We start from the raw sequence: 52996 nt of genomic DNA, 5'->3' as shown, positions 1-52996 counted from the left end.
CCGAGATGTCGCCGTTGCTCAGCCCGGCGCCGTTGAAGAAACCGCTGCGGCTGACGTACCGGCCCTCGGAATTGTGCGTCCCGACGCGGTACAGCGTGCCGGCGGTCACCGGCACCGGCGTGTCCAGCGGGATCAGGTTCCAGCCGGCGGCCGCCGGTGAGCTCGCGCGCACCTCGGAGGCGAGCAGCGTGCCGGCCGAGGCGGAGTCCGGCGAGGTGACCTGCCAGACGGCACCCGTGTACGTTCCGCCGACCGTGCTGGTCGCGTAGAAGCGCACCGCGGTGATGTACCCGTTCTGGGCGAACCGCAACGTCGTGGCCGTGGTGATGCCTGGCGCGCCGTCGCTGTTGTCCGCCCCGGACGGCGTCTGCGTCGTGAACAGGTTCGCCACCGCGCGGCCCCCTCGATCAGCTGGCGGGCTGCGTGATCGTCAGCGAGGTGACCGTGACGGACAGACCGGTGCTGATCGCGGTCGTCGACAGCGTGACGTCGCCACCCCCACCGGTCGCGGTGACCGACCCGTCGACCACGCCGAGCCCGGTCCCGGCCGCCTCGGTCGAGTCGAGCAGCCGGAACCATCCGGCGGTGCCTGTCGCCGCGCCGGTACCGGTCAGCGCCGGGGTGTCGTCCGCGGTGACCGTGCCGTTCGACGGTGCCCCGAACGCCGGGTCGCTGAACGGGATGTCCAGCAGCAGTGTGCCCGACGGTGACGTCCCAGGCCCGGCCGGCTGGGCGCCGGTGTAGATGCGCAGCCGTCCGGCCCCGGAGCCGCCGTCGACCAGGGCGGCGACCGCGGCCGCGGCGGCGTTACGCGCGGCCGTCGAAATCCGCACCGTCACGAGCTGCTCCGGTTCGCGCCGCCGCGGCGCTGCCGGTTCGGCGTCGGCGGCTTCTCGCGCTCCGGCTCGGCGTCGTCGGCCGGGTCAGGCTCGGGATCGGGGTCAGGCTCGGGCTTGGCTGGCTTTTCCGCCTCGAGGCAACCGGGCGAGTCCCGGTTGACCCAGGCGGCATCCTCGTCGCTCAGCTCGACTACATCGCCCACGAGGTACGGCCCGAACTGCTGGCCGTCGCGAGTGGACCGGTATTTGTGGGCGACCTGGTAGCGGGCCATCAGGAGTTGACCGCCCCGGTCATCGCGAACCAGGACGTGCCGTCGCAGACGACCATGCCCGACTCGCTCTGCTGGATCACCGTCACCGCGCCGGCCGCGTCGTTCTGCACGGTCAGCGCAGCGGCACCGGAGCTGGCGTTGATGATGAACAGCTGCACGCCCGCCGAGGACTCCTCGGGCGGAAGCGTGATGGTCCGGCCGGTCGCCACAGCGTTGAACGCCATCAGCTGATACCGCTCCACCTCTGCTGGTGTGATCGTCCGGTTCGCGGCCAGGGTTTCCGCCGCCTTGACCGAGATCCGGTTAGCCCGGTCCCGCGGCCACGTCGCGTTGCGATCGCGTCCCGCCATCTCTCACTCCTTCCACGCCAACGGGCGGCCAGCACCAGGCCGGCCGCCCGCGGCGGGTGGTTACGGGTCGCTTAGCTCGCGGCCGTGGACTGGTTGTAGAGCACCGCAGCCGACTCGATCCCGGACGCGGCACCGGTCGGCGTGAACCGGCCGAGGCCCAGGCGCAGCGAGTACACGAGCCGGGTCTGGTCGCGGCCCGGCAGACGCTCGGACTCGACCATCACGCGCCGGCGCCAGCCGACCTTGAAACCCCTGCGGTTGAACAGCACCGTCTGGCCCAGCGTGTTGTTGTTCGCCGTGGTCGACACCTTGCCGTCGGCCTCGGTCTTCGGGACCGCGATCGACGCGATGTGCCGGTTGCGGCCGATGCGCGACACCTCGCCGGTGAAGACCGTCGCGGCCGGGCCGTACTTGTCGGCCGTGACGACCTCGTCCAGCTGGGCGATGCGGTCGGCGGTGTCCGGCTCGGACACGTAGATCAGGTCGTCCGGGTCGGTCGGGTGGCCCCAGTCGACCAGGCGGGTCCGGTCGACCATGAGGCTGCGCATGCCGATCAGCTGCGCCCACGTCGCCGCCGAGCCGGTCGCGTCCTTGGCGTTGGCCGTGTTGTCGACCAGCGCCGCGTGCCGGATGCCGTCGAACGCCAGGTAGTGCTTGGTGTCGGCCGGGTCGGCGTCGTCGAGGTTGATGTTGCCGGTCGCCGCGTTCGTGTTGTCGCCGTTGATCACCAGTGAGTCCGCGTAGTGCGCGACCGCGTACGCCGCCTGCCGGCGCAGGAACGGGACGAACGGGATGATCGAGTCCTCGTCCATCTCACCCGACCACATCTGGTGGATGATGAACTTCTTCGCATCGACCTGCACCCGCTGCGAGCCGGTCTCGACGGTGGCGTAGTCCGACGAGTTGCTCGCGAGGTTCTCCGGGACGAACAGCATCTCCGGGATGTCCACCTCGACCGGCAGGTACGCCGTCGGGTCGGTCATCTCGAAGCTGTCGATCAGCGGGAACACCTTGCCCAGCTGGCGCGGCGCGTCCCACAGCTCGCCCACGTACTGGGCGCCGATCAGCTGCTGGCCCTCGCCGGAGGTCTGGGTGTCCATCGCGCGGATCGCCCGCTGGTACGCGCCGGTCAGCTCGAACTTGCCCGCCCGGGCGAGCTCGCGGTCGGAGCCGTGGAACTCGGTCAGCGGGATCCGCGGGAACAGGTCGTCGATGGCCTTGCGGTCCATCGCCATAACCTTGTCCGCCGACAGGTAGCGGGCCGCGGAGATGCTGTCGAACGTGCGCTGCAGCTCCTCCGACGGGCCCGGGTGGGTACCGTTCTTCAGCCGCTGTCCGCGGTGCGAGCTCATCAGGTCGTGCAGGAACTCGACGTCGCTGACCGACAGGCCCCACCGGGCGTACTTCGTGCCCACCAGCTGCGTGTCGGCCGAGCCCGAGCCGAAGCGGATCTTGCGGACGAACTCCTCGTCCTTGGTGAGGCCGTCCATCGCCTCGGTGATGAGCTGCCGCAGCCGCTCGTCCGAGAGGCGCTCGGCCTGGTCCTTGTTCACGGCCTCGAGACGCTGCCGGACCTCCGTGGCCAGCGCGTCCAGGGTGAGCTGGTCGCTCATCCGATCTCCTTGGGTGCGAAGGCCGCGAGCAGCGAGCGCGCAGCGTCCTGGTTGATCTCCTGCGCCGGCGGCCCAGGGACGTCTTTCGTTTCACGGGGACGGATCTCCGGATCCGTGCCCAGCCACATCGGGCCGCGGCCCGAGCGGAGCGCAGCCTCGAAGCGGCGCAGCAGCTCGGCCATCTCGGCGTCGTCGAGCGAGCGGCCGGAGGTGACCAGCGCAGTCGCGTCCATCGGCACCGGCACCACGGAGAGCTCGGCCGGCTCCCAGCCCGACGCGACGCCGCCGCGCCAATAGTCGCCCTGGCCGTTCTCCCACTCGGTGACCTCGAACCCGATCGAGACGGCGTTCAGGTAGCCGGCGCGCATCTTTCGCTCGACCTTGAGGGCGAACGGATCGTCCTGGTCGAAGTCGAGGTCGCCGACCAGATGCTTGCCCTCGACCCGCAGGGAGTCCGGGTTGACCCGGCCGATCGGCAGGTTCTCCCGGCCCCCGTACGTGTGGCCGTAGCCCAGCACCGGGTTCCCGCGGTAGCGGGCCAGATTCGCGCCGGCCATCCGCAGGTCGATGCCGTCGGCCATGCGGCCCTCGCTGGCCATGATCACCCGCAGCGGCTGGTCGTCGGCGAGCGCAGACCGGTCAATGTGCCCGGTCGCACGGTAGATCCGGCGGGGAGCAGTTCGCATGTTCCGGCCCTTCTGGGCGCGCCCGAACATGGCGCCGGCCCGCGACCGGTACCACTCCAGGTTCTTCGGATTGAAAGCGGCGCCGGCCTCGGACTCGTACTCGATGTATTTGAGTCCCTTGTTGAACGGGTCGGCGTGGCTTGCGCCGTGTTCAAGCGACCAGTCGTCGGAGCCCACCTGGCTCCAGCGGATGTTGCCGTTAGCGCCCGGGCTCGTCTTCTCCAGCAGGATCGAGCCCTGATTGGTCGGGATCGTCAGCCGGTCGACCTCGGTGTAAGGAGCATCGGTGTAGTCGCCGAACTCGTCGTAGCCCTCGGTCAGCACGTCCTCGGCATCGCGTAGCTTCAGCCAGGACTTGGCGTCGAACTCGAGCGCTCGCGCGTCCTGATCGCCGACCTTGGTCCGCACACCGAGGTCGCCGCCCGGGCTGAGATAGACGTCGACCGGGCCGCTGGCCACCTCGAGGCGCTGCGCGGCCGCGGCCCGATCCACGTCCGTCGCGAGTTTCTCCCGCTCGGTGCGGTTCAGCGTCACCGTCGTGGCGTCCTTGCCGAGGACATCGACCTCGACCTCGTCGCCGTTACCGGGCCGCAGGCGCAGGGCCGGGTGGCCGTCGGCGCCGACGATCTCGTGCTCGCCCTTCGGCTTGCCGAGCGCTTTGGCCAGCTCGATAGCACCGGGCTCGCGGTCGAGCTCGACCTCGGCCCCGCCGAGGCCGAACGTGACTTTGCCGCCCGGCTTCGACTCGATCCGGCCGGACTTACCGCCAAGACTGAGATCGACGCTCGACAGCACCGACGGCAGGCCCGACAGGCCGGGCCCGGACGTCCACTTGCCCTCCGGATCGCGTGGCTGATCCGGATCGAAATGTCCACTCACAACCGCACCCCATTGATCGGGCCGAACGACATCAGCAGCCGGCGCGCCGCCAGGTGATCCAAGGCCTTCTCGCCGGAAACCTGCGGCGCCTGGTTGGCCGGATTGACCTCGTCGTCCGGCGCTCTTGCCGGGTCCGCGGTCGGGTCGACCGGCGGGATCTTCGGCTCCGGCAGCTCGAGCTGCCCGTCGGCGCCGACAGGGGCCTTGTTCACGGGCAGGTACGGCTTGTCGCCCCACGGCACCGGCGCCATGCCCTTGCTCTTCCGCCACTCGTTGATCGTGATCGCACCCCGGTCCAGGGCCTGCGCCTCACGCGTCCACGACTCGGTCGAGCTCTCCTGCAGCGCGGCCACCTGCGTGTAGTCGTACGCACAGTAGTCCGGGCCGCCCTTGAACCGGGTCAGGTACTGCTCGCGGATGTCCTCGGCCCGGAAGTCCGCGTCGCTGATCAGCGTGGTGTCCCACGCCATCCGCTCGAGGTCACGGGTGTTCGACAGCGTCGCGTTCTCCAGGTCGTTGAGCAGCGTCGACGGGATGCCGTACGTGCGGCACACCTTCCGGAAGCTGATGTTGAGGCCGGCCGCGAACTCGGCGTCGCGGTTGGTGATCGCCATCTGCTTGAAGTTGGCCTCGTAGCGCAGCACCGCCCACCGGTGCGCCTTATCCGCACCGGATAGCCGCCGCTCAAGCGCCTGCTCCAAATCCTCGGCCTGCTCCTTGGAGAACGTCACCTTGTCCGCCGGCGGAACGACGATGCCGGCCACCTGCATGCCGCGCTTGAACAGCGCCATGTTGCTGCGGTCCATCGCCGCGCTGGTTTCGGCGGCGAGCCGGGCCGCCGCGAGCGGCGACAGCGGCGAGAACTCGTCGATCGGGTTCGGGTAGCGAAACCAGCAGATCTCATCAGGCGCGAACGTGATGATCTGCCCGGACACCGAGTGGTACGCGTAGCCCTGGATATAGCCGGTCTCATGCGGAATCGGCCGCACCCGCGACGGCTTCAACCACCAGATCTCGCCCGGCTCACCGCGCCGCTGCGGCGGTTCCAGCGCCCAGTAGGTCTCACCCCACAAACCCATGCACATCTCGTCCATGCGGCTCAGCCGCGCCGCGGTCCAGAACGGGTTGACCTTGCGGAACTGCTGCACGGCCGGGTGGGTGGTGTCCTCGCGCTTCTCGGCGCCGTCGCCGTGGAAGAACTGCAGCCTCAGCTTCGACATCATCCGGGCCCGCAACGCGACCACCGAATAGATGTCGTTGCTGGTCGCGGCGTAGTCGCCGTACTCCTCCGGCGCGAACTCGCCCTGATCGTGGCCGTACGCGTAATCCGGGGCAACCAGCTCGCCCTTGCCGACCGGCCACGCTCGCTGCAGCTCGCCGCGGCGGCGCGCCTGAATGCGTTCGAGGAGGCCCATCAGATCCACCCCTCTGGCCAGGTCCCGTTCCGGTTCCAGCACCTGGTGCGGCCGCGGCAACGGGCGTTGTGCCGATTCAGCCAGCGGCAGGTGAGCCGACCAACCGTCAGCTCGACGACCTCTCGCGGCAGCCAACGGAGCCAGCGCAACGCCAGCAGCACCGCCCGCTCGGGCCGGTTGAGCACCACGCGTACCTGGACTGCAGTTGTGCGTTCGGGAAAGTACGGGCCGATGGCGCCGTGGTACCTCTCATCGATGCGGGCGTGGACCACTCTCACGGCGCATCACCGGATCCGTTCTGTCGGGAGGCCGAGCGACATTGAGGGCGGCTCGTAGCCGGATGCCATGTCCGTCGCCATCACCTGCGTGCCGCGGTGCGGGACTCGCCCGGAGGGCGGAGGAGGAGGCGGGATCTCGCGGGCGTACTTCACGCGTGGGTTGTCCACGAGCTCGAGCTGCCTGTTGAGCCAGGCGACGTCGTCGTCGGTGAGGCGCGGGTCGAGGGCGGTCAGCGGCGGCCGCCACGACGGGTCGAAGCCCGGGCCATACATCTGCATCAGCCGACCCGCTCGAACTCGATCTGCCGCGGGTCCCCGTCGACCGGGCCCACGCGGCGATACCAGAGCACCGCGTTGGTCAGCGTGAGCATGATGTCCCCGCTGTCGTTGAGCGTCACGAACGCTGAATCAGCCTCATCGAGCAGCTCGCGGGCAACCCGCATCCGCTGCGGCGCCTCGCCGACAAGCGAGACCGTGCCGTTCTCGTGGCGCTGCAGCACCATCTCCTGCCAGCTCACGTGCCATCACGCTTCGCGGCCGCCGAGAAGCCCTCCATGACCGCGGCCCACACCCAAGCCAGCAGCCAGCCGACCGCCACGACCACCAGCCGAGCGGCGAAGCCGACCGCGAACGGCAGCGCCATCAGCAGCACCAGCAGCACGCGCCGCCAGTCCACCGTCGCCGCCCGGGCGTTGATCCGGTCCACCGTCGCCGTCAGCGTCGTCACGGAGTCTCCCGAAGGTCGAGCGCGGCGCGTACGAAGCAGTCCTTCGCCTCGAGGAGCTTGCGCAGCCCGTGGGTCCGTTCCGGGCCAGACGGGAGCGCGGCCATCATCTGTTCGGCTAGGTCGTGGCAGGCCTTGCTGGTGTCGCGCAGCGGCCCCTCGGGGAGGTGGTCGAACGCGAAGTACCGCGCCATGTATCGCTCAGTCGCCGCCGCCGCGACGGGGATCCGTTCGATCCGGCCCATCACCAGCTCCTCATGCCATCAGCGAGCCCACAAGCTCTTCGACCTTCGACTTGACATTGATCCGGGTCACGTACGCCCAGCGGGCCAGCGTCGCGCTCACCAGCGGCGAGATGTCCACGTCGCTCTGCTTGCGTCCCCACGCCACGGCATCCGCGAGCGGCCGCGGTTTCGCGTTGGCGATCGCGGTCGTCAGCTCGTTCTGCCCGGTGTGGCGCAGCGTCTTCTGCCGGACCGCGTCGATGATCTGCCCGGTGGCCTGTGCCACCTCGTTCGCCGAGGGCATCGCCAGCTCGCCGCGCTGCGGGTGCTCGGCGTCCTCGGGCGGCTTGATCCCGACCGCCTCGAGTTCGCCCTGCAGCGACGCCGCGCCGCCCTTGGGGTCGAGGCCGATCGCGACCGGGTCGAGGACCCGTTTGAGTTCGACCAGCTTCGCGACGACCCAGTCGACGCCGTCGCCGTACGCGACGACCTGGACGTGCCCGATGCCGTCCGCGCGCAGGCCGTACATCGAGATCGCGGCGTGATCGCGTAGCGGGGTCACGTCGACCGCTAGGGCGACGTCGCCGTGCCGCTTGGACTCCGGGTCGCCGAGCTTGGCCCAGACGGCCATGTCGATCAGCCCGGAGCCGCCGCCGGCGTAGCGGGGCCAGATTCCCAAACGTTCGCGGGCGAAGTCGGCCTTGCTCATGCCGCGCCACTCGCGGCGGATCGCCTCGAGGGTCAGCCGGTCACAACCCAGCGACGGGTTGGAGACCTTCCAGTTCTCCTCGTCGCCCAAGTCGATCTGGTCGAGGCTTTCCAGGTCGCCGGCCAGGCCCCAGTCGCGGTAGGCCAGCGACGGATCCTGCGCCCAGTCCGGGTCCTCGGCGGTGCGCGGCGCGCTCGGGTCGCCCCGCAGCCGCAGCCGGTACATGACCTCGCCGGTGTCTCCCGTCAGCGGCGGCGAGCTCGTGTAGAGGAACTGCGGGTTCGGGCGGGCCGACGCGGTGGGCAGCAGCGCCGAGTGCTGCGCGTCGGTGTACGCGTACGACTCGTCGACGATGTTGAGATCGCCGGAGAAGCCGCGGCCGCTGCCGGCGGAACGGGCGATCCAGTGGCACCACTGCTCCGGATAGCCGAGGTGCTCGTCGGACTTGAGCTCCACGGCCTCCTGGCCGTTGGTGTTGTGGAACTGCACGACCCGGTCGCCGACCAGCCACAGGTTCGGGTTCTTCGGGTCGATCTGCGTGCCGAGCCGTTTGACCAGCCGTTTGAACCGGCGGTAGCCCTGCAGCGCGGTCTTCATCTCGTGCGCTGACCACATGATCAGCTCTTCGCCGAGCACGAAGAGGCCGAACAGCACCCGCGCCTCGAGGATCGCGCCCTTGCCGTTCTGGCGGGAGACGACCTCGCAGTGCTCGAAGTGGCACCACTTGAGGGTCTTCGGGTCGAACGCGAGCATCCGGTGCAGCGCGTCGGCCTGCCACGGGTCGAGGATCAGGCCGGCGTCGGCGGCGAGCTCCACCGCGTCCGGGCCGAACGTGTGCTCGTACGGGGCGTGGGTGTCAACCCGCGGTCGCGGCGCGGGCCGCGGCGATTCGAGCCTGGAGGTCGACAAGCTTTCCTCCCCGCTTCGGACCAGCCGGCGCGGCGGCGGCCGGTGGCGGTGTGGCCGGCACCGACGGCTGCGCATCGGCCGGATCCAGCTGCTGGCGCAACTCAGAGAGCAACCTGGCCAGGCTCGCCTGCTGCGCGCGGGCCTCGCCGAGCGTCCGGTCGACGACCAGCTCCGTGCGGCCGTCCGCGAACCGGACCGAGGCGAACTCGTCGACGTCGCCGCGCAGCAGAGCGTCCAGGCGCTCGAGGCGATCGGCGGTGCGGGCCGCTTCCTCGAGGACAACCCGCGCGCGGGGACTGAGGTCTGGATGCTCGGCGAGGGTGTCGCTGTAGAGCCGGCGGCCGCGAGCGCCGAGCTGGGAGAGCCGCGGGTCGGTCACGTCCTCGGTCACGGCCGGCTCCGCGACCGGCGTGACCACCGGTGTCACATCGGCGCACGCCTCTGGGTCGCACCACTCGTGATTGCCCTTGCGATGCGCGCGAGAGCGCCGCTGCCGCTCGGCCGGTGTGAGTGCCATCAGACCCCCACAGCGATGTCACGGCCCCCAGCGACCGGCTCGGCCGCCGCGATCGGCACTCACGCGCCCTATCCCATGCGCATTTTTCAATCGGAACGGGCGGGGGGATAAAAGAGGAGCCGGGAGACGTGGGGTCGCCTGTTATGTCCGTTTCTCATTCCGGACCCCCTATCCCCTCAAAGGGAATGAGGATCAACGTCCACAATCATGCGAGACACAGTATGGCCACGCCTATTGTGCTTAGCCCATCGCACCATCGCACCATGGCGTGAGTTGCACCCATAGTGGGCAAGGGCCACGTTGTCCCTGCTAAGCCTGGCCCCACCCAGCTCTATAGCGATGATGTGGTCCACACTCCTGGACTGTGGGGTACACCCACGCAGGCCCTTGTCTACAGGCTGCCCACACCTGATGCAGTGCGTCTCATGGGGGTCCATATAGACCCTCGCACAGAGGGCCCTCCAGGGATTGCCCTTCCGGCCCGACCACTTCGCCATAGGAGCCCCCTAGAAAAGGCCCTTTCTGCGAAGCCCCGTTTTTGTGAAGCAAAAAGTGGCGCAGGCCGGATTTGAACCGGCGACCTTTGGATTATGAATCCAACGAGCTACCGAGCTGCTCTACTGCGCGCCGAATTAGTTGAGAGGTGCGCGGGCCACCGTTCAGGCCGGTACATGGCGACAGCCCCGAACCCGAGGCCCCTCTCAGCGGGGCGGGGGTTCCCCCAGCCGCACACCCCTCGATCAAATGGGGAGTCATCAACGCATGGCCGCCTCCCGCTTCCGGAGACAGTTCTAGCGCTGTCACGATGATGCGATGCGTGACGATCACCGTCAAGCATGCGGGCGTGACGCGCCGCCACGGGGTGATCTGTCGGTATACGCCTCAGCCTCCAGCAGCTGCTCCGCCTGATACGCCGCGGCGGCGCCGGCACGACGCGGCGGGTCAACGTGCGGGAAGCCGTTCGCACCGCAGGCCAGGCACTCGGCGCCCTCCTGGCCTACGACATGACCGGCCAGCTTGGACCGCCGTACCCAGTCACCGAGCCTGGCCCGCGCCACCCGCAGCTGGCCGAGCGCCTCGTCTGTGGTCCACCAGCGCTTGCCGTCCGGGCCGATCACTGCTCAACCCTCCAATTCAGGGATCGGCGCTTCGATCTCGGCCGCAGCTTGGGTCACCCATGCGGCGTCTTCCGCGCCACCCTCGCTCTGGTCGATCAGGTGGCCCTCAAGCTCGATCCGGACGCGGTTGGACGGCGCGAATCGGCGGAAGGTGTCGACGTAGATGTCCGTGACATCTTCGACCTCGCGCTCGATATCGGCCTTGATGCCGCGCATCACTACGGTCATGAAGCGGCCGGGCGCGGTCTCGATGACCACGCCGATCCGTCCCGCGAATACGCTGGTCATCTCGTCATCCCGCCATCTGTTCCACGACCTGGCTCCTCGTGCTCGACCTGCACTGGCACCGCGTAGACGACCCGATCGCCGTCGACCTCGACGGACTGCGCCGGCCAGCCTGCCTCCCGACGCTTCGCCCACCGGTCGATACTGAACGGGAACCGCGACCGCAGGAAAATGTCGAATTCCCTGAGCCAGGCAGCGATCCCGGGCGATCGGCCCCGGAACTCGAAGACGTGCGAACGTGGCGCATCGAAGACCCGGTCGAGCACCTCGGCCTGCCACTCGTCGAGCACGACGCCCATGGACCGTACGTAGCCGGAGACGTCGCGACCGCCAATCTCCACTCGTGCGTCCGTGAGTTCTAGTCTCATGTGTCGCTCCTGTCGATGTTTTGCTACTGCTGGCCGGCCATGTCGCGGGTTTGCCATCCGCCGTGCCCGCTCGCGCCGCGCCCGACTCCGGGCCGGTCCCGGGCCGCGGCCGCGACGACGTCGAGCAGCCCATGGTGGCCGTCGCTAAGTTCGGCGTACGTCCACACATGGGGCCGGCCCGGCCGCCGGTACCGCTTGCCGCATCCGCAGGCCTCTCGGTCCGGCGTTGCGTCGCCGGTACACACGCAGCGCTGCGAGACGCACTTGACCAGCCAGTTGATGCGGTGGGCGCTTTCGTGGTCGAGCTGCAGCGACCGGCGGCCGCACGCGGGGCAGCGGTGCTCGAGCGGACGCAGCTGCATGCCGTCATCGCCGGTTGCCTCCCGGGCCACCCGGTCCGCACGCTGCAGCAGCTTGTCGACCTCGGCCGCCAGGTTCGCATCGCGGATCCGGTCGACGGCGCCCTGGCGGCGCCACACGCCGCCTCCGCCGTCGGCGCCGAGGCCGATGTCGGAGCCGACGAGCCAGTCCAGGGCAGTCGGGACGCTCTGCAGGGCCACGTCCGCTCGGGTCCACGTCTTCGCGTTGCTGCCGGTGCCAGCCAGCAGTCGCACGGCGGTGGCCACGTGCTGGTGGACGACAACCTGAGCGTCGACGATGCCGAGCCGGACGGCGGCCGGGGACGGCGGGAGCGCGGACATGCCGTGGCGCAGGTTCCAGTCGCGGTAGGCACGGTCGGCGTGACCGAGCGCTTCGAGTCGCTCGGCCTGGCCGTCGTCGACGGCCCGGGCGACGGTGGTGGCGTGGCCGGGTTCGACGAGCAGCTCGAGCCAGGCCCACGCCGTGCGGATCTGGTCGGCGGTGATGCGGATCTGCTCGAGTAGGTAGGGCATCGCGTCCAGGGTCATGGGCTGTCCTCCCTTGCTGGTGGGGGTGTGGCGGGTATGGATCCGGGAGGCCAGGTGTAGGGCGGTAGGTCAGGTGGTGGTTCGGGTAGGCGTGAGCGGTGGTGGTAGATGTCCGGGTAGTGCGAGGTCCGGGGCTCTTGCTGGTGGGTTGGGGCTGCCGCAGGTGCTGGTTCAGGACCGGGGCGCCCGACCCGACCCAGGCCAGAAGGTTCCGGCACCACCGCCGGTGCTGATTGCGCCGGTGATGTGGCCGGTGTTGGACGCACTTCGGGTGCGGGATCACTGTTCGGATCAGATGGTGGATCAGTGATCGGATCACCGATCGGATCAGTGGTCGGTTTGTTGTTCTGATCGGTGATCGGAGCGTTGATCGGTTGATCCGGCGTTGATCCGGGATTGGTTGCCGGGTGATCGGCGCCGGGTGGTGGGGGGTCGAGCAGCAGCTGCTCGCGGCGTTCCATCGCCGCGGCCTCGTCCGCATCCGGGGCGGGCAGCAGCACCATGTCCGCCTCGTACGGGGTCCTCTTGCCTTTGCCCTCGTTGCAGCGCGCGCACGCGACGACGAGGTTGTCGCCCTCGGGCCCGGCCGCGCGGTCGGGGTCGACGTGGTCGAACGTCAACACCTTGCGGCGGTCCTTCGCGCGGACGGCCTTGGCGCTGAGCGGTCCGGAGCGGCAGTATCGGCAGCACTTGCCGTCGCGGCGCTGCACGACACCCTTGAGCCGGGCGTCGTTCAAGTCCGCCTTCTGCTGCTTGGACCTGTCGTTCTCCCGGCGAGACGGGTTGCGTTTGAGGAACGCGTGGATCCGGTAGCCGTAGCCCTCGATCCAGGTCTCGCCGAGGCACTCGCAGTCGTCGCCCGGGCGGTGCAGCAGCGGCTGCTCGCCCAGCACCGCGGTGCACAGCAGGTCGACCGTGCGCTGCTTGCCGCGGCACTGCCGCAGCACGGCGCCGGCCATGAGGTAGCCGTCTCGACGGCCGTGCGACGCCTCGGACTTGAGCCGGGCGTACGCGGCCTGGAGACGGTCGACCACGTCGGCCGCGCCGTCAGCGAGCGCCTCCCACACCGGCCAGATGTGGAAGTCGTCGCTTTCGAGCCAGTACGGCAAGGTGCCCCCGCAAGATCATTTCCATAGATCAACATGAATCAAGCTCTAGATAGGCGAAAGGCCCGGCCACCTCAACAGAGAGGTCGACCGGGCCAAAACACCCACCGAGGCTCAGGGGCCGCGCCTACGCCGCTCAGCGCACGCGACATACCCGTGCGCCCACGCCATCAGCACCAGCCCCACCCCGGCCACCACCGCGGCGACCACCAGCCCGCGCGACCACCAGCCGATCCAGTCGGCGGACGCGAAGAGCACCGCCCACGACAACAGCAGCCCACCGGACTGGCCTGCCACCGCCGCAGGCCTCCACCGCACCGGCCGACGCTCGCCGGTCACCGCGACGCCGCCGCGGGGTACTCGTCCCACATAAGCCCGTCCAACTCCCGGCCGGCCCGGTTCTTGCCGACGCGCTCAATGACCTCGCGGTGACCAAACCCGTCGAGCGCGGGACCGACCAGCCGCTCACGGCCCTGAAAGTTGCCGATGCCCCGATAGCCGTTGGGCGCCCACTCGCCCCACTGCTTGAAGAAGAACGGGACGCCCGCCGAGGTGCACTGATCGCGCAGCGAGCGGGCCCAGTCCGGCTCCATCGGCCGCGCGGCCCGGCCGGACTCGCCGCCGACCACAACCCAGTCGATGCGCGGATCCCCAGACAGCGCGGTAAACCCGGCATTGGAGTAGCGAAGCCCGGGCGCAACGTTGACGAGGTCGACCGGCCCGAGCAACGGTTCCATCGACAGCCAGCGCACGGCAGCCGTGGTTTCCAGCAGCGCCGGGATGCGGATGTCCGCCCACCGCTGGTCCTCGACACTCACCCCGAGCCACACGTTCGGCGGCGGCTCCATCTGCCCGGTCGGGGGCAATGATGGGTAGCCGCGCACGTTGCGGGCGCGACTGACATCCCGCCAGAACCGCACCGAGTTGAGCAACGCGCGCATCCGGCCGTGCCGCTTGGTCAGGACCTGGTAGGTGTGCTGATCGGCGATCGTCATGACGGAGAAGACGTCGGCGATAAACCGGTCGGGCACCTCGTCGTGGAACAGGTCGGACATCGAATTGACGAAGACCCGGCGCGGCCTGCTCCACCGCATCGGCAGGCCGATCGCGTCGCTGTGCAGCGTCAGCGCGAATCCCGGACCGGACGTGCGCGGGTCGCCGTCGCGCTGGTAACGGGGCGAACCCATGGCCTTCAAACGCGGCGCGAGGTTGAGCGCGTAGCAGTTGTCACAGCCCGGCGAGACGCGGTCGCAGCCGGTCGTCGGGTTCCACGTGGCCTCGGTCCACTCGATCTTGCTCTTGTCACCCATCGGCGAGAGCACCCGCCCGCGCCGCCCGGGCCGCCCACCCCGCGCACAGCAGACCCGGACGACCGTCGATCCGATACGGCAGTCCGCGCACGATCGGCGGCTGCCAGTCGTCCGGGTCACCGGCGATGGACCGCCCGTCGGGGTGCTCCCAGTGCACCGGCCGGCGCATGTCCTCGTGGCAGTAAAACGGTGTGCCCGCGCCAGGCAGCGCGAGCAGCGCCTCCTCGGTGAACTCCTCGGCCCGCTCTTTGCTGTCCTTGCGGAACGCGCAGTCGGAACACATCCGCTTCTGGGCCTGGATGTCCTGCGGGCTGGTGGGCGGGATCGGAGCCTTCTGCACGACGTCGAAGACCGGCACCCAGCAGGTACAGCCCTCGGTCCCCTTGTTGACCTCGCCCCAGCAGCAGCCGACGGCCACGTAGTCGGGGTGCGCCCGGGCCCACAGGACCGCGCCGCCCAGCCACGATTCCTCGCCGTGCGTCAACTTGGTGATCGATTCCGGGACGTCGACGCCGAGGGCCGCCGCCTGGTCGACGACCCGCTGGATCGCGTGGCGCTCAAAGTCACTGACCACCGCTGGTCCTCGATTCCGGACTGACCGGCAGGCCAGCGCCTCGCACCCACCACTCCGGATGCCGCGCACGACGCTCCAGCTCGATCCGACGCACGTGGGCGCGGCAGGGCTGGCACTTCTCCCTGGCCTTCAGGTGCCGGCGGTAGGCGGCCTCGCTCGGACAACCTTTCAGCCCCCGTCGGGGCCGGGCGGCCGACACGATCTGGCCAGCGGTGCGCTTGGCCTCGGCGAGAGCCGCCAGCGCCTGACGCCAGGTCACGCCGGCGGCGAACGCGGCGAGGGCGGTACGGCGTACTGCCTCGAGGGATTGGCTCTGGTTGTCATTCACGCGACCGCCCCCGCTCGACGCCGCCGCGGGAGGCGAGCGCGGCCGCGAGACCGGCTTCAACGATCGCCGCTGTGTACTCCTCGAATTTGGAGTCGTCGAAGCGCAGGCTGGCCGCGCACGCAGTGACCGCGTCGAGGTAGGCGGAGACCATGTCTGGTGTCGGCTGCTCGGCTGCAGGCGGCGCCGGCCGCAGGAAGCCGTCGCGTGCCAAGAGTTCGGTCGCGTTGGCGAGATGGTGCACCATTTCGGCCATCGCCGGGCCCGCGATGATCTGCTCGCCGCCGTAGCCGGACACGACAGCGTGTAGGCGGCCCTCGATGTTCAGCCGCCGGTCGGCCTCGCTGAGCTTGCTCACAAAGTCGCTGGTCCGCTCGGCGATCGCCTGACGCAAATAGCAGGCAAGGTCGAGCGCTTCCTCGTATGCGTCGCGCAGCGCGTCGCGGCCGTTGTGCGGCTGCAACGGCGTGCCGTAGCGCTCGACGCCGATGCGTTCACGGGTCCGCAGGTCCTCGCGCACCAGGCCCTGGACAGTCGCCCGGTCGTTCGGGACCGGGGCCGGCTGCTCGGTGCTCAGGTCAGGGCTGCCCATCAGCGGAGGCCTCTTTCTCGTCGCGCGGCTGTGACGGACAGGCTGTCCGTTGCATGTCGGTGGTGATCAGTTCGTCGCGGGGCAGATCGGCCGGGTTGCGGTTGCAGCAGGCGGTGATCGTGGCGCCCGGCCAGAGCAGATGGACCGCGCGTTCGGCGATGAAGTTCTCGTCGGTCGGCCAGTACGAGGTCACGACCCGGTACAGGTCCTGGAACAGGAAGCAGTCACCGATCGCGGTGTGCCGGGCGTGCCGGGCGGGGTTGACGCCGCAGGCCATCGCGATCAGATCGGACTTGCGCGCTACCGGCAGCGGCCGGCCGGAGCCGAGCAGCCACCCGTACGCGAGGTCGGGCACATCGAGGGGCTTGTAGTGCCAGGACGGTAGGATGCCGTGCGCGCGCATCCGGGCGGCGAGGCCTTCGGCGTCGAATGCGGGGTTCGATCCGGCCAGCTGTTTGCCGCGGGTGGCTGCCTCGACCGCGAGCAGCGCGCTGTATTCGTCGACAGCCTCGGGCATGTCGGTGGCGAAGGCCGGGTGCCGGTCGTAGAAGCCGCCGATCTTCAGGGCGTCCGGGTCGGCGTTGCCCATGTCCAGGTCGTCCAGCCGGATGGTCCAGACCTCGACACCGGTGGCCGCGATCAGCCCGATTTCCCAGATCCGGCGGTCCGGGCGTAGCGAGGTGGTTTCCGTGTCGATGAACACGATCTCAGGATCGGAACTCACCGATTGCCTCCTGATCAGTGGGCGAGAAATGGTGCGGGGGATGCCCCGGCGCCGCTTTGCGCACGGCACCGGGGGCGGTCATGGGGCTAGGTCAGCTGGTGAACCGCGTGCGGCGCCGGCGGGCGAAGACGAACAGCACCGCACCGACGGCCAGCAGGACGACCGCGGCGGTGAGGAATCCGCCCGGTCCGGTGATGGGCAGTCCGGAGCCGCCGTCGCCCGTCGCGCCGCCGGCGACAGTGCCGCTCGGCTGGCTGGAGCTCGGGTGCGGGCTCGGGGTCGAGCTGGTGGCCGGGGCGCTGGTGCTGGGGCTCGGCGACGGTGAGCTCGACTCGTCGCCGCCGGGCTGGCAGGCGAAGTTCCAGTGCTGCTCGCCGAACGTCAGGGAGGTGACGGTCGCGATGGGGCCCTCGTCGTGGCCGTAGCCGACACCGACGGTGGTGATGGTGGTCGTGTCGGTGTAGCCGGACCACTTGCCCTTGAGCTCGGCCACCTCGTCGACCGGCTGGGACTGGCCTCCCGGATCGGATGCCGCGATCCTCGACGACCAGAACTTGCCGTTCGCGTCGATGTTGATCGTCGAGTACGGCGCGGTTTCCATCTTGATCAGCGGCGCCGGGCCGGTCTCGACGTCGGTGGTGAACGTGGCGACCGGGACGGCGGCCAGCGCGATCGGCTCGTCCAGGGCGATGTGGAAGATGCCGCCCTCGGGCCCGAGCTGGAGGCCGTCGGGTTCCTGGGTCGGGGCCAGCGGGCCCTCGTCGCCGTTGACGTACACCTCGTCGGTGCAGGCCGAGGCGACGGTGATGATGTCGGAAGCCTGGGCGGCCGCCGGCGCGATAAACACCGCGGCGATCACGGCCGCCGTCGCGGCCAGGTGCCGGAGGTATCGGGTCACGTGCTGGTCTCTCCTTCTGGTGCCCCGGCGCCGGATTGCGCTAGGGAGACTGGATTGGGGTGAGGTTCAGAAGTCGCCGGGAGCGACCTGGAAGACGGTCAGCCCGAGCGAGCGCCACATCTCGACGACCTGGCGGCGGTCGTCGAACACGCCGAGCACGTCGTAGCGGTGGCGGATCTCCCGGTCGAAGATCTCGAGCTTGACGACCGAGTCCTTGCGCATGTCGCCGTCGGCGCGCATGTAGAGCACCGGATCGTCGATGCCGAGGTGCTGGTGGAGCCACGCCGCGGTCGCTGCCCGGGCGGCCTCGTGCCGGCCGGAGCAGAACACCAGCTGGTGCCCGGCGTCGTACAGCGTGCGCACGACGTCGACGACCGGCTTGTTCGGCTGGTCCTGGTCGACGCCGGCGGTGTCGTACGGGCTACGGCCGCCCAGCAACGCCACCGTCCCGTCGACGTCGACCAGATACACCGTCGACGCCCACGGATCCACGGCACGCCGCAGATACGGTTCCGCAGCGACCACCGACCCAACCTCGGGCACTCCCGTGACGTAGCCACCGGCGAGATACCGGCGGTACATGGACCTGATCACACCGTCCGGCACCCGGGCGAGGCCCTGCCGTTTCGCGTTGCGGGCCAGGCACAGCTCGATCGGCACATCGCGCAGGTCGTGGACCTCGACGCTCGCGCCGCACTGGGCGGCGATCGTGGCCAGGTGCCGGGCGACGCGCTGGGGCAGGTTCGTGTCGTCGCAGATCACGTCGATGCCGCGGCCCAGCAGCGTCCGGATCAGCGCGTCCCGGCTGGCGGCCACGGCCGGTTCGGTGCCGCCCGCCGGCGCGGACGGCCCGTCGATGTGGATGCTGTTGTGCAGCATGGCGCGCAGGTCGTCGCGATTGACCCGGGCCCGGCCGATGGGATCCTCGGCCACCCACGTGCGGGCGAAGAACGTCTTCCCGGAGCCGGGCAGGCCGCGGGCAATGATCAGCGTGGCCATCACGCGGCCGCTTCCGCGGCCGCGCGTGCGCCGGCCGGGGTCAGGTACGGCTCGGGCCGGGCCCGCTTACGCAGCTCGGGTTCGATGTCGCGGCCGTCGAGCAGCGCGAACATCGCCCACTTGTCCAGACGGTCGCCCACCACCGCGGCGAAGGCCTTGCGGTCCTCACGCGTGATTCCGTCCTGGATCTTGTCCCAGAAGCTCTCGGGGAGCCGGCCGACGATCTCGTAGAACGCGGACAACAGGCGGCCCTGCTCGGCGAAAACCCGACCGTCGATGGCGGACGCGGTGCCCAGGACCCAGTCGTGGAACTCGTCCGGCAGCTTCGCCAGGAACTCCTCGATCGGGCGGCCGGTGAGCATGTGCTCCCACACGGTCCGCGCCGTCAACCCGGTGATGATCTTGTGGAGGGCGACGTAGTCGTCCTGCTTGATCTTCACCATGGCCCCGGACACCGTGTCGTGCACGACGATACCCTCGGCGTTCGGGCGCGGCGGCAGTGCGAGGGCCTCGCCGAAGGTGAACGCGTTCATGGTGTGCGCGACGAGCCCGGGCCAGCCGCTGATCATGGCCATGGCCGCCGGCGGGATCGGCCGCCCGTACGCGGGTTGCCCGCCGATCAGGACCAGGTCGTCCATGCCGGCGTAGTCCACGACGATCCGGTTGCCCGGGTAGATGATCTCGACCAGGGTCGTGATGTCTGGCTGCGGCCGGTAATCGGGGTAGCGGGTGCGCAGCAGCTGCGTAGCGTGCAGGGCCTGCTCGGAGGCGAAGCTGCCGCGGGTCGCGACCGCCCACCCGCCGTCCGGGGCCGGGTAGATGATGCCGAGGCTGCCGTCCAGCTTGTCCGACACCACCACCGAGGCGGACGGCTCGATCAGCGGCGCGCCAGCCTGTCCGTAGTTGAAGAACTTGTCGAAGCCGCGGGCCACCACCTCGAGCGTGCCGGGCCGGTAGATCAGCCCTCGGCAGGCGAGCGTCGTGCGGTTCCACGCGCCCGGGGTGACCGCGCACAGCTCGGTGTAGTTCAAGATCCGCAGGCCGGGATCGTCGGGGTGGTCCTGGGCGCGGACGAGCCGGTTCAGGATCGCGTTGGTCAGGTCGGCCATGTCGAGGACGTCGTAGAGACGCCGCAGCGGGTTAGGCATGCGCGTCGCCGCCGTTCCCGGGCTGCGCGGCCGCGGCCGGCGGCGACCAGATCCGCTTGATCGGCCCGAAGTCGCGGTTGACCGTGTCCCAGTCCTTACTGGTGAAGCCGGGGTGCTGGCTGTTCGCGTCGGCGCCGTAGAAGTCGACCTTGTGGACGTATCCGCGGGCGAACCAGATCCCGCCGAAGCGGTCCTGCCACACCTCGCCGGGCTGCGGCACGCCGTCGGCGGGCCGCGTGCGGGTGACGCGGACATTCGCCGAGGTGGTGTCGATGGTGATCTCGCTGCCCGCGGTCACGGTTAGGGTGAGAACGGCCTGATCGAACTGACGAACGACCGCGTCGGTGAGGTAGACGCTGACCAGCTCACCGGTCTCGTAGATCGTTTCGGTCTTGGTGTTTGTGCTGCTCACGCGTGGTGTGCCTTTCGCTGTCTCATCGCGGGAAGGACGGTTTCGGCCGAGCAGGTGGCCACGAGCAGATCGCCGGGCCAGTGCTGCCAGCCGTCGAACTCGGCGGCGTCGTGGATGACCCGCCACGTGGTGGTGCCTTGCAGGCGGCCGCCGGCGTATCCGGCGAGCGCCTCGAGGTCGGGCAGGGCAGCCGCGATCAGGGCGTCGCGGTCGATGTCGCCGGGCGGGAGCGGCCAGACGACCATCAACCCGGTGCCCAGGAACGCGGCCGCCCCGCTCATTCAGGCGGCCGGCTTCTGGGCGATCGTCTGCTGCAGGATTTCCTCGACGATCGCCGCGGCGCGGGTGAACGCGGCCGCGGTGGCGTCGTGCCGCACGCGATAGGCGCTTCCGGGTGCGGCCGCGGCCGCGGACTCTGCGGCGCCGGCGGCCGCCGCGCGCAGTTCGTCGACGGCCCGGGCGGTCGAGCCATCCGCGAGCCCCGCGTACGTCGCCCACGCCTCGGCCGGGACCAGCCCGCGGGAGGTCAGCGTGCCGTCCAGGACACGGTTCCAGACGAGGACCGCCTCTTTTTCCACATAGGACGCGCGCAGCGATTCCTGGCCGGGCCTGGCCGGCTGCACGAACGTGCGCAGCACCTGGGCGAGCGCGGCGTGTAGGTCGGCGATCCGGGCGGTGGCCCGGTCCAGGTGTGTGGACAGCTCCGCCTGCTCGACGCGGTCGGTGGCGGCCGGGAGGTCCTGGTCGACGACGTCGAGCAGGGTGTCGCCGAGCTCGGTGGTCCGCCACGGCCATTTCTCGTCGCTCGGCTGGCCGCGGTGCAGGAAGACCAGCAGCTGCGATTGCAGCGGCCGCAGCCGGGCCGTGGCCTTGCGCAGACCGCCCGGGCCGTGGCCGTCGACCTGCTGATAGTCCTGGCCGTCCTCGGGGCTGTCGGTACGGCGCAGCCGGTGCCGATGCACCTGCCCGGCCGCGGCCGCGCGCAGCAGCTCTACGTGCTCCGGCTCGAGCTGGATGTTACGGGCGGCCATCAGTAGCGACCCCGCGAATCGTTGAGGCGGTGCTTGATCGCCGAGGCGTCCATCACCGCGGTGGCGCTCTCGTCGACGCGGTGCCGTCCGGCACCGGTCACCACCACCGGCTGCGCCACGGCGCGAGCTCCGGGGTTGCCGTAGCGCGGCGCCGGCGGCGGCCGCCGGCCGGGCACGGGCGTGGACGCGGCGCCGGCGACGACGGTTCGCGTGGCGACGTGACAGCCCAGGAGGTGGAGCGCGGCGGCGGTGATCGCCGCGGCGACGGCGACGGCGTACGCCAGCGGCAGCCCGGCGAGCATGAAGAGCACCATGGCGAGCACGCTGGCCAGGACCACGATGATCGCGCCGATCACGACGTCGACCGCCGGATACCGGCGGGCGGCCCGCACGGCGGCGCGGACGGCGAGGAGGCCGACCAGGAGCACGGCGGCCGCTATCACCAAAATATCGATGTAAGACACGAAAAATCCCTTCAGGAGGCCTAGGAGAGCCGGCCGGTACGGAAGGCGAGCGCGACGGCGTGCGCGCGGTTGCGGGCGCCGAAGGTGTGGAACAGCCGGCGCGCGTACGTTTTGACGGTGTCCTCGGAGATGTAGAGGTCGCGGCCGATGTCCGCGTTTTGCTGGCCGTCGGCCATGCGCTCGAGCACCTGGGCTTCGCGGTAGGTCAGCTCGCGGGTGGCCATCGGGGCGACCGGCGGCTCCGGCGTGAGGATGCCGCGGCGGTAGGCGATCGCGACGGCGTGCGCGCGGTCGCGTGCCTGCAGCTTGCGAAACAGCGTGCGGCTGGCGTACTTGACGGCGTCCAGGTGCGTGCCGGCGTTCGCCGCGATGTCGATGTTCGACAGGCCGTCGGCCATGCCGTGCAGCACGGCGGCCTGTTCGTCGGACACCACGCCGCCGGAACTACCGCGCCGTGGCCGGGCGGGCGGCGCGGAGCTGGGTTCGGCCGGCACCGTCGTGCGTGGCGAGGGCAGCTGCCGGGGCGCGGCGATCGCCGGCGGTGTGTGTGCACGTAGCGGGAGCAGCCGGGCGAGGACGTCGTGCGGCACGGTACGACCGCGCAGGTTCAGCGGACGGCGCAGCAGCAGGGCGTCGAGCAGGTCGTGCACGTAGTCCGGCGCCGTCACCACCAGTCCCGGCAGATGCGGCAGGTTGGACAGGGGCGAGCCCGGGGCGGGCCGGGCACCGCGGTTACGGATCCGGAACGCCACCTCCGCCGGCACCTTGTGCCCGCGGAAGTTCACCGGCGGGCGGGTCAGCAGCGCGTCGACCAGGTCGTGCACGTACTGCGGCGTGCCCGACTCGCGGGCCGTCGTCATCATGCTCATTCGACGTCTTCTTTCTCTCCCAAGATCGCGGCCTCCCGCTCGGCGGCGGCCTCGACGATCTCCGGACGGATCCGCCGCGCAGGCCGTGGGGCTTGCGGGGCGGCAGGGTCTGTGTGGTGCGCGTCGCCCGGCTTGCCCATCAGGCCGCACGACGAGCACCGCCGGTTGCCGAAGAAGTCCGCGGCGACGTCGACGTCCGGGATCAGCACGTGCCGCAGGACACGGCTACGCACCGGCCGCGGCGTCACGGCTGCACCTCGAGTTCGTCGAGCAGGCTCGGCATGTCCGGGGTGCCGGCCGCGCGTCGAGTGCTGCCCTGCGGCGAGTGATCCCGACCCTTACGAGGGTTGACCTTCTCGTCGCATGCCCGGCCGCGGCCGCGGCGGCGAGACTCGGCCGAGCGCAGCTTGCGGTGGCACTTGTCGCACTCCACCAGCTCGTCGTCGGCGGCCGGCCCGGTCATCGCGAGCTCCGCTGGGTGGGGGTCCAGCCGGTGGCCAGCACCCACATGCGGAACCGGGTGGCACTCATCCGCCGGGCGGCAGCCCGCGTACGGGCCGTACCCGCCTCGACGAGCTGCTCCAGGTCGACGCGGGCGCCGGGCGCGAGGCGGCGGCGCGGCCGGTCAGCCATGATCGCCACCCTCAGGCGGACGGCTCGGCCGCAGTGGATAGTCGTGCGGCGGCCGCCGGGCCGGCGCGTCGAACAGGCGCTTCAACGCGCGCGCGTCGTCATCCCAGCCGACCGGCCGGGTCTCCGCCGGATCCCGGTACACACCCACCGGCTCCACCCGCGCCCGGACGTCGGCGCTGGGCCGGCGCGGCCAGAGGTCGGGGACGCAGACCGTACCGAGCGCGGCCGCCGCGACCACGGTGCCGAACAGCCAGCAAACGACCATCGTCGCGTCGTCGGTGATCCCGGCAAGCAGCACCGCCAGAACCAGCGCCGCCCCTGCAATCACATAGCAGAAGCCGGCCGCGACGTGCCGCAGCAGGTACCACAGCATCGCCGAATCGGACGTGCCGCACAGCATCGTGTCCAGCCCGCGTGTCCGGCGGCTCATCCGAGCATGTCCTCGGTCAGCAGGCCCGACTCGGCGCCCAGCCGGGCCATCGCCCGCACCGCGCGGTACTGCAACGCCTTGACCGACCCGTCGTTCTTACCCATCACCGCGGCGGTCTCACTGACCGAGTAGCCCCGCAGGAACCGCAGCTCGAGGCACTCCCGCTGCTCCGGGCTGAGCTGCCCGAGAATCGACAGCATCGACGCGTTCACCATCTGATCGAGCGCCGACTCGGGCTGGCCCTCCCGGCTGTCGTCCACGCGGTCGGCGTCGAGCAAGTCGCCACCCGCGACCTCAAGCCGGTAGCGGCCGGACTTGTAGTGATCGGAGAGCCGGTTCCGAGCGATCGTGACCAGCCAGGCACCCAGGTCGCGGCCCTGCCACTCGTACTTGTCGAGCCTGCGCAGCGCGTTCACGAAGACGTCCTGGACGAGGTCCTCGACCGTCGGCACGTGCGAGCAGCGCAGATAGATGAACCGCCAGACGATGATCCGGTACCGCTTGTAGATCTCGGCGAACGCCTCACGGTCGCCGGCACGGTGCCGCTCCACCAGCTGCCACGACGCGATCGCCCGCGACAGATCCTCGGCGTCCGGCTCCACCGGCTTGCGCTGCGCGATGATCGTCATCCGGCCCACCGCACAGCCGCCACGGCATCCAGCACCGCACGCGTACGCCGCAGCGTCTCCGCCGGCGACACCCGCTGGTCGTGGATGACCTGGATCAGCACGATCGCCTCGACGCAGTCGCCCTTCGGCTGGGCGGCGGCCGCGGCCTGCAGCCGGGCGGTCAGCACGGCGACGTCGCCGCGCTCGATCGCCTCAAGCCCCGGCGGCCCCTCGACCGCCGCGGCGTCGAGCTGGTCGACCAGCTCGTCGGCCGGCCCGTCGGTGCGCTCGCCGTCGGCGGGCTCCGCCGGGCGCTCGTCCTCGGGGTTGGCCTCCGGCAGCTCGGTGGCCGGGACGCCTTCGTCGACCGACGACGAGGCCTCGGCCGGCGCGATCTCGTCCGGGCCGTCCACGATCGGCAGACCCGCCTGGCGGTCCTGCTCGTCGACCGCGAGCGGCGCGTCCCAGCCGCGCACCAGCGAGGTCGCGGACAGCACCACGAGCGTGAGCTCCTGGCGCTTGGCCGCGGACAGCTTCGGCGTCTCGTGGATCGCCTCGATCATCATGATCGCCAGCAGCGCGTCGCCGCCGCGCTCCGCGGCCTCGCGCAGCGCGGCCGAGACCGCGTGCGCGTCACCCGCGAGATGCGCCGGCTTCGCCGGCCGGGACTGCTGACGCGGAACCCTCGTTCTCTGTACCGTGGGCATCAGCCCTGGCCTTTCTTCTTGCGGAGTTTGGATCGGGTCTGCAGCCACGACCGCCGGAATCGGTTGTGGCTGCGCCATTTCACGGCCCATCGGCCGCGGTGGACTCGCCGGCGAGAAACGCCCTGACCGGCCCTTCGGGGAACCGCCAGTGCCCACCCGGCGTCTTGATCGCCGGGAGCTTCCCGCTTACCGCCCACCTGCTCGCCGTCTTCACGTCGACGCGGAACAGCGCGGCGACCTCACCCGGCCGCAGCAACCGCGCATTCGTGTTCGTCATGCCACCGACTCGGCGGGCACGTCAGTGATCACGGCGGTCGTCTGAACCCGGCCCGAGAACCAGACACGCAGGGACTCCCTGCTGACGGGCACGTCGGTGCGCTTGGAGAGGTCAGCCGCGATCGCCTTCCAGCCAGCACCTGCGCCGATCTGGCCGGCGACGTAGTCGGTCAGTTTCTGGCCGAGGCGTGCCTCCAGCAGCAAGTACTTCGTGGTGGGCTCGTTCATGACCAGTGACATTGCCACTGCGCATAGGACTTGTCAATGGCAAGTCATGTGTTCATCGAAACGGATCATGGGCATAAATGGCATGAATGAACAGTTGCCAAGGAACTTGCCGGGAGCCAGACTTCTTGTCATGACGACCGAGCCGCAGAGCGCAAGCACCACGCGCAGGGCGATTCCCGAGGACTCCTTCGCGAACCGCCTGATGCTCGCCCGTGCGTACGCGGGCCATCTGTCGATCCGCCAAGCGGCAGAGCTGTGCGACCTGGGCCGCGGGGCCTGGGTCAACTGGGAAAAGGGTGCCAACCCGTCCGACAAATCGGAGATCGCGGCGGTGGTGGCGGAGAAGCTGGGAGTCGATCTTCAGTGGTTGCTCTACGGCGGTCAGCTGACCAAGCCGGAGCGGCGATCGCTTCGCCGGACGCGTGCCGAGCGCGCCGACGTGTTAAAGGTCGGTTAAACGTTTCGGCGTTCCGCCACCATATCGGTGGGTTGACGCCGGGATGACCGAGTTGATCAGCGGGTTCGACTCCCCGGATCGGTTACTGTAAGGCCAGCCCACCCGTCGGTGACGCCGGGACATGTCCACCGGTGACGCGGCCCTGGCCGCCACAAGGACGGAGGTGAGTGTGGAAATCCTTCTGTTGGTGACGGCCCGTGCCGGTGAGCCCGCTGCCGTACTGCCCGCGCTGGATCTGCTTCCCCACTCGATTCGTACCGCTCCCCGCGACGTCCGCACGCTCGTGTCCGGGCCCAGCCCCGACGTGGTGATGGTGGACGCGCGCACCGAGCTGTCCGAGGCCCGGGCCACGTGCCGCATGCTGCACGCGACCGGCATCGGCGTGCCGCTGGTCGCGGTGGTCACCGAGGCGGGCCTGATCGCCCTGAACGCCGACTGGGGGGTCGACGACGTCATCCTCGCCGGTGCCGGCCCCGCCGAGGTGGAGGCCCGGTTGCGGCTGGGCGTCGGCCGGTTGAACAACGCGACGGCCGGGGGCGGCGGCTCGATCCGGGCCGGCGAGCTCAACATCGACCCGGACACGTACGCGGCGAAGCTCAAGGGCCGCCCGCTCGACCTCACGTACAAGGAGTTCGAGCTGCTGAAGTTCCTGGCCCAGCACCCCGGCCGGGTCTTCACCCGTGACCAGTTGCTGCGCGAGGTGTGGGGCTACGACTACTTCGGCGGCACCCGCACGGTCGACGTGCACGTGCGGCGCCTGCGCGCGAAGCTCGGCTCCGAGTACGAGTCGATGATCGGCACGGTCCGCCAGGTGGGGTACAAGTTCGTGCTGCCGCCGTCGGGCCGGCAGCTGCCCGACAACGAGCCGGTGCCGGTTCCGGTCTAGTCTGCCGAGCATGACTGATGTGCGGCCGGTCGATCGGTTGAGCGAGTCCGAGGCCGCCGACGTGCTCGCGCTGGCCTCGGCGGCGGCGCAGGCCGACGCGGTGTACCCCCTCTCCGAGGACGTGGTGCTGCGCGTGCGCAACGGCGGCGGTCGGCATTTCCTCGCGTACGCCGACGGCCGGCTCGCCGGTTACGCGTTCCTCGACGACGGCGCCGGCGAGCTGTTCGTGCATCCGGGGTTCCGCCGGCGCGGTATCGGCACGGCGTTGCTGGCCGCGGCGGGCGACGGTCCGCTCCACCTGTGGGCGCACGGCGACGACCCGGGCGCGCAGGCTTTCGCGTCGCGCAACGGCCTGACCCGGGCCCGGGTGTTATGGCAGATGCGCCGCCCGCTGGACACGCCGCTCCCGGACGCGGCGTTGCCGGCCGGTGTGACGGTGCGGCAGTTCCGGCCCGGCCACGACGAAAGCGAATGGCTCGCGGTCAACGCGCGGGCCTTCGCCGACCACCCCGAGCAGGGTCGGTGGACCGAGGAGGATCTGCGGCTGCGCGAGGCCGAGCCGTGGTTCGACCCGGCCGGTTTCCTGCTCGCCGTCGACATCGCGGACACGCTGCTGGCCTTCCACTGGACGAAGGTCCACCCGGCGACCGCCACCGACCCGGCGCTGGGCGAGATCTACGTCCTGGGCGTGGACCCCGCCGGGCATCGCCGGGGCATGGGCGCGGCGCTGAGCGTGGCCGGCCTGCGGCACCTGGCCGACGTCGGGCTGGCCGACGCCATGCTCTACGTCGACGAGTCGAACACGGCCGCCGTCGCTCTCTATCGCCGGCTGGGCTTCGAGGTCTACCAGGCGGACATCAACTACGTCAGGGAACGACCGTCACCGGCCACCGGGCGCAGCGGACCAGCTTGACCGCCAGCGAGCCGGCGATCCGGTGCCCCACGCTGGCCGAGGAGCCGACGATCACCGCGTCCGCCCTCTTCTCCTTGGCCACCTGCGACAGCACCGCCAGCGGCTCGCCCTGACGGACGATCAGCTCGGCGTCCAGGCCCCATAGGGCCGCCTGCTTCTCCACCTCGGCGCGCAGTTGGCGTTCCAGCTCGTCCTGGGTCGCCATGACCGCGTGCGTGCTCATCCCGCTGTGGTCGGCGAGGATCAGCAGCGAGGACGGGATGGTGCGGGCGTAGACCGCGATCAGCCTGGTGTGCTGGCGCCGGGCCATCCCCGCGGCGTACGAGGCCGCGCGCAGGGACGTGGGGGACCCGTCGACGCCGACGACGATCGCGCCGGGGCCGTCCGTGCCGAGCTCGAAGGGTCCCATGGCGAAGAACCTAAGCCCCACGCATCGATGGACGGCTGGTCGCCCACATGATGAAAAATCAGGCTTCCGGGGCGGGCAGTCGATGCGATGAACGCACCGCTCGCAACTAGTGCCGGCACCCGCCCCGATCGCCGCCCGGACGACCGCCCGTGCGGCCCGGAGCAGCCACGGTCGTGCATCACGGGACGGACAAGGCGCGGTCTCGGCGCGATAACCGCCCGGGGGATAAATCGGAAATTTCCGTCTCTTGGCGACCGGTTCACCCAACGGACAGCTCTGACTAATGAGAAAGCTACTCATCGGCGCGTACGTGTTCACCCTAGGTTCACTTTCGCCCGGCTATCCGTCCACCTGGCGCTTCTAAGTTTCGCCTTGGGCCACGGTGTGTTGGCCCGCCACCACCCGAAGGGAAGACAGTGAAGCTCCAGCGGTCCGGTTTCCTGGCCGGCATTGCGCTGACGGCGGCGATTGCGCTCGCCGCGTGCGGGTCAGACAACACCTCTGAGCCAGCGGCGGGGGGCAACGCTTCCGGTGCCGCGGCCAGCATTGCCTGTGCGTCCGGCAGTTTGACGGCGCAGGGCTCGACGGCGCAGGCCAACGCCATGTCCCAGTGGATCAAGGACTACCAGGGTCAGTGCGCCGACGCGAAGATCGACTACCAGGGCACCGGGTCCGGTGCCGGTGTGCAGGCGATCATCGCCGGCACGGCCGACTTCGCCGGTTCGGACTCGTCTCTGAAGGACGATGAGCAGACGCAGGCGAACGCCAAGTGCGGCGCCGGCAGCACCGCGCTCAACATCCCGATGGTCGTCGGCCCGATCGCCGTCGTGTACAACCTCCAGGGTGTCGACGGGCTTCAGCTCGACGCGCCGACCCTTGCCAAGATCTTCGCCGGCAAGATCACCAAGTGGAACGACCCGGCGATCGCCTCGCAGAACAGCGGCGCGTCCCTGCCGGATCAGCCCATCGGCACCGTGCACCGCTCGGACGAGTCGGGCACGACCGACAACTTCACCAAGTACCTGAGCAAGGCCGCCGCGTCCGACTGGACCTTCGGCAACGCGAAGGCTTGGAAGGCTCCGGGTGGTACCGGCGCCAAGGGCTCCGACGGTGTCGCGAACGCCGTCAAGAGCACGCCCGGTTCGCTGGCCTACGTTGAGAAGTCCTTCATGGACAACAGCGGCCTGCAGGGCGCGAAGCTGAAGAACGGTGCGGGCGAGTACACCGAGCTCACCCCGGACAGCGCCGGCAAGGGCATCGCGGGCGCCAAGGTCACCGGCACCGGCAACAACCTGAAGCTGGACATCGACTACAACGCCACCACCCCGGGCGCGTGGCCGGCCGTCCTGACCACGTACGAGATCGTCTGCGACAAGGGCAGCTCGAAGGCCGCCCTGCTGAAGTCGTTCTTCACCTACACCTCGAGCGCTGCCGGTCAGGCGTCGCTGACCGACCTCGGCTACGCGCCGCTGCCGGCCGAGCTCCTGACCAAGGTCCAGGCCGCGGTCGCTTCGATCTCCTGACCTTCAGAAAGAACCATCCCTTCGACACGACAGGCGAGCGAGCAGATGGGTGACTACCCCTCCCGCTCGGACAATGCCTTTGCCGGCGGAACGGGTGTGACAGGTCGTCACGCCCGGTCCGCCGGCACCGGCGTTTCCCCGAGCAGTTACCAAGAACCCCCGATCGGCGGCGGTGGCGCCCTGCCCCAAAAGGCCCGTTTCTCGATGGAGAGCGGGTTCCGCGGCCTGTCCGTGGCGGCCGGCGCGATGGTCCTGGTCATCATCGTGGCCATCGCGGTCTTCTTGATCTCGAAGGCAATCCCGGCGATCAACGCCGACCACGAGAACTTCCTGACTTTCAAGACGTGGTTCCCGAACGACGCGCAGCCACGCTTCGGCATCCTGGCACTAGGCTTCGGCACGGTGCTGACCTCGGTCATCGCGCTGATCATGGCGGTGCCGGTCGCTCTCGGGATCGCGCTGTTCCTCTCGCACTACGCGCCCAAGCGGCTGGCCACGCCGCTGGGCTTCGCCATCGACCTGCTCGCCGCTGTGCCCAGCGTCGTCTTCGGTCTCTGGGGCCGGGACGTCTTCCTGGAGCCGGTCCGCGAGTTCTCCGGCTGGCTGAACCACTACTTCAGCTGGATCCCGCTCTTCGGGGGCGACGGCCCGTTCGGCCGCTCGATCCTGCTGGGCAGCATCGTGCTCGCCATCATGGTGCTGCCGATCGTCACCTCGCTGTCCCGCGAGGTGTTCCAGCAGACCCCCGGCATGAACGAGGAGGCCGCGCTCGCGCTCGGCGCCACCAAGTGGGAGATGATCCGCACCTCGGTCCTCCCGTACGGCAAGCCCGGTGTGATTGCCGCCGTAATGCTTGGCCTCGGACGTGCTCTCGGTGAGACCATCGCGTTGGCGCTGACGCTCGGCGCCGTCTTCTCCATCTCGCCCAACATCATCCAAAACGGCGGTAACTCGATCGCCGCCAACATCGCCAACGCGTTCGGCGAGGCCAACGCCACCGGTCGGGGCGCACTCATCGCTTCCGGTCTGGTGCTGTTCGCCATCACTCTCGTGGTGAACATCGCCGCGCGGGCGATCATCCACCGTCGGCGCGAGTTCCGGGACAGTGCCGCATGAGCCTTCTGAATCAGACCGACGCCGACGTCGTGATGACGCCGCAGAACATCCGTACCAAGAAGCTTCCGGTCGCCGTCAACCTTCTCGTGGCGGTGGTGGCGCTCGGCATCGGGTTCGCCCTGACCTACGGCGCGAGCATCGGCACCTGGGTGCTGGCCGTCGTCATCGCGCTGATCCTCTACCTGGTCGGGATCGCCGTCGTCGCCGGGCGCATCGAGGGCCGGCGCGCCGCTCGTAACCGCATGTGGCAGGCCCTGATCTACGCCGCCTGCGTGCTGGCGATCATCCCGCTCGCCTCGGTGGTGTGGACGCTGATCTCCAAGGGCGCGAGCCGCCTGGACGCCAACTTCTTCAACACCTCGATGAACAACATCAGCGCCCGGGACCCGAACGGTGGCGCCTACCACGCCATCATCGGCACGCTCGAGCAGGTCGGGATCGCGGCGCTGCTGGCCATCCCGCTGGGCGTGCTCGGCGCGATCTACCTGGTCGAGTACGGCAAGGGCAAGTTCGCCAACACGGTCCGCTTCTTCGTCGACGTCATGACCGGTATCCCGTCGATCGTCGCCGGTCTGTTCGTGCTGTCGTTCTGGGTGCTGATCGTCAGCCCGTGGTTCAACGACGGGGAGCCGCGGTTCTCCGGTTTCGCGGCCTCGCTGGCACTGACCGTGCTGATGCTGCCGACGATCGTGCGGTCCACCGAGGAGATGCTGCGCCTGGTGCCGGGCCCGCTGCGCGAGGGTGCGTACGCGCTGGGCGTCCCGCAGTGGAAGACCATCACGAAGGTGGTGCTGCCGACCGCGTTGCCCGGCATCGTCACCGGCGTGATGCTCGCGATCGCCCGCGCGGCCGGCGAGACCGCCCCGGTGCTGCTGGTCGCGGGCGGTGCCGCGGCGATCAACTTCGACCCGTTCAACGGCAACCAGCAGTCGCTGTCGCTCTTCGTCTACCAGCAGGCCGGCGACGCGTCGCGGTATGCGCCCGCCCGCGCCTGGACCGCCGCGCTGACCCTGGTCGCGATCGTGCTGATCCTGACGATCGCCGCCAAGATGCTCGCCCGTCGCAACAAGCTGACCCGATAAGAGGTAACCCCATGGCCAAGCGCATCGAGGCGAGCAACGTCACCTCGTACTACGGCTCCTTCAAGGCGATCGACGGCATCTCGATGACCGTCGAGCCCAAGTCGATCACCGCGCTCATCGGTCCGTCCGGTTGCGGCAAGTCGACGTTCCTGCGGTCGATCAACCGCATGCACGAGGTGCTGCCGAACGCTCGCATCGAGGGCCGGCTCACCATCGACGACCAGAACATCTACGACCCGGACGTGGACGTCACCGCGGTCCGTCGCATGATCGGCATGGTCTTCCAGCGGCCCAACCCGTTCCCGACGATGTCGATCTACGACAACGCCGTGGCCGGCCTCCGGCTCAACGGCGTCAAGAAGAAGTCGGTGCTGGACGACGCCGCGGAGAGCGCGCTGAAGTCGGCGAACCTCTGGGAAGAGGTCAAGGACCGGCTCAACCGGCCCGGCGCCGGCCTCTCCGGCGGTCAGCAGCAGCGCCTCTGCATCGCCCGCACCATCGCGGTCGAGCCGCAGGTCGTGCTGATGGACGAGCCCTGCTCGGCGCTCGACCCGATCTCGACGCTGGCGATCGAGGACCTGATGTTCAAGCTGAAGGACCGCTTCACGATCATCATCGTCACGCACAACATGCAGCAGGCCGCCCGGGTCAGCGACAAGACCGGGTTCTTCTCGATCGACAAGACCGGCGAGCCCGGCCGCCTGATCGAGTACGACGACACCCAGAAGATCTTCAGCAACCCGGTGGAGAAGAAGACCGAGGACTACATCACCGGTCGCTTCGGGTGATCTTTCAAGGGCGGGCCCTGCTCACGGAATGTGCAGCAGGGCACCGCCGTCCTCGGTGAATTCCACGCGCGGCATGACCGGCGTCGCGGCATCACGGCGACTCGAGGCCGCGACCACTTCCTCCATTTTCCCGTACGGCGTGAGAGAGTTCAGTGTTCTACGCGTCGGCGGCAGCATGGCCAGGCCGTCGGCGGCCGCCGGGCGAATCCATTGGGTGCCGTCGGCCTCGCCGGACACGTCCCGCGCCGTCTGCCCTTGCGGCAGCAGCGAGACGAAGAACCAGGTGTCGAAGCGTCGCGGCTCGAACACCGGCGTGATCCAGCGTCCCCAGGGCAGCAGCAGGTCATCGCGCAGCAGCAGCCCACGCCGGCCCAGCAGCTCCGTCATGGTCAGCTCGCGGGCCTGCACGGCGGCGCGGTCGGCCTCCCAGTCGTCGGTGCTGACGTCACTCACGGTGCGATCGGGCTGATCGGCCGGGCCGGCGAGCAGCACCCCGGCCTCTTCGAACAACTCACGCGCGGCCGCGCCGACCACCGCCCGCGCCTGATCGTTGGACACGCCGAGCAGGTCGGCCCAGTCCGCGCGGATCGTCTCCGGGCAGTCCGACGGATCGACGCCGCCGCCCGGGAACGCGTACAGCCCGCCGAAGACCATGGTCGAGGCGCGCCTGAGCACGTACACCTGGAAGTCGGGCTTGGCGTCGTGCCTGCCCTTTTCCGCCGCCTCCTTTTCCGCCGCCTCCTTCTCCGGGCGCAGCAGGACGACGGTGGCCGCGGGGCGCACAGGTGCCGGCGGGCCGCTGAACTCACGGGCGCGCTTGATCATCGCAGCTGGCAGCGGTTGGGGTGTCGAATCGCTCACCTGCTGATCGTGCCATTGCTGCGAGAAATTTGTCTTTAGTCCGTTTGTGGGTGGTGGGCGGGGCGGTTGGATGGGCTTTAGTCCGTTTGTGGGTGGTGGGTGGCGCGGTCGGAGGGGCTTTAGTCCGTTTGCGCTCAGCGGGCGGCTCGGTCGGACGGGATAACGTTGCGATCATGACCGACCAGAAAGTCCGCTGGGGCATTGTGGCCACCGGCGGAATCGCCGAAAAGTTCGCTTCCGACCTAGCCCTCGTCGAGGGGGCCGAGCTCGCCGCCGTCGGATCGCGATCGCTGGAGAACGCGCAGGCGTTCGCGAAGCGGTTCGGCTTCGAACGCGCCCACGGAACGTATGCCGAGCTCGCCGCCGACCCGGACGTCGACGTCGTCTACGTGGCCACGCCGCACGCGTTCCACTACGACGCGGCGATGCTGTGCGTCGAGGCCGGCAAGCACGTCCTGGTGGAGAAGCCGATCACGCTGGACCTGCCGTCCGCGGCCCGGTTGATCGAGGCGGCCCGCAGCCGGAACGTCTTCCTGATGGAAGCCATGTGGATGCGCATCAACCCGGCCATCCGCAAGATCGCCGAGCTGGTCGGGGACGGCGCGATCGGCTGGATCAGCACGATCACCGCCGACTTCGGTCTGCAGGGCCCGTTCCCGCCCGAGCACCGCCTGCGCAACCGCGAACTCGGCGGCGGCGCCCTGCTCGACACCGGCGTCTACCCGGTGCACCTGGCACACCTGCTGCTGGGCGCGCCCACCTCGGTGCAGTCCTGGGCCCACCTCACCCCCGAGCGGGTCGACGAGAACACCGGCATCCTGCTCGGCTACGAGGCCGGCGCCGTGGCGGCCCTGACCGCCAGCATCAACGGCGAGAGCCCCAACATCGCGACCATCACCGGCTCGGACGGCCGCATCGACCTCCCGCACGGCTTCCACATGCCGAAGTCGTTCACCCTGAACCGCCCCGGCCGCGAGCCGGAGACGTTCGACTTCCCGTGGCCGGGCTTCGGCTACCAGTTCGAGGCCGCCGAGGTCCAGGCCCGCATCCAGGCCGGCGACCTCGAGTCCCCGCTGATGCCCCACGCCACGACGCTCGAGGTCATGTCCCTGCTCGACTCGATCCGCGACCAGATCGGCGTCACCTACTGACACGCGCGGGAGGGCCGCCCAACGGCGGCCTTCCCGGCGCCGCCTGACCGTGGCGTTCCCGCCGCCGCCTGACCGTGGCCTTCCCGCCGCCGCCTGACTGTGGCCTTCCCGTCGCCGCCGCCTGACTGTGGCCTTCCCGTCGCCGCCGCCTGATCTTGGCCTTCCGATCGCGCCGCCTGACCATGGCTGGCGTGATCGGCAGCCCCTCCGCGCGGTGATCCGCTCGTGGACCGGCCATCCGCTATGTGGGACACCGCAGCCACATCGTGGACTTTTCGCGACCTTGGAGACTTGCGCCCACATACGAGCCATAACTCTCCAAGGTCCACATTCGGCCGGAAAAGTCGACCGGATGAAAGCCGCAATGTGTGACAAAGATACTCTCTACAATGGACGAGAGTCTCACATCGCGGACGCGCGGTCCATGATGTGGGTCGACGGTCTCAGTTGGCGGCCGTTTGTCCCACATAATGGAACCGCCGCCCGCCGCCCGCCGCCCGCCGCCCGCCGCCCGCCGCCCGCCGCCCCGGGGAACGGGACCGGCCCCGCCTCGCGCTGCTTCACGAGCGACGGCACAGAAGGCTCGGCCGATACCGGAAATATCGGGTATGCGAGGGCGGCTGCGGGGCTATGGCGCGACGGCCACTACGGGCGCGACTGGCGAGACGGCCGCTATGGGCGCGACGGCCGCTATGGGCGCGACGGCCGCTATGGGCGCGACGGCCGCTATGGGCGCGACGGCCGCTATGGGCGCGACGGCCGCTATGGGCGCGACGGCCGCTATGGGCGCGACAGCCGCTATGGGCGCGACGGCCGCTATGGGCGCGACAGCCGCTATGGGCGCGACGGCCGCTACGGGCCCGACGGCCGCCACGGGCGCGACGGGCGATCGGCGCGACTGGCGCGACTGGCGAGGACGGTGAAAGTTCGTCGCGCCGGATCGGTGACATCCGGGCGAACGCCGCATAACGCCGTCCACTCACGAGGCCGATCGGCCGCCCGATGTCGGCCGTGCGGGTCAGGAGAAGAGGGGGCGCACCAGGTAATACGCCAGCACGGCCATCAGGGCGGCCGCGGGGAACGTCGTCACCCAGGCGACCACGATGTTGGCGGCCACGTTCCAGCGAACCGCCGTCAAGCGCTTCGTCGCGCCCACGCCCGTGATGGCCGACGTGATCGTGTGGGTGGTGGAGATCGGGGCGTGCAGGACCAGCGCGTTGAAGAACAGCACCGAGCTGGCCACCGTTTCGGCGGCGAAACCCTCGGCCGGGCCCAGGTCGATGATCTTCCGGCCCAGGGTGCGGATGATGCGCCAGCCACCGGCGTACGTGCCGGCGGCCAGCACCGACGCCGACGTCCAGTACACCCACCAGGGGATGTGGGTGGGGCTGTCCTGCAGGCCGGCCGTGTAGAGCGCCAGCACCACGATCCCGATCGTCTTCGCCGCGTCCTGCAGGCCGTGACCGACCGACATGGCGGCGGCCGAGACCGTCTGCGCCATGCGGAAGCCGCGGTTCAGCCGGCTCGGGTTGCCGCGGCGGAAGATCCACATGATGGCGACCATGAGCAGGAAGCCGAGCACCAGGCCGACCACGGGGGACAGCACCATCGGGATGAGAACCTTCGAGATGATGTTGTCCCACTGGACCGTCCCGTGCGAGGCGACCAGCGTGGCACCCACCAGGCCGCCGAACAGCGCGTGCGACGAACTGGACGGCAGCCCGAAATACCAGGTGATCAGGTTCCAGGCGATCGCGCCGAGGACGCCGGCGAACACGACGCCGAGGCTTGCCAAGCCGACCGGTAAATCGACCAGGCCCTCGCCGACGGTGGCGGCCACGCCCGCGCCGAAATGCGCGCCGACGAAATTGCCCACCGCGGCCATGGCGAGCGCCACCCGAGGCGTGAGTGCCCGGGTGCTGATGCTGGTGGCGATGGCATTCGCGGCGTCGTGAAAACCGTTGGTGAAGTCGAACGCCATCGCGGCGAGAATGACCGCCAAGGCGGCCACGAGTTCGACGGACAAGGCGTTAGGACTCCTTGACCGCTATCGTCTCGACGGTGTTGGCGACGTGCTCGAAGGCGTCGCAGGCCGCCTCCAGCTCGTCGGCGACCTCCTTCATCTTCAGGACGGTCAACGCGTCGTACTCGCCGGAGAACAGCCGGACCAGCAGCATCCGGTACGCGCGGTCGCCGTCGTTCTCCAGGCGGTTGATCTCGATCCAGTACTCCTCCATGCCCTTCATCGACCGCAGCCGGGGCATCGCCTCCGCGGTGATCTTGGCTTGCTGGTCGAGCACGTTCACGAGCTCGTGCATCTCGCGTGGCAGCGACGGGAGCTCGGTCAGCCCGTACAGGTAAAGGAGATTGCCGACCGCCTCGAGATGGTCCATCACGTCGTCGAGCTGGGAGCCGAGCGAGTAGATGTCGGCCCGGTCGAACGGGGTGATGAACGTCGAATTGATCTTCTTGTAGAGCTCGTGCGTGATCTGGTCGCTGTCGTGCTCCACATCGGTCAGTCGCTCGCTGACCGATTGCACGTCGACACCGGGCAGGGCCAGCTCGTTGAGCAGTTCCGTACCCTTGACGAGGTTGTCCGCGGCCTTGGTGAAGAGGTCGTAGAAGGCACCCTCGACGGGGCGGAAAGAAAACTTCACGGCGCGGACCTCGATCGACGAGCGACGGATGGATCTCCAGGAATGCTACTGGTAGGTCCTGGTTCACCTCGCGTTCGCCCGTCTAGACCGGTTCGTGACGCCGGTCCGGTCGCGGTGCGGTCGGTCGGGGCGAGCCACGGCGCACGGCCCGGGTGGGCAGCGGTTCGCGCGGCACCCATTTGCTGACCGGATGGCGTCGCAGGTGTTTGGCCAGGGCGCGATGGTCCTGGTCGGCGATGACGTCGACGCCGGCCGCCCCCAACTCGGCCCAGACCGCCCGGCGTTCCTTGCGTGACCCCGAGGTCAACCCCGAGATGCGCACCGTACGCCCGTCCTCATGCGCCGACCGCACCAGGGCGTGCAGCAGGTGGCGCTCCTCCGCGGGGATCTCGTCGCGCCCGTCCCAGCCGAACCGCCGGCTCCACTGCTCGCTGATCATCGGCACCAGCGCGGGCGGCGCCGAGCGCGAACCGACGTCGTCAAAGGTTCCGTCCGCGAAGGCGTACCGGAGGGTCTGGGTGGAAAGAAGTTCGCGCACGTCGACGATGCCGGCCACGGACACCGTCACCGCCCCCGGCTGCAGCCGCCCGTCGTCGCACCGGCTCAGCAGCGGACCGTGATCGCGTAACTGCTGGTCGAGCATGCGGTAGGCGCGCAGCAGGATCTCGGCGTCCCGGTTCGGCCCGGCGAACTCCACCACCAGCCGGAACGGCACCCGCTGATCACGGGCGAGCCGGCCGCCTCCGGCGCGTGCCCGGGCGAGCAGCGGCGAGAGGATGAGCCGGCGAAGCGTACGGCCGGGCTGGGGTCCGCCGTCGCCGAGGAAGAGTTCGCCGTGCGGACCGGGGATGACCGGCACGGTGAGTCCGCCCAGACCGCGCCGCAGCACCTCGCGGAGCGGATTGGTGTCGTCGCCGGCGGCGATCGCGTGCGCGGCGGGCTGATACGGCCGCTGCCGGCGTATCACGACCACTCCCGCCGCCACCGCCGCGGCCGCGCCCGCAGCGCCGGCCAGCCCCGCCGTGATCACCGACTCGTTCACCGCGCGCCACCACCCGATTCGTACCAAATAGGAAATTCCTACTTTGTCACGATTCGTGGTGCTAGCTGCGTAATGTCGCGCAGAAATCCCCCGGGGTCAGCGGGCGGATCAGTCGGTGACCCGCTGCAGGTACTTGTGGTAGAGCGTGGCATACGGCTCGGAGCCGTCGCCGAGCGCCGCCAGCAGCCGGCTCGCCGCCGCGCGCGCCTCGGTCACCAGATCGTCGGGGTAGCCGAACCGGGTGCGGTGCTCGTCGAACTCGTCCTCGTCCCGCAGCTCCACCAGGCCGCTCTCGCGCCGGCGCACCACGTCGAGGTCCAGGTCGATGATGTGCACGGTGTCGCCCTCCCACCGCGCCGGCGTGGTGATGTCGCAATACACCTCGCTCGTCCGCGGCGGCGGGTTGAACATGCCGGTCCACCACGCGTGATGCGGGATCAGCAGGACGAACGGGATCTGCTCGACCGACGGGCGGCCGTGGTAGACCGACGGCGTGCCGCGCGTGACGCCGACCCAGACACCCAGGTCATCGGTGTCGAAACGGCGGGCTGGATAGTCCCGGTGCGCCGAACCGTCGTACTTCGTGTAGACGACCCGGACCGTCTCGTTCGGCATGCAAGAACCCTAACGGTGGTCGGGTTCTGTCGGTGGTGGCGGGTACCTTCTCAACGTGCCCGCAGCGACGAAGAAGAAGGCCACCGCCGAGCAACTCCTCGCGGCCGCGGTCGGTGCCGTCCCCGGCGGCTCGTCCCGGCCCGGCCAGGAGGCGATGGCGTCCGCGATCGACAAGGCCGTCCAGGACCGTGAGCATCTGCTAGTCCAGGCCGGCACGGGCACCGGCAAGAGCCTGGCGTATCTGACGCCCGCCCTGCTGGTCGACGGCCCGGTGGTGGTCTCCACCGCCACCCTCGCTCTGCAGAACCAGCTCGTCGAGCACGACCTGCCCCGGCTGGCCGCCGCGGTCGAGCCGGTCCTCGGGCGGCGGCCCACGTTCGCCGTCCTCAAGGGCCGCCACCACTACCTGTGCATGGCCAAGATGGAGCACGCCGACGAGGAGGCGCCGACCAACACGCTCTTCGACGACGCGCCGCCGCGGGCCGCCACCCAGTGGCTCGGCGAGGCCGGCAAGCTCGGCAAGGCGATCATGCGGCTGCGCGAGTGGTCGGAGAAGACGTCCACCGGGGACCGTGACGAACTGGACCCGGGCGTCGACGACACGGCGTGGCGGCAGGTGTCCATGCCGGCCCGTGACTGCGTCGGCGCGTCCCGCTGCCCGTACGGTGCGGAGTGTTTCGCCGAGGCGTCCCGCGCGCGGGCCCGCGAGGCCGACGTGGTGGTGACCAACCACAGCCTGCTCGCCGTCGACATGCTCGCCGACCGGCACATCGTCCCGCCGCACAAACTGCTGATCATCGACGAGGCGCACGAGCTGGCCGACCGGGTCTCCGCGGCGGCCCAGGCCGAGATCACCCCGGACGCGATCGAACGCTGCGGTCGGCGCGCCCGCACGATCATCCCGCAGGCGGCCGGCGAGGCGCTGGCCGAGGCCGCCGACGCGCTCACCGTCGGCCTGGCGGACGTGGCGGCCGGGCGGCTCACCGACGGGCTCCCGGCGCATCTGCGACACGCCGTCACCCTGCTGGAGACGGCGACGCGAGCCGGTCTCACCGCCATCGGCGACATCAAGAGCGACGACCCCGATCCGGTCCGGAAACAGCAGGCCAAGGCGTCGCTGGACGAGCTGAACGACACCGCGCAGCGGCTGCTGGAGGAGTCCGACTTCGACGTGGCGTGGGTGGAGAAATCCGACCTCGGCAGCGGCCGGCGCGCCCTCGTGGTCGCGCCGCTGTCGGTCGCCGGCACGCTGGCCCAGGGCCTCTACACGGACCGCACGGTGGTGGCCACCTCGGCGACGCTCACGCTCGGCGGCCGCTTCGACACGGTGGCCCGCTCGCTCGGCCTGCCCGCGGCCGCCCCGGCGGCGGTCAAGTCGCAGCGCTCGGCCGTCGCCGAGACCGCCGCACCCGGCTCGCTGAGCGCCGAGGCCCCGCCCACCTCCGGCGACGGCTGGACGTCGCTCGACGTCGGTTCCCCGTTCGACTATCCCAAGCAGGGCATCCTGTACGTGGCAGCGCATCTGCCCCGGCCCCAGATGTCCGGCCTGCCGGACGCCGCCGGCGAGGAGCTGCTGAAGCTGGTCGAGGCGCTCGGCGGCCGCACGCTCGGGTTGTTCTCGTCGCGTAAGGCCGCCACCCAGGCCGCCGAGCTGCTGCGCGCCCGCACCGACCTGCCGATCCTGCTGCAGGGCGAGGAATCCCTCCCGGTGCTGGTCCGCAAGTTCCGGGACGACAAGGCGAGCTGCCTGTTCGGCGTCATGTCGCTGTGGCAGGGCGTCGACGTGCCCGGCGACGCGTGCCAGCTCGTGGTGATCGACCGCTTGCCGTTCCCGCGCCCGGACGAGCCACTCGCGGCCGCCCGCACGGCGGCGGTCGACGCCGCCGGCGGTTCCGGCTTCGCCTCGGTGAGCGTCCCGATCGCCGCCGTCCGCCTGGCCCAGGGCGTCGGCCGGCTGATCCGCTCGACCGGCGACAAGGGAGTGGTGGCGGTGCTCGACTCCCGTTTGGAGACGGCGCGCAGCTACGGCGCTTTCCTGCGCCGCTCGCTGCCCCCGTTCTGGTATACGACGCGCCCCGAGGTGGCCGTCGGCGCGCTGGAGCGCCTCGCGAAAGGATGACCATGCTGCTGGAGCTGGCGTGCACGCTGCTGGTGGCCTCGGACGGCGCGCTGCTGCTGCAGCTGCGCGACGACAAGGCCCCGGCGTACCCGAACGTCTGGGCGCTGCCCGGCGGCGCGGTGGAGCCGGGCGAAACGCCGTTGGAGGCCGCCGGGCGCGAGCTGTGGGAGGAGGCGTCGGTGCGGCCGTCAGCGCCGTTGCGGTTGTTCGCCCGCCAGGAGCTGCCGTCCGAGGGCCGGGCGAAGAACTACTTCTACGCCCCGACGACCGCCGTGCAGTCCGATGTGGTCCTGGGCGAGGGCGCCGCGATGCTCTTCATCCCGGCGGCCGAGGTGCTGTCCCGCGAGTTCACCCCGGGCACGAGGGACACGATCGCCCGTTTCCTGGCCTCCGGGGAGTATGCGGCACTCACCCCGCGTTGACCCCGCGACGTCGAACGGCCGTGCGAATTTCTTGCCAAGGCAGGACCGTCGCGCTCGTCGTCGTTCGCTGCCCGGGGGTAGTCATTAGTTAATGGTCTCATGTAGAGTTGGCTCATGACACCCGCTGCCTCTCGGACTTGTCCTAGCGTGAGGGACATGGCTACCGAGCGCATCACCCTCGACATGGATTCCACCTCACTGCACGTCGCCAGGTCGGCGGCGGACCTCGCACGGATGCCGCTGGCGGAATGGGTCGCGCGGGCCGTCCGGGATCGAGGGATCGCCGAGGCCGCTGCGCACACCGCGGAGCAGGATCAGCTCCACCCTGATCTGATGAAGGAGTGGGCCGAGGAAATCGAGCAGCGGATGTTTGAGGACGGCGGCGAGTGAAGCGCGGCGACGTCTGGATCCGGTACCGGATCGGACAGGAGAACAAGGTCCTCGTCGTGGGGGCCGAGGGACTCACCGCGCAACGCAAAGGCGTGCTGGTGGTGCCGATTTCCGACGTGATCGACTCGGACGTCATCCAACCGGCCGTCTCCGACGAATCCGGAAATCGGCTGGGTGTTGCTCAGATCCCCAGGGTCGGCGAGGTCGACAAGTCGTATTTGACGGAGAGGGTCGCGACCCTCGCGCCGGAGAGCGTCGAGCTCGTCGATATGTCGTTACGCGTCGCGCTCGCTCTCTGAGGCGGACGTGTAACCAGTCGGTCGGGCATTCGCGCGCCAGGAGCTGCCGTCCGGGGCCGCGCAAAGAACTACTTCTACGCCCCGACGACCGGGACCCAGTCCGATGTGGTCCTGAGCGAGGGCGCGGCGATGTGTCGGCCCTCTCTAGAAAGGACCGCAGCGTCAACGCCAGGGCTTCCAGCTTGTCGTCCTCAATAAACGCGTAGCCATCCGCTGAGAAGCAGTCGGCCACGTGCCGGGTTTGCAGGTTGACAATTCCGAAAACGGAGGATCGGCGCCAATGGAAGAGGTCATGGCCGCCGCCGAGATCGCCGACTACCTGGGCGTCTCACGCCAACGCGTGGCTGTGCTCGTCGAGCGTGCCGATTTTCCCGCCCCCGTCGCCCACCTGTCCGTGGGACGGATCTGGCGCACGTCAGACGTTCGGGTTTGGGCCGCCAAGCGGCCCAACCGAGTGCACGAGGACGAGCAGAAGTAGTCCCGGCGTCACTACCGGCTCAACGTCTCGTGTCCAGCCCACGGCGGGCGGCCTCGCAGTGTGCCGATCGAGCCACAGCGCCGTCGCAGCGCTTGGACCTTAACCTTTCGCGGATTCGATTCCATGCAAGTTTAAGGCTTATCCTTTCATGGATCCGGATCTGCGAAAGGATAAGCACCATGGCTGAGCTCCGCGAAGCGCACTGGGACGTGTCGTGGGACGCTCCGGCGCGCCGGGACAAGTGGGGCGGCCGGTATGACACCTACATCCCGGACACGCTTCTGACCCGACCCCTCGTCGTGAGCCCAGACGTCGCGCACATGGCGGCGCGGGTGGAGACGGCCGTGCGAGGTCTGGCCGACACACCAGGCGCGATGGGCTTGGAAAGCCTCGCGCGCTTCCTCCTGCGTTCTGAGGCGATCGCATCCTCCCGCATCGAGGGCTTGCAGGTTTCCGCACAACAGGTCGCCCTCGCCGAGCTGGCCACCACCGAAGACGCGCCTATCGCGAGCTTCAACGAGAACGCGCGTCTGGTGGCGAACAACATCGTCACGTTGCGGCAGGCCGCGGGAGTGCTTGCAGCGTGCGAGACGATCAGCCCGCAGAGCTTCTGCGACCTCCATCGAGCGCTTCTGCCCCAGCACCCGCAGCAGGGCATCCGAGATGCGCAGAACTGGATCGGCGGCAGCGACTGGCATCCCCTCGGCGCTGACTTCGTCCCACCGCCGCCCAGCGACGTCCCTTCCCTGGTCGAGGATCTGGCCGAGTATCTGAGCGGCGCCGTACACGCGCCGTTGATCCAGGCTGCGCTTGTGCACGCTCAGTTCGAGACGATCCATCCGTTCGCGGACGGCAACGGTCGCGTGGGGCGCGCACTGATTCATACTGTGCTCACCCGCCGCGGGCTGACCAAAGCCGCAATCCTGCCGGTCAGCCTGGTGCTCCTCACCCGTTCCGAGGAATATGTCGCGGGGTTGACTGCGTATCGGTATCTCGGCCGGGTCGACGGGCCGGAGGCCACTGCGGGCGTGGACACCTGGCTGGAAACCTTCCTCCTCGCGGTCGGCGTCGCGGTCGAACAGGCTCGGCATTTTGTCACCATGCTCGCCGAGCTTCAGAAGCAATGGGCCGAGCGCTACCTCGCCTTTCGCTACGAGAACGGGGCGGTGCGGCAACCGCGCTCCCAGTCCGCCGTGATGCGTCTTCTGCCGCTGCTGCCCGAAGCTCCGGTTACCACTCCGTATTCCGCGCAGCGGCTTCTCGGCGTCTCGGGGCCGGCCGCGCGGGCGGCACTGGAAGAGTTGGCCGACGCGCACATCCTCAGCCGGAAGAAGGTCGATCGGGGGACCACCGCGTACCTCGCTCGCGACGTGTTCGACCTGCTGACGATCACTGAGCGGCGACTCGCAAGCACGCGTTGGGACACGCGCGAATCCGCACCGAACCGGCCGATCCCCGCTCGGCCGCAAGGCTGACGGAATTCTTTCTGAGGTTCACGTGTCACCATGGCTCCCGTGACGGGGCCGGGGTTGGGGAGTACGCCGTCGGCCCGGGGGCGGTCGCGACGCAAGCTGTGGCTGGGCGGGGTTGTCGTGGCCTGGATCGTCGTGGTCGCCGGGCTGGCCGTGTGGTCGGTCGGGCATCAGCGGCCCACCGTGCCCGAGCAGCGTGACATCGATCAGGCGCTGCCCAAGCTGCAGCAGGCGACCGGCGTCGTGTTCGCGGCGGCCGGCGGGCGTGGGCGGGCGGTCACGCTCGGTGAGGTGGCGTTATCCGAGGGCTGCCGGGTCACGCCCGTGCGGTCGGGCGTCGCGGCCACCAGAGACATCACCATCCGGGTACGCGACGGCCAGGCCCGCGCGACCCTGGAGGCGATAGCCGCCGACCTGCCGACGGGATATCAGGCCGACGTCGCGGTGGGTCGCACGAAATACTCGCTGCACGCCGACGCGGGGAACTTCATCGGCGTGGACTCCGACTCCCAGGTGGACGCGCGGGACGTGACCGTGCGTGTGTCGACCGGCTGCCGCCCGCACGGATCGCAACGTGCCGCGCCCGCCGATCCGGCCGCCGCAAACCCGCCGATGGTGCTGGATTCCGTCTTGCGAGCGCTGGGTGCCCAGGACAAGGTTCCGTCCGTACGCGCGGTCGAGTGCCCGGACGGCAAGGTCGCCGGCACGTACGAGGTGGACGGCATCCCCGCGCCCGCCGACCTGCCCGAGCGGCTGGGGTTTCTGGGCGTCACCGAGGTTATCCGGACTGATGAGGACGTACGGGCGTACCGGACCGGCAGTGATTCTGTGGTGATCGGGGTGGACGGGCCGCGAGCGAACGTGAGCGTCAGTACGGCCTGTCAGTAGACCAGAGCCTGCGCGCCGTCCGACATGATCTCTTCGACGAAGACGGCGGCGCCCGCGATGCGGATGCCGGGGAGCACGTCGTCCTCGGTGATCGCCCGGCGGGCGGCGCACTGGGTGCACAGCGTGACCCGGCCGCTGGACAGCAGCATCTCCAGCAGGTCCGGCAGCGGCGCCGCGTGCGGCAACTCGAACTGGGCGGCCCGCCCCGGCAGCGCGAACCAGGCCGACTCGCCGGTCAGCCAGAACGAGACCTCGACACCCGCGGCGACGGCCGTGCTGGCCACCGTGAACGCCTGCGAAGTGCGTTCCGGGGCGTCGGCTCCGGAGGTTGCCTTGACGACCAACAAGCGTGCCATGCGGGTCAGCATAGGATGGGCCGGTCATGGTTACGGAGATCGGGTTCGTGAGCTTGCTGGTGGCCGGTTTGGGCGCACTGGCGGGCGGGTTCGGCTATCTGGCCGTCCGGGTGTCGAGGGGGCGTTGGTGAGCGACGAGACGGACAACCCACTGGGCCCGCCGCCGTGGCTGAACGCGCCGCCGGTCGAGCGTTATCCCTATGCGGACACCCACGACCTGCGCAGCGGTCCCGACCTGCATCCGACGCTGCTGGCGTTGCTGCCGTTCGTGGGCCTGTGGCGCGGTCGGGGGCAGGGCGGCTTCCCGGCGGACGAGGATTACAACTTCGCCCAGGAGGTCCGGATCAGTCACGACGGGCGCTCGTTCCTCAAGTACGAGTCGCGCACGTGGCTGCTCGACGAGGAGTCGAAGCCGGCCGGCGAGTGGCTCAACGAGGCGGGCTACTGGCGCCCGGTGCTGACCGACGACGGCCGCGCCACCGACGAGATGGAAGCGACGATGATCAGCCCGGACGGGGTCGCCGAGATCTACGTGGGCAAGACGATCGGCACGACCCGCCTGGAGATGGAGGCGGACGCGGTCGCGTACACGCCGTCCGGGCTGCACGTCACCGGCGGCCACCGGCTGTTCGGGATCGTCGACGGGGCGCTGCTGTACGCGTACGAGATGGCGGTGGACGACAGCGGTCTGCAGCCGCACATGTCCGCGCGCCTGCTGCGCATCGGCGGATAAAGGCGGATAAATCCGGCGGCGGCGCGGCTGGCGGGGTGCGTATTGATGAAGCCTGCGGCTGCCGGTGCGGCGATCGTGGACGAGCTGACCCCCGCCGCCGTCGCCGGCCGGGCGGGTTCGCGCGCCGAGGGCCGGGGCGCTGAGCTGGGCGGCGCGGGCCACAATCAGCGCTTACGGCGCGAGCGGATAGCCGAGCGCGTTCAGCAGGCGTCTGGTCCACGCGGAGGGCGGCCGCGCGACGCCGTCCAGTGCGGTGACCTCGGCGAGGCCGCGCAACGACGAGGCGAACCAGATCGCGGAGGCGTCACGCAGCTCGGCGAGGGTGATCATGCGTTCGCCGGATTCCAGGCCCACGGAGGCGGCAGCGGACAGCAACTCGCGCGCGGTCGTGCCGGGCAAAATGTCCGCCTCGCCGGCCGGGACCGTGCACAACTCGCCGTCCGCCAGCCACACCAGCGACGCGGTGGGCGCCTCCAGCGCGTACCCCTCGTCCGACAACCACAAAAGATCGTCGGCGCCCTGGTGCCTGGCCCACCGCCGGGCCGCGAAATTACTCCCGTACGACAGAACCTTGGCACCCGAGAGGGACCACGGAGGCCGCCGTCCGAGTTCGTGGCCGATGCTCGCGCTGATCACCCGGATGCCGGTGCGACGTTCCCGGAGCGCGGCCCCCGGAATCGGCGACACGGCGACGTGCAGCGACTCCCGGGTCAGCATGATCCGCAACGCCATTTCCGAAATTTCCGAAAAGTCGGACAGGCCGGGCGCGACAGCCTCAGCGACCCGATCCGCCACGTCCGCCGGCACCGGGATATCGAGCAACTCGGCCGACCGGCGCAACCGCGCCAGGTGCTCCGCCAGCAGCCACGGCCCGGACGGACGCACATGCACGGTCTCGAAAACGCCGTCCCCGAACAGCTCCTCCGGCGAGACGAGTAAGCGGCTAACCACCGCCGGAGCGTAACCTTCGTTACGTGTCCGCCTCTTCGCTTGCGTCCATGCTCCGGGAACGCGGCCTGCGCCTCACGCCGCAGCGCCAGCTGATCCTGGAGGCTGTCCACGAGCTCGGCCACGCGACACCCGAGCAGGTGCACACGGCGGTCCGGGAGCGGGTCGCCGGCGTCAACATCACGACCGTCTACCGGACGCTGGAGCTGCTCGAAGAGCTCGGACTGGTCAACCACACGCACCTCTCGCACGGTTCGCCCACCTATCACACCGTGGGTGAGGATCAGCACGTTCACCTGGTCTGCCGTGGATGCGGGTCGATCAGTGAGGTAGACCCGTCAGTGATGCAACCGGTGACCGACCGGCTGCTGGAGGAGCGAGGCTTCCGGGTCGACGTCGGGCACGTTTCGCTTTTCGGCGTCTGCGGGGATTGCAAGGAGCTGTGAGATGACCGTGGTGATGGTCGAAGACCTGGACCCGACCTCCGCCGACGCGGGCGTGCCCGCCCATTACGGCGACCCGATGCGTGAGCAGCGCACCCTCGAAACGGCGGTGGGCCTGGTCGACCGCTCGAACCGGGATGTCCTCGCGGTGCCGGGTGACGAGCGGGCGAGCTGGCTGCACACCCTGACCACCCAGCACTTGTCCGACCTGTCCAAGGGGATGGGCAGCGAGCTCCTCGTGCTCAGCCCGCACGGCCACGTCGAGCAGCACGCGTACGTCACCGAGGACGGCACCACCGCCTGGCTCGACACCGAGCCGGGCGCGGGCGCGGGCCTCCTCAAGTATCTCGAGATGATGCGCTTCTTCACCCGGGTGGAGCCCCGCGACGCCACCGGCGAGATGGCCGTGCTGTCGCTGGTCGGCCCCGGCGCGGCCGATCTCTTCCCGGAGCTCGCGGCTCCCGAGACCGCCGCGGTGCCGGGTCCGAAGTTCCCCAGCGGCGCGGTGCCCCAGCATGCCACCAGCGTCTATGCCGTACGCGAGTACGAAGGCGGCCTGGCCCGGCGCGTCCCCTTGGGCGTCGACCTGTTGATCCCGCGCGCGAGCAAGGCGGCCGTCATCGAGAAGCTCGGTGTGCCACTGGCGGGGCTCCGGGCGTACGAGGCAATCCGGGTTGGTCATAAGATCCCCCGCCTGGGCTGGGAGACCGACCACAAGACGATCCCGGCCGAGGCCGAGTTCATCGCGCCGGCCGTGCACCTGGACAAGGGCTGCTACCGCGGCCAGGAGACGGTCGCCCGCGTGCACCACCTGGGCCGGCCGCCACGCCGCCTGGTCCTGCTGCACCTGGACGGCATCGCCACCGACCTGCCGCCCGCGCAGGGCACGCCGGTGGTGCAGGGCGATCGCGAGGTCGGCTTCGTCGGCACCGCCGTCCAGCACCACGATCTCGGCCTGGTCGCGCTCGCCGTGGTGAAGCGCAACGTGGACGATGCCGCCGAGCTGCGCGTGGGGGAGTCGGTTGCCGCGGTCGATCCCGCCTGAATTACCGTTCAGGGCATGACCGGGACCGTGATCACCGTTGCCCCCACGGGCGCGGAGAGCAGCAAGGCCGCCGTGCCGGTGCTGCCCGTGACGCTCGATGAGCTGGTGACGACCGCCAAGGAGTGCGAGGCACTGGGGGCCTCGATCGTCCATGTGCACATCCGGGGTGCCGAAGCCGAGCCGACGCTCGATCTGGGCCGTCTCAAAGCGACCGTCGAAGCCCTGCGCGAGTCCACCGACCTGATCATCCAGCTGTCGTCCGGCGGCGCCGTGACCGATCCGGAGAAAGACCGGCTCGCGGTGCTCGACGCCGCCCCGGAGATGGCGTCCTGCACCATGGGCACGGTCAACTTCGGCGACGGCGTCTTCCTGAACCGCTGGGAGTTCATCGTCGACCTGCACACCCGCATGCAGGAGCGGGGCATCGTGCCGGAGTACGAGATCTTCGACCTGGGTCAGCTCACCACGCTGCAGCGGCTGCTCGCCAAGCACGAGTTGCCGTTCGGCGGCCACGTGCACGTCGATCTCGTGATGGGCGTGCCCGGTGGCATGCCCGGCGACGCCGCCACGCTGGTCGCGTGTGAGCGGGCGATCCGCGATCTGCCGGCCGGCACCACGTTCTCGGCCACCGGCATCGGCCGCAGCACCATCCCGGTCATCCTGGCCTCGCTCTCCGCGGGCGGCCACCTGCGGGTCGGGATGGAAGACACGATCACGTACGCCAAGGGCCGGCCGGTCGAGTCGAACATGCAGCTCGTCGCGCGGGCGGCTGGGTTCGCGCACCTGGCCGAGCGCCCGCCACTGACCACCGCCGAGGCCCGCGAGCTGCTGGGAGTGGCTGCCCGATGATCATCGCGGAAGTCGTGCGCTCGGGCTTTGTGGAGAGCGTGCACCACGGTTCGGTCGCGGTCCTGGGCGGCACCAGCCGGGGCGACGTCACCAGCCCGATGTTCCCCCGCTCGTCGAACAAGCCGTTACAGGCCGTCGGCATGCTGCGCGCCGGCCTGGCCCCGCGCGAGGAGGCTGACCTCGCGCTGATGAGCGGCAGCCACTACGGCGAGCCGTTCCACGTGCGACGGGTGCGCGAGATCCTCGGCGCGGCCGGCCTCGATCCGGGGGCCCTGCGCTGTCCCGCCGCGCTGCCGCTCGACGAGGCGTCCCGTAACGCCTGGCTCCGTTCGCAGGGCGGTCCCGAGCGGATCCTGATGAACTGCTCCGGCAAGCACGCGGGCATGCTCGCCACCTGCGCCGTCAACGGGTGGCCCCTCGAGTCGTACCTGGATCCCAAGCATCCGCTGCAGGTGGCCATCGTCGCCGCGGTGACCGACCTGGCCGGCGAGCCGATCGCGGCGACCGGGGTGGACGGCTGCGGCGCGCCGCTGTTCGCGATCTCGCTGACCGGGCTGGCCCGCGCGTTCCAGCGGCTGGTGGAGGCGCCGGCGGGCACGCCCGAGCGCCGGGTCGCCGACGCCATGCGCGCGCATCCGGAGATGGTGGCGGGCACCGGCGCGCACGACACGGTGCTGATGGGCGCGGTGCCCGGCCTGCTCGCCAAGGGCGGTGCCGAAGGGGTGGTGGCGGTCGCGGTGCCGGGCCGGGGAGCGGTGGCGATCAAGGTCGAGGACGGAGCGATGCGAGCCCGTACGCCCGTGCTCCTCGACGAACTGCGCCGGCTCGGTGTCGAGGTCCCGGAGCTGCCGGAGATCGTTTTCGGGGGCGGCGAGCCGGTCGGGGAGGTTCGTCCGGTTCGGTGACCTGATTCACGCTAGCTCTTGTTAGCATTTCGCTTGCAGGAGCTAGCACCTCGCGTTACCTTCGAATGCATGGCCACGCCCAAGGATCTGCCGCAAGACATCGGCAGCTTCATCCGAGACTTACGACAGACCGCGAAGATCTCGCTGCGTCAGCTCGCCGACAAGGCCGGCGTCAGCAACCCGTATCTCAGCCAGATCGAGCGTGGCCTGCGCAAGCCCAGTGCCGAGGTGCTCGCGCAGATCGCCAGCGCGTTACGGGTTTCCACCCCCGCGATGTACCTGCGTGCTGGTCTGCTGGACAGCGACGGACAGCCGGGCGTGCTGGCCGCCATCGCCGCCGATCACGAGCTGACCATGGCGCAGAAGCAGTCGCTGTCGCAGATCTACGAGACGTTCCGGAATGAGAACGCCCGCACCGCGGCCGATTCGAAGACATCCGAGGAGACAACATCATGACCGACCCGACCAAGACCCGATTCCCGGCCGCGCTCTACGCCGCCGCCGGCGCCGGCGACATCGCCTACCAGCAGCTGCGCAAGCTGCCGGCGGTCGTCAGCGACCTGAGTGAGCGCGCCGCGGCGTCGCTGAAGACATATAACGAGCAGGCCGGCGCGAAGGCGCAGGAACTCCGTTCGAAGGCCGCGACCACCGACTACGACGCGCTGCGCGGCAACGCCAGCAGCGTGGTCAGCTCGCTCGCCCAGCTGGCCCAGGAGCGTGCCGTCACCGCGTACGCGACGCTGGTGGCCCGGGGTGAGCGTGTGGTGGGCAGCGGCGTCGTCGGCGCCGCCGATGTGGTCAACTCCGACCTGGAGACCACTGAGGAGCCCAAGGCCGTGGAGGCCGCGAAGCCGGCGCCGAAGCCGCGTAAGCGCGCCACCAAGCCCACCGAGTGATTCCCACAGTAACGACATGATCGCGGGCCCCCGCGCAGGCTGGGGCCCGCGGCATAGACTTCCCGTCATGGGCACTGCCGCGCCGATGTTTCACCACGTTGTTGCCACATACATCAACCTGGTCATCTTCATCATGTCCTTGATCGTCCAGGCGGTGGCACTGATCCATTGCCTGACCCAGCGCGGCGACGGCTTCCAGGCCATCGGCACCCTTCCGAAGGGCGCGTGGGCGGCCATCCTCGCCGTCTGTATCGTGCTGACCTTGCTGCTCAGCGGCCCGACCGGCATCTTCAGCCTGATCGGCATCGCGGCCGCCTTGATCTACCTGCTGGACGTGCGTCAAGGCCTGCGCGACCTGTCGGACGGTAAAGGCTTCTGGTGAGACGGTTCGGCCCGCCCCCTCCGGACGGCGGCCCTCGGCTGAATCGCGCCGACCCGACCGGCCCACGCTCCGGGCGCCCCACGCTGCCGAGCGCACCCACCGAGATCATTACAACCCCGTTTGCCGTACGCCTCGAGCAGCTCGTCACCGGCGTCGGCGACCCGGTGACCGTGTTCGCGCACGGCCTGGGCGGCGACATCTCCGGCACCCGGCCGCTGGGCTCGGCGGTCACCGGCCGGCGGGTGTTCTTCCATTTCCGGGGCCACGGGCGGTCCGACGCGCCGGCCGGCCCGTGGACGTTCGGCGACCTGGCCCAAGACCTGCGCGGCGTGGCCGACCTGGCCGGCGCGACCAGGGCGCTGGGCGCGAGCATGGGCGGCGCCGCGCTGGCCCGCGTGCTGTCCGAGACGCCGGACCGTTTCGAGCGCGTCGTGTTCTACCTGCCCGCGCCGCTGGACGGCACCCGCCCCGCGACCGCCGAGGCCCGCGCCGAGCGGTTGCTGGCAGCGGTCGAGTCCGGCGAGGCGGCCGCGATCGCCGCCGCGGTCGAGCCGGAGCTGCCGCCGTCGGTGCGCAACACGCCGACGGGCTGGGCCTATCTGCGCCAGCGGGTGGAAGAGCTGCAGAAGAACGGCCTGGCACCCGAGCTGGCGACGTTGTGGCGGCAGCCCGCGGTGCCGGATGTCGAGGCGCTGGGCAGGTTCTCCGGGCGCGCCCTGGTGCTGGGCAGCATGGGCGACGAGCTGCACCCCGCGGCTTGGGCGGAACGGCTGGCCGAGTTGCTGCCGGGTGCCGAGCTGCATGTCTACGACCGCCCGTCGGTGCTGTGGACAAACCGCGCCGAACTGCGCGACCGAATCTCCACGTTCTTGAACCGCCCGTGATCGGCCACGTGGGTCGACCGGAACCTGCCACCTGACACGCCATAACCCGCCACTCGGGCAGCCGTGGCCCTGCCACCTGGTCACGCCGTGACCCGCCGCCCGGGCGGCCGTGAGTCGTCAGTTGGCTCGGCCGGGACTACTGCCTGGCGACGCCGTGACCCGCTGGCCGGGCGGCCGTGAGTCGTCAGTTGGCTCGGCCGCGACTACTGCCTGGCGACGCCGTGACCCGCTGGCCGGGCGGCCGTGAGTCGTCAGTTGGCTCGGCCGCGACTACTGCCTGGCGACGCCGTGACCCGCTGGCCGGGCGGCCGTGAGCTGTCAGTTGGCTCGGCCGCGACTACTGCCTGGCGACGCCGTGACCCGCTGGCCGGGCGGCCGTGAGCTGTCAGTTGGCTCGGCCGCGACTACTGCCTGGCGACGCCGTGACCCGCCGGCCGGGCGGCCGTGAGCTGTCACTTGGCTCGGCCGCGACTACTGCCTGGCGACGCCGTGACCCGCCCGCCGGGCGGCCGTGAGCCGTCACTTGGCTCGGCCGGGACTACCGCCTGGCGACGCCGTG

71 protein-coding genes, 1 tRNA gene and 4 pseudogenes (1 of these 76 cut by a window edge) are annotated in these 52996 nt (G+C 70.0%); 25 read left to right on the top strand and 51 right to left on the bottom strand.

Annotated features, from left to right (window positions below; translation table 11 throughout):
* The 43 genes and pseudogenes from HH310_RS12560 to HH310_RS12355 all read right to left on the bottom strand — a co-directional run.
* A protein-coding gene (locus HH310_RS12560; RefSeq protein ID WP_169175691.1) for a DUF4082 domain-containing protein crosses the window boundary here: on the bottom strand, positions 1-391 show its start. The gene continues 578 nt to the left of window position 1, outside the view; only the first 391 of its 969 coding nucleotides appear in the window; the start codon lies at positions 389-391; its stop codon lies off the left edge, out of view.
* A gap of 16 nt (positions 392-407) precedes the next feature.
* Positions 408-839 carry a hypothetical protein gene (locus HH310_RS12555; protein ID WP_169175690.1) on the bottom strand — a complete coding sequence of 144 codons (432 nt, stop codon included), beginning with the start codon at positions 837-839 and terminating at the stop codon, positions 408-410.
* The gene (locus tag HH310_RS12550; protein WP_169175689.1) at positions 836-1111 is read right to left on the bottom strand and encodes a hypothetical protein; all 276 of its coding nucleotides are present in this window, start codon (positions 1109-1111) and stop codon (positions 836-838) included. The genes HH310_RS12555 and HH310_RS12550 overlap by 4 nt, the downstream gene beginning before the upstream one ends.
* On the bottom strand, positions 1111-1461 hold the full coding sequence (locus HH310_RS12545) for a hypothetical protein (protein ID WP_169175688.1): 351 nt from the start codon (positions 1459-1461) through the stop codon (positions 1111-1113). Before HH310_RS12545 ends, HH310_RS12550 begins: the two co-directional genes overlap by 1 nt.
* Before the next feature lie 71 nt (positions 1462-1532).
* The gene (locus tag HH310_RS12540; protein WP_169175687.1) at positions 1533-3074 is read right to left on the bottom strand and encodes a phage major capsid protein; all 1542 of its coding nucleotides are present in this window, start codon (positions 3072-3074) and stop codon (positions 1533-1535) included.
* Positions 3071-4639: an HK97 family phage prohead protease gene (locus HH310_RS45320; protein ID WP_169175686.1), complete on the bottom strand. Its 1569-nt coding sequence runs from the start codon at positions 4637-4639 to the stop codon at positions 3071-3073. Before HH310_RS45320 ends, HH310_RS12540 begins: the two co-directional genes overlap by 4 nt.
* Positions 4636-6054, bottom strand: coding sequence for a phage portal protein (locus tag HH310_RS12530; protein WP_169175685.1), 1419 nt, complete (start codon positions 6052-6054; stop codon positions 4636-4638). Before HH310_RS12530 ends, HH310_RS45320 begins: the two co-directional genes overlap by 4 nt.
* 284 nt (positions 6055-6338) lie before the next feature.
* Entirely contained in the window at positions 6339-6611 is a 273-nt protein-coding gene (locus HH310_RS12525) for a hypothetical protein (RefSeq protein WP_169175684.1), read from the bottom strand.
* The gene (locus HH310_RS12520) at positions 6611-6850 is read right to left on the bottom strand and encodes a hypothetical protein (protein WP_169175683.1); all 240 of its coding nucleotides are present in this window, start codon (positions 6848-6850) and stop codon (positions 6611-6613) included. Before HH310_RS12520 ends, HH310_RS12525 begins: the two co-directional genes overlap by 1 nt.
* On the bottom strand, positions 6847-7059 hold the full coding sequence (locus HH310_RS12515; protein ID WP_169175682.1) for a hypothetical protein: 213 nt from the start codon (positions 7057-7059) through the stop codon (positions 6847-6849). Before HH310_RS12515 ends, HH310_RS12520 begins: the two co-directional genes overlap by 4 nt.
* Positions 7056-7301 (bottom strand): hypothetical protein, encoded by a 246-nt coding sequence (locus HH310_RS12510; RefSeq protein ID WP_169175681.1) that lies wholly within the window; start codon positions 7299-7301, stop codon positions 7056-7058. Before HH310_RS12510 ends, HH310_RS12515 begins: the two co-directional genes overlap by 4 nt.
* Before the next feature lie 10 nt (positions 7302-7311).
* On the bottom strand, positions 7312-8898 hold the full coding sequence (locus tag HH310_RS12505) for a hypothetical protein (RefSeq protein ID WP_169175680.1): 1587 nt from the start codon (positions 8896-8898) through the stop codon (positions 7312-7314).
* On the bottom strand, positions 8846-9415 hold the full coding sequence (locus tag HH310_RS12500; RefSeq protein ID WP_169175679.1) for a hypothetical protein: 570 nt from the start codon (positions 9413-9415) through the stop codon (positions 8846-8848). Before HH310_RS12500 ends, HH310_RS12505 begins: the two co-directional genes overlap by 53 nt.
* Before the next feature lie 176 nt (positions 9416-9591).
* Positions 9592-9852: an HNH endonuclease gene (locus HH310_RS45780; protein WP_396027513.1), complete on the bottom strand. Its 261-nt coding sequence runs from the start codon at positions 9850-9852 to the stop codon at positions 9592-9594.
* A 116-nt stretch (positions 9853-9968) separates the two neighbouring features.
* Positions 9969-10042: transfer RNA gene (locus HH310_RS12490), tRNA-Met, on the bottom strand.
* Positions 10043-10245: 203 nt separating this feature from the next.
* Complete coding sequence (locus HH310_RS12485; RefSeq protein WP_169175677.1) at positions 10246-10533, bottom strand: hypothetical protein; 288 nt, start codon at positions 10531-10533, stop codon at positions 10246-10248.
* Positions 10534-10536: 3 nt separating this feature from the next.
* Complete coding sequence (locus HH310_RS12480; RefSeq protein WP_169175676.1) at positions 10537-10821, bottom strand: hypothetical protein; 285 nt, start codon at positions 10819-10821, stop codon at positions 10537-10539.
* On the bottom strand, positions 10818-11186 hold the full coding sequence (locus HH310_RS12475; protein WP_169175675.1) for a hypothetical protein: 369 nt from the start codon (positions 11184-11186) through the stop codon (positions 10818-10820). Before HH310_RS12475 ends, HH310_RS12480 begins: the two co-directional genes overlap by 4 nt.
* Before the next feature lie 23 nt (positions 11187-11209).
* Positions 11210-12094, bottom strand: a complete 885-nt coding sequence (locus HH310_RS12470) for a hypothetical protein (protein WP_169175674.1) — start codon at positions 12092-12094, stop codon at positions 11210-11212.
* Positions 12091-13203: an HNH endonuclease gene (locus tag HH310_RS12465; RefSeq protein WP_169175673.1), complete on the bottom strand. Its 1113-nt coding sequence runs from the start codon at positions 13201-13203 to the stop codon at positions 12091-12093. Before HH310_RS12465 ends, HH310_RS12470 begins: the two co-directional genes overlap by 4 nt.
* A 111-nt stretch (positions 13204-13314) precedes the next feature.
* The gene (locus HH310_RS12460; RefSeq protein WP_169175672.1) at positions 13315-13497 is read right to left on the bottom strand and encodes a hypothetical protein; all 183 of its coding nucleotides are present in this window, start codon (positions 13495-13497) and stop codon (positions 13315-13317) included.
* 38 nt (positions 13498-13535) lie between these two features.
* Positions 13536-14510, bottom strand: a complete 975-nt coding sequence (locus tag HH310_RS12455; RefSeq protein ID WP_169175671.1) for a DUF5131 family protein — start codon at positions 14508-14510, stop codon at positions 13536-13538.
* Positions 14503-15084, bottom strand: a complete 582-nt coding sequence (locus tag HH310_RS12450; protein ID WP_169175670.1) for a hypothetical protein — start codon at positions 15082-15084, stop codon at positions 14503-14505. Before HH310_RS12450 ends, HH310_RS12455 begins: the two co-directional genes overlap by 8 nt.
* The gene (locus HH310_RS12445; protein WP_169175669.1) at positions 15074-15412 is read right to left on the bottom strand and encodes a hypothetical protein; all 339 of its coding nucleotides are present in this window, start codon (positions 15410-15412) and stop codon (positions 15074-15076) included. Before HH310_RS12445 ends, HH310_RS12450 begins: the two co-directional genes overlap by 11 nt.
* Positions 15405-16001 (bottom strand): hypothetical protein, encoded by a 597-nt coding sequence (locus tag HH310_RS12440; protein WP_169175668.1) that lies wholly within the window; start codon positions 15999-16001, stop codon positions 15405-15407. Before HH310_RS12440 ends, HH310_RS12445 begins: the two co-directional genes overlap by 8 nt.
* Entirely contained in the window at positions 15988-16725 is a 738-nt protein-coding gene (locus tag HH310_RS12435; protein ID WP_169175667.1) for a hypothetical protein, read from the bottom strand. The genes HH310_RS12440 and HH310_RS12435 overlap by 14 nt, the downstream gene beginning before the upstream one ends.
* 91 nt (positions 16726-16816) lie before the next feature.
* Complete coding sequence (locus HH310_RS12430) at positions 16817-17623, bottom strand: hypothetical protein (protein ID WP_169175666.1); 807 nt, start codon at positions 17621-17623, stop codon at positions 16817-16819.
* A gap of 66 nt (positions 17624-17689) precedes the next feature.
* Positions 17690-18622, bottom strand: a complete 933-nt coding sequence (locus HH310_RS12425) for an AAA family ATPase (RefSeq protein ID WP_169175665.1) — start codon at positions 18620-18622, stop codon at positions 17690-17692.
* The gene (locus tag HH310_RS12420) at positions 18622-19770 is read right to left on the bottom strand and encodes an RNA ligase (RefSeq protein ID WP_248293959.1); all 1149 of its coding nucleotides are present in this window, start codon (positions 19768-19770) and stop codon (positions 18622-18624) included. The genes HH310_RS12425 and HH310_RS12420 overlap by 1 nt, the downstream gene beginning before the upstream one ends.
* A complete protein-coding gene (locus tag HH310_RS12415) occupies positions 19763-20182 on the bottom strand; it encodes a hypothetical protein (RefSeq protein ID WP_169175664.1) in 420 nt (139 codons plus the stop codon). The genes HH310_RS12420 and HH310_RS12415 overlap by 8 nt, the downstream gene beginning before the upstream one ends.
* Positions 20179-20463: a hypothetical protein gene (locus HH310_RS12410; RefSeq protein ID WP_169175663.1), complete on the bottom strand. Its 285-nt coding sequence runs from the start codon at positions 20461-20463 to the stop codon at positions 20179-20181. Before HH310_RS12410 ends, HH310_RS12415 begins: the two co-directional genes overlap by 4 nt.
* A complete protein-coding gene (locus HH310_RS12405; protein WP_169175662.1) occupies positions 20464-21213 on the bottom strand; it encodes a hypothetical protein in 750 nt (249 codons plus the stop codon).
* The gene (locus HH310_RS12400; protein WP_169175661.1) at positions 21213-21677 is read right to left on the bottom strand and encodes a hypothetical protein; all 465 of its coding nucleotides are present in this window, start codon (positions 21675-21677) and stop codon (positions 21213-21215) included. The genes HH310_RS12405 and HH310_RS12400 overlap by 1 nt, the downstream gene beginning before the upstream one ends.
* A 20-nt stretch (positions 21678-21697) precedes the next feature.
* Positions 21698-21886 (bottom strand): annotated as a pseudogene (locus HH310_RS45775) (response regulator transcription factor); the annotation flags it as partial.
* Between the two features lie 69 nt (positions 21887-21955).
* Positions 21956-22537, bottom strand: a pseudogene (locus HH310_RS12395) (hypothetical protein); the annotation flags it as partial.
* A 5-nt stretch (positions 22538-22542) separates the two neighbouring features.
* Positions 22543-22755, bottom strand: a complete 213-nt coding sequence (locus HH310_RS12390) for a hypothetical protein (RefSeq protein ID WP_169175659.1) — start codon at positions 22753-22755, stop codon at positions 22543-22545.
* Between the two features lie 35 nt (positions 22756-22790).
* Positions 22791-23009, bottom strand: coding sequence for a DUF6011 domain-containing protein (locus HH310_RS12385; RefSeq protein ID WP_169175658.1), 219 nt, complete (start codon positions 23007-23009; stop codon positions 22791-22793).
* Complete coding sequence (locus HH310_RS12380; RefSeq protein WP_169175657.1) at positions 23006-23179, bottom strand: hypothetical protein; 174 nt, start codon at positions 23177-23179, stop codon at positions 23006-23008. The genes HH310_RS12385 and HH310_RS12380 overlap by 4 nt, the downstream gene beginning before the upstream one ends.
* A complete protein-coding gene (locus HH310_RS12375) occupies positions 23172-23609 on the bottom strand; it encodes a hypothetical protein (protein ID WP_169175656.1) in 438 nt (145 codons plus the stop codon). The genes HH310_RS12380 and HH310_RS12375 overlap by 8 nt, the downstream gene beginning before the upstream one ends.
* Positions 23606-24238: a sigma-70 family RNA polymerase sigma factor gene (locus tag HH310_RS12370; protein ID WP_169175655.1), complete on the bottom strand. Its 633-nt coding sequence runs from the start codon at positions 24236-24238 to the stop codon at positions 23606-23608. The genes HH310_RS12375 and HH310_RS12370 overlap by 4 nt, the downstream gene beginning before the upstream one ends.
* Positions 24235-24924, bottom strand: a complete 690-nt coding sequence (locus HH310_RS12365) for a hypothetical protein (RefSeq protein WP_169175654.1) — start codon at positions 24922-24924, stop codon at positions 24235-24237. The genes HH310_RS12370 and HH310_RS12365 overlap by 4 nt, the downstream gene beginning before the upstream one ends.
* Before the next feature lie 103 nt (positions 24925-25027).
* Positions 25028-25201, bottom strand: a pseudogene (locus tag HH310_RS12360) (helix-turn-helix domain-containing protein); the annotation flags it as partial.
* On the bottom strand, positions 25198-25428 hold the full coding sequence (locus HH310_RS12355; RefSeq protein ID WP_169175652.1) for a hypothetical protein: 231 nt from the start codon (positions 25426-25428) through the stop codon (positions 25198-25200). The pseudogene HH310_RS12360 and the gene HH310_RS12355, both read right to left, overlap by 4 nt.
* A gap of 130 nt (positions 25429-25558) precedes the next feature.
* Between HH310_RS12355 and HH310_RS12350 the strand changes: the two genes are divergently transcribed.
* From HH310_RS12350 to mshD, 3 genes are all read left to right on the top strand, one after another.
* Positions 25559-25885 (top strand): helix-turn-helix transcriptional regulator, encoded by a 327-nt coding sequence (locus HH310_RS12350; protein ID WP_169175651.1) that lies wholly within the window; start codon positions 25559-25561, stop codon positions 25883-25885.
* Positions 25886-26006: 121 nt separating this feature from the next.
* A complete protein-coding gene (locus tag HH310_RS12345) occupies positions 26007-26771 on the top strand; it encodes a response regulator transcription factor (protein ID WP_211192062.1) in 765 nt (254 codons plus the stop codon).
* A 10-nt stretch (positions 26772-26781) separates the two neighbouring features.
* On the top strand, positions 26782-27684 hold the full coding sequence (gene mshD / locus HH310_RS12340) for a mycothiol synthase (protein WP_169175649.1): 903 nt from the start codon (positions 26782-26784) through the stop codon (positions 27682-27684).
* Here mshD and HH310_RS12335 read toward each other — a convergent pair.
* Positions 27638-28093: a universal stress protein gene (locus HH310_RS12335; RefSeq protein WP_169175648.1), complete on the bottom strand. Its 456-nt coding sequence runs from the start codon at positions 28091-28093 to the stop codon at positions 27638-27640. The genes mshD and HH310_RS12335 overlap by 47 nt on opposite strands.
* A 416-nt stretch (positions 28094-28509) precedes the next feature.
* Here HH310_RS12335 and pstS point away from each other — a divergent pair, with 416 nt between their 5' ends.
* From pstS to pstB, 4 genes are read left to right on the top strand one after another with little or no spacing between them, the layout of a single operon-like run.
* Entirely contained in the window at positions 28510-29616 is a 1107-nt protein-coding gene (gene pstS / locus HH310_RS12330) for a phosphate ABC transporter substrate-binding protein PstS (RefSeq protein WP_169175647.1), read from the top strand.
* A 45-nt stretch (positions 29617-29661) separates the two neighbouring features.
* The gene (gene pstC / locus HH310_RS12325; RefSeq protein ID WP_169175646.1) at positions 29662-30732 is read left to right on the top strand and encodes a phosphate ABC transporter permease subunit PstC; all 1071 of its coding nucleotides are present in this window, start codon (positions 29662-29664) and stop codon (positions 30730-30732) included.
* The gene (pstA, locus tag HH310_RS12320; RefSeq protein WP_169175645.1) at positions 30729-31814 is read left to right on the top strand and encodes a phosphate ABC transporter permease PstA; all 1086 of its coding nucleotides are present in this window, start codon (positions 30729-30731) and stop codon (positions 31812-31814) included. The genes pstC and pstA overlap by 4 nt, the downstream gene beginning before the upstream one ends.
* Before the next feature lie 11 nt (positions 31815-31825).
* Complete coding sequence (pstB, locus tag HH310_RS12315) at positions 31826-32602, top strand: phosphate ABC transporter ATP-binding protein PstB (protein WP_169175644.1); 777 nt, start codon at positions 31826-31828, stop codon at positions 32600-32602.
* Positions 32603-32623: 21 nt separating this feature from the next.
* On the opposite strand, the gene HH310_RS12310 is transcribed toward pstB, so the two are convergent.
* Positions 32624-33427 carry an NUDIX domain-containing protein gene (locus tag HH310_RS12310; protein WP_169175878.1) on the bottom strand — a complete coding sequence of 268 codons (804 nt, stop codon included), beginning with the start codon at positions 33425-33427 and terminating at the stop codon, positions 32624-32626.
* Positions 33428-33636: 209 nt separating this feature from the next.
* Here HH310_RS12310 and HH310_RS12305 point away from each other — a divergent pair, with 209 nt between their 5' ends.
* On the top strand, positions 33637-34614 hold the full coding sequence (locus HH310_RS12305; RefSeq protein WP_169175643.1) for a Gfo/Idh/MocA family protein: 978 nt from the start codon (positions 33637-33639) through the stop codon (positions 34612-34614).
* 1018 nt (positions 34615-35632) lie between these two features.
* On the opposite strand, the gene HH310_RS12300 is transcribed toward HH310_RS12305, so the two are convergent.
* The 4 genes from HH310_RS12300 to HH310_RS12285 all read right to left on the bottom strand — a co-directional run bounded on the left by HH310_RS12300 (position 35633) and on the right by HH310_RS12285 (position 38928).
* A complete protein-coding gene (locus HH310_RS12300) occupies positions 35633-36640 on the bottom strand; it encodes an inorganic phosphate transporter (RefSeq protein WP_169175642.1) in 1008 nt (335 codons plus the stop codon).
* 4 nt (positions 36641-36644) lie between these two features.
* Positions 36645-37271, bottom strand: coding sequence for a DUF47 family protein (locus tag HH310_RS12295; protein WP_169175641.1), 627 nt, complete (start codon positions 37269-37271; stop codon positions 36645-36647).
* Between the two features lie 82 nt (positions 37272-37353).
* On the bottom strand, positions 37354-38313 hold the full coding sequence (locus tag HH310_RS12290; protein WP_169175640.1) for a hypothetical protein: 960 nt from the start codon (positions 38311-38313) through the stop codon (positions 37354-37356).
* Between the two features lie 108 nt (positions 38314-38421).
* Entirely contained in the window at positions 38422-38928 is a 507-nt protein-coding gene (locus HH310_RS12285) for a DUF402 domain-containing protein (RefSeq protein WP_169175639.1), read from the bottom strand.
* Positions 38929-38983: 55 nt separating this feature from the next.
* Here HH310_RS12285 and HH310_RS12280 point away from each other — a divergent pair, with 55 nt between their 5' ends.
* The 7 genes from HH310_RS12280 (at position 38984) to HH310_RS12250 (ending at position 44996) form a co-directional block, all read left to right on the top strand.
* Positions 38984-41047 (top strand): ATP-dependent DNA helicase, encoded by a 2064-nt coding sequence (locus HH310_RS12280; RefSeq protein ID WP_169175638.1) that lies wholly within the window; start codon positions 38984-38986, stop codon positions 41045-41047.
* 2 nt (positions 41048-41049) lie between these two features.
* On the top strand, positions 41050-41469 hold the full coding sequence (locus tag HH310_RS12275) for an NUDIX domain-containing protein (RefSeq protein ID WP_169175637.1): 420 nt from the start codon (positions 41050-41052) through the stop codon (positions 41467-41469).
* A 156-nt stretch (positions 41470-41625) separates the two neighbouring features.
* The gene (locus HH310_RS12270; protein ID WP_169175636.1) at positions 41626-41859 is read left to right on the top strand and encodes a hypothetical protein; all 234 of its coding nucleotides are present in this window, start codon (positions 41626-41628) and stop codon (positions 41857-41859) included.
* Positions 41856-42158, top strand: a complete 303-nt coding sequence (locus HH310_RS12265; protein ID WP_169175635.1) for a type II toxin-antitoxin system PemK/MazF family toxin — start codon at positions 41856-41858, stop codon at positions 42156-42158. The genes HH310_RS12270 and HH310_RS12265 overlap by 4 nt, the downstream gene beginning before the upstream one ends.
* 280 nt (positions 42159-42438) lie before the next feature.
* A complete protein-coding gene (locus tag HH310_RS12260) occupies positions 42439-42636 on the top strand; it encodes an AlpA family transcriptional regulator (protein ID WP_169175634.1) in 198 nt (65 codons plus the stop codon).
* Positions 42637-42815: 179 nt separating this feature from the next.
* Entirely contained in the window at positions 42816-44111 is a 1296-nt protein-coding gene (locus HH310_RS12255; protein ID WP_169175633.1) for a Fic family protein, read from the top strand.
* 39 nt (positions 44112-44150) lie between these two features.
* Entirely contained in the window at positions 44151-44996 is an 846-nt protein-coding gene (locus tag HH310_RS12250) for a hypothetical protein (protein ID WP_169175632.1), read from the top strand.
* Here HH310_RS12250 and HH310_RS12245 read toward each other — a convergent pair.
* Positions 44990-45364 (bottom strand): DsrE family protein, encoded by a 375-nt coding sequence (locus HH310_RS12245; protein WP_211192060.1) that lies wholly within the window; start codon positions 45362-45364, stop codon positions 44990-44992. The two genes, HH310_RS12250 and HH310_RS12245, sit on opposite strands and share 7 nt — an antisense overlap.
* 14 nt (positions 45365-45378) lie before the next feature.
* Between HH310_RS12245 and mtfM the strand changes: the two genes are divergently transcribed.
* Both mtfM and HH310_RS12240 read left to right on the top strand, forming a co-directional pair.
* Positions 45379-45483: a small membrane protein MtfM gene (gene mtfM / locus HH310_RS44790; protein ID WP_282438455.1), complete on the top strand. Its 105-nt coding sequence runs from the start codon at positions 45379-45381 to the stop codon at positions 45481-45483.
* Positions 45480-46085 carry an FABP family protein gene (locus HH310_RS12240; RefSeq protein ID WP_169175630.1) on the top strand — a complete coding sequence of 202 codons (606 nt, stop codon included), beginning with the start codon at positions 45480-45482 and terminating at the stop codon, positions 46083-46085. The genes mtfM and HH310_RS12240 overlap by 4 nt, the downstream gene beginning before the upstream one ends.
* 171 nt (positions 46086-46256) lie before the next feature.
* On the opposite strand, the gene HH310_RS12235 is transcribed toward HH310_RS12240, so the two are convergent.
* Positions 46257-47036 (bottom strand): aminotransferase class IV, encoded by a 780-nt coding sequence (locus tag HH310_RS12235; protein ID WP_169175629.1) that lies wholly within the window; start codon positions 47034-47036, stop codon positions 46257-46259.
* Between the two features lie 47 nt (positions 47037-47083).
* Between HH310_RS12235 and HH310_RS12230 the strand changes: the two genes are divergently transcribed.
* The 8 genes and pseudogenes from HH310_RS12230 to HH310_RS12195 all read left to right on the top strand — a co-directional run bounded on the left by HH310_RS12230 (position 47084) and on the right by HH310_RS12195 (position 52437).
* Positions 47084-47479, top strand: coding sequence for a Fur family transcriptional regulator (locus HH310_RS12230; protein WP_211192076.1), 396 nt, complete (start codon positions 47084-47086; stop codon positions 47477-47479).
* Position 47480: 1 nt separating this feature from the next.
* The gene (locus HH310_RS12225; RefSeq protein WP_169175627.1) at positions 47481-48521 is read left to right on the top strand and encodes a folate-binding protein YgfZ; all 1041 of its coding nucleotides are present in this window, start codon (positions 47481-47483) and stop codon (positions 48519-48521) included.
* Positions 48522-48536: 15 nt separating this feature from the next.
* Positions 48537-49370, top strand: coding sequence for a 3-keto-5-aminohexanoate cleavage protein (locus HH310_RS12220; protein ID WP_169175626.1), 834 nt, complete (start codon positions 48537-48539; stop codon positions 49368-49370).
* The gene (locus HH310_RS12215) at positions 49367-50275 is read left to right on the top strand and encodes an asparaginase (protein WP_169175625.1); all 909 of its coding nucleotides are present in this window, start codon (positions 49367-49369) and stop codon (positions 50273-50275) included. Before HH310_RS12220 ends, HH310_RS12215 begins: the two co-directional genes overlap by 4 nt.
* A 69-nt stretch (positions 50276-50344) precedes the next feature.
* Positions 50345-50689, top strand: a pseudogene (locus HH310_RS12210) (helix-turn-helix domain-containing protein); the annotation flags it as partial.
* 38 nt (positions 50690-50727) lie between these two features.
* A complete protein-coding gene (locus HH310_RS12205; RefSeq protein ID WP_169175623.1) occupies positions 50728-51171 on the top strand; it encodes a hypothetical protein in 444 nt (147 codons plus the stop codon).
* Positions 51172-51238: 67 nt separating this feature from the next.
* On the top strand, positions 51239-51553 hold the full coding sequence (locus HH310_RS12200; RefSeq protein ID WP_169175622.1) for a DUF2516 family protein: 315 nt from the start codon (positions 51239-51241) through the stop codon (positions 51551-51553).
* Positions 51550-52437: an alpha/beta fold hydrolase gene (locus tag HH310_RS12195; protein ID WP_169175621.1), complete on the top strand. Its 888-nt coding sequence runs from the start codon at positions 51550-51552 to the stop codon at positions 52435-52437. Before HH310_RS12200 ends, HH310_RS12195 begins: the two co-directional genes overlap by 4 nt.
* The last annotated feature ends 559 nt before the right edge of the window (positions 52438-52996 follow it).

The organism is Actinoplanes sp. TBRC 11911, from assembly GCF_012933445.1.
GTDB lineage: Bacteria > Actinomycetota > Actinomycetes > Mycobacteriales > Micromonosporaceae > Actinoplanes.
Note: the sequence above shows the minus strand (reverse complement) of the source record. Positions and strands in the feature narration are given on the sequence as shown.

Coding starts and splice junctions, on each gene's coding strand:
- HH310_RS12545 (WP_169175688.1), bottom strand. CDS start 1,461: ATGGCGGGACGCGATCGCAACGCGACGTGGCCGCGGGACCGGGCTAAC.
- HH310_RS12500 (WP_169175679.1), bottom strand. CDS start 9,415: ATGGCACTCACACCGGCCGAGCGGCAGCGGCGCTCTCGCGCGCATCGC.
- pstB (WP_169175644.1), top strand. CDS start 31,826: ATGGCCAAGCGCATCGAGGCGAGCAACGTCACCTCGTACTACGGCTCC.
- HH310_RS12375 (WP_169175656.1), bottom strand. CDS start 23,609: ATGAGCCGCCGGACACGCGGGCTGGACACGATGCTGTGCGGCACGTCC.
- HH310_RS45780 (WP_396027513.1), bottom strand. CDS start 9,852: ATGGACCCCCATGAGACGCACTGCATCAGGTGTGGGCAGCCTGTAGAC.
- HH310_RS12550 (WP_169175689.1), bottom strand. CDS start 1,111: ATGGCCCGCTACCAGGTCGCCCACAAATACCGGTCCACTCGCGACGGC.
- HH310_RS12425 (WP_169175665.1), bottom strand. CDS start 18,622: ATGGCCACGCTGATCATTGCCCGCGGCCTGCCCGGCTCCGGGAAGACG.
- HH310_RS12350 (WP_169175651.1), top strand. CDS start 25,559: ATGACGACCGAGCCGCAGAGCGCAAGCACCACGCGCAGGGCGATTCCC.
- HH310_RS12385 (WP_169175658.1), bottom strand. CDS start 23,009: ATGACCGGGCCGGCCGCCGACGACGAGCTGGTGGAGTGCGACAAGTGC.
- HH310_RS12405 (WP_169175662.1), bottom strand. CDS start 21,213: ATGGCCGCCCGTAACATCCAGCTCGAGCCGGAGCACGTAGAGCTGCTG.
- HH310_RS12410 (WP_169175663.1), bottom strand. CDS start 20,463: ATGAGCGGGGCGGCCGCGTTCCTGGGCACCGGGTTGATGGTCGTCTGG.
- HH310_RS12475 (WP_169175675.1), bottom strand. CDS start 11,186: ATGAGACTAGAACTCACGGACGCACGAGTGGAGATTGGCGGTCGCGAC.
- HH310_RS12205 (WP_169175623.1), top strand. CDS start 50,728: ATGACCGACCCGACCAAGACCCGATTCCCGGCCGCGCTCTACGCCGCC.
- HH310_RS12225 (WP_169175627.1), top strand. CDS start 47,481: ATGACCGTGGTGATGGTCGAAGACCTGGACCCGACCTCCGCCGACGCG.
- HH310_RS12455 (WP_169175671.1), bottom strand. CDS start 14,510: ATGGGTGACAAGAGCAAGATCGAGTGGACCGAGGCCACGTGGAACCCG.
- HH310_RS12230 (WP_211192076.1), top strand. CDS start 47,084: ATGCTCCGGGAACGCGGCCTGCGCCTCACGCCGCAGCGCCAGCTGATC.
- HH310_RS12310 (WP_169175878.1), bottom strand. CDS start 33,427: ATGATCAAGCGCGCCCGTGAGTTCAGCGGCCCGCCGGCACCTGTGCGC.
- HH310_RS12215 (WP_169175625.1), top strand. CDS start 49,367: ATGATCATCGCGGAAGTCGTGCGCTCGGGCTTTGTGGAGAGCGTGCAC.
- HH310_RS12335 (WP_169175648.1), bottom strand. CDS start 28,093: ATGGGACCCTTCGAGCTCGGCACGGACGGCCCCGGCGCGATCGTCGTC.
- HH310_RS12345 (WP_211192062.1), top strand. CDS start 26,007: ATGTCCACCGGTGACGCGGCCCTGGCCGCCACAAGGACGGAGGTGAGT.
- mshD (WP_169175649.1), top strand. CDS start 26,782: ATGACTGATGTGCGGCCGGTCGATCGGTTGAGCGAGTCCGAGGCCGCC.
- HH310_RS12530 (WP_169175685.1), bottom strand. CDS start 6,054: ATGGGCCTCCTCGAACGCATTCAGGCGCGCCGCCGCGGCGAGCTGCAG.
- HH310_RS12270 (WP_169175636.1), top strand. CDS start 41,626: ATGGCTACCGAGCGCATCACCCTCGACATGGATTCCACCTCACTGCAC.
- HH310_RS12380 (WP_169175657.1), bottom strand. CDS start 23,179: ATGGCTGACCGGCCGCGCCGCCGCCTCGCGCCCGGCGCCCGCGTCGAC.
- HH310_RS12440 (WP_169175668.1), bottom strand. CDS start 16,001: ATGGGCAGCCCTGACCTGAGCACCGAGCAGCCGGCCCCGGTCCCGAAC.
- mtfM (WP_282438455.1), top strand. CDS start 45,379: ATGGTTACGGAGATCGGGTTCGTGAGCTTGCTGGTGGCCGGTTTGGGC.
- pstA (WP_169175645.1), top strand. CDS start 30,729: ATGAGCCTTCTGAATCAGACCGACGCCGACGTCGTGATGACGCCGCAG.
- HH310_RS12260 (WP_169175634.1), top strand. CDS start 42,439: ATGGAAGAGGTCATGGCCGCCGCCGAGATCGCCGACTACCTGGGCGTC.
- pstC (WP_169175646.1), top strand. CDS start 29,662: ATGGGTGACTACCCCTCCCGCTCGGACAATGCCTTTGCCGGCGGAACG.
- HH310_RS12510 (WP_169175681.1), bottom strand. CDS start 7,301: ATGGGCCGGATCGAACGGATCCCCGTCGCGGCGGCGGCGACTGAGCGA.
- HH310_RS12355 (WP_169175652.1), bottom strand. CDS start 25,428: ATGAACGAGCCCACCACGAAGTACTTGCTGCTGGAGGCACGCCTCGGC.
- HH310_RS12285 (WP_169175639.1), bottom strand. CDS start 38,928: ATGCCGAACGAGACGGTCCGGGTCGTCTACACGAAGTACGACGGTTCG.
- HH310_RS12305 (WP_169175643.1), top strand. CDS start 33,637: ATGACCGACCAGAAAGTCCGCTGGGGCATTGTGGCCACCGGCGGAATC.
- HH310_RS12275 (WP_169175637.1), top strand. CDS start 41,050: ATGCTGCTGGAGCTGGCGTGCACGCTGCTGGTGGCCTCGGACGGCGCG.
- HH310_RS12220 (WP_169175626.1), top strand. CDS start 48,537: ATGACCGGGACCGTGATCACCGTTGCCCCCACGGGCGCGGAGAGCAGC.
- HH310_RS12245 (WP_211192060.1), bottom strand. CDS start 45,364: ATGCTGACCCGCATGGCACGCTTGTTGGTCGTCAAGGCAACCTCCGGA.
- HH310_RS12420 (WP_248293959.1), bottom strand. CDS start 19,770: ATGCCTAACCCGCTGCGGCGTCTCTACGACGTCCTCGACATGGCCGAC.
- HH310_RS12370 (WP_169175655.1), bottom strand. CDS start 24,238: ATGACGATCATCGCGCAGCGCAAGCCGGTGGAGCCGGACGCCGAGGAT.
- HH310_RS12470 (WP_169175674.1), bottom strand. CDS start 12,094: ATGACCCTGGACGCGATGCCCTACCTACTCGAGCAGATCCGCATCACC.
- HH310_RS12200 (WP_169175622.1), top strand. CDS start 51,239: ATGGGCACTGCCGCGCCGATGTTTCACCACGTTGTTGCCACATACATC.
- HH310_RS12540 (WP_169175687.1), bottom strand. CDS start 3,074: ATGAGCGACCAGCTCACCCTGGACGCGCTGGCCACGGAGGTCCGGCAG.
- HH310_RS12525 (WP_169175684.1), bottom strand. CDS start 6,611: ATGCAGATGTATGGCCCGGGCTTCGACCCGTCGTGGCGGCCGCCGCTG.
- HH310_RS12255 (WP_169175633.1), top strand. CDS start 42,816: ATGGCTGAGCTCCGCGAAGCGCACTGGGACGTGTCGTGGGACGCTCCG.
- HH310_RS12365 (WP_169175654.1), bottom strand. CDS start 24,924: ATGCCCACGGTACAGAGAACGAGGGTTCCGCGTCAGCAGTCCCGGCCG.
- HH310_RS12480 (WP_169175676.1), bottom strand. CDS start 10,821: ATGACCAGCGTATTCGCGGGACGGATCGGCGTGGTCATCGAGACCGCG.